Here is a 56,801-nt window from a genome sequence, read left to right on the forward strand (position 1 = left end):
TCTTTAGAAAACGTAGGAAGGAATCTTAAACTATCGCTCCTGTTTTCTCATAAATGAGCTAACTTCCATTTTCGATCCGAAGATCTATTTGGCTTTGTTTCCGTTTTCGTCTTTCGACTTTTATCACTTGTTTCTGTTAAGCAACTTCCTCCATCAAGATGGCTTCCGTAAGCTCAAAGAATTGCGTGTTTTAATTCATTTGCGCTATTCAATTTTCAAGGTCCTGTGTTGTCATCGCTTGACTGTGAAGTGTTGCGGCGACTCATTTATAATATCATCAATGTTTCACATTGTCAACATCATTTTTAAATTTTTTCAAACTTCTTTCAAACAAAAATTTTACATTCAACAACACTCTGTCAACAGTAAAATTTAATTTTTGTGCGGTCATCGCTGACTGCTTAGTTATAATAACATCATTCATTTTCACCGTCAACCCTTTTTATAAAAGAAATATAATTCTGATAATTCCAATTTCTTATTCCATTCTATTTCGAATGTCCTTTGTATTTTGTCTTCATTATATGCAGTTTATATCTGTCGATCTATGTTCAAACAAACGAGTGTCTATTGATAATAAATGGACACCTCTTTTTTATAAGGCATATCCTCTGTAACACAAAAGTTGATTTGAAATGTTCACAAAATACTTTGTTTGCATTATCAAATCAACTTCTGATATAGTCCCATCTTATAACTTCATCTGCTGTTAAACGTTCAAGTCTCTAACCAATTCATTAATTGAATTGTATTTATGCTCTGCAAGATACACTTCAATACCTTCCAGCACTTGCTTTGTAATTTTAGGGTTTACAAAATTCGCTGTCCCAATGGCAATTGCATTTGCACCTGCTAAAAAGAACTCAATAGCATCCATGCTATTGGAAATGCCTCCCATTCCTAAAATAGGTATTTTGACAGCATCATAGACATCATAGACCATTCTTACCGCCACTGGCTTAATAGCAGGTCCAGACAAACCACCACTGCCTCGCATTAAGACTGGTTTTCTTTTATTAATATCAATGACCATTCCTGAAAGTGTATTAATGAGTGATATGCAATCCGCGCCTTCTTGTTCAGCGATCATGGCGATCTCTTTGATATTCGTGACGTTTGGTGACAATTTTACAATAAGGTGTTTTCGAGATGCTTTTCTTACCTTACTCACAACTTCTTTAACAACGGAAGGGTTCGTTCCAAAGGCCAAGCCGCCATTTTTTACATTCGGGCACGATATGTTGAGTTCAAGCGAATCCACATCTTCATAGGATAAAATCTCTGCCATTTTGCAGTATTCTTCTATGTTATTCCCATTGATGTTTGCTATAATTTTGGTATCAAATTGACGTAAAAAAGGAATTTCCTCTTTAATAAATACTTCCACGCCTGGATTTTGAAGTCCCACGCTGTTGATCATTCCCATTGGGGTTTCAGCAATTCGAATACCTTCATTTCCCTGTCGAGGCTCAAGTGTGAGTCCTTTAACTGAGATGGCGCCTATGTCATTTAAATCGACATAGTTAGCGTACTCTCTTCCAAATCCAAATGTTCCCGATGCCACTGTTATAGGATTCTTTAATTTGAGACCGTTGAGGTCTACACTCATATTTACACTACTCATCAAAGATCACCTCATCTCCAAAAAACATCGGTCCTTCTAAACACATTCTTGAATGTTTATATCCAAAATCACCAGACTTGGTCTTGCAGGTACAAACCAAACATGCCCCTATGCCACATGCCATCTTTTCTTCCATGAGCAATTGAACAGGTGCATTAAATTGAGCGCATATTTTCTGCACACTTTTGAGCATAATCGAAGGCCCACAAGCATAAATCATATCAAATTGCTCATTTTGATTTTTCAAAGTCTCTTCGAGCGGTAGAGTGATATACCCTTGCCTATAGTCTGCATCATTTTCTGACACGATGATCACTTCATTTGAAAAGGCTTTAAAGGCCTCTAACATATACGGTTTATCTCTAAATCCAAGTAATGTTTTTATTTCAACGCCATCTTTATCAAAGAACCCACCGAGTCCCTTTATTGGAGCAATCCCAATGCCGCCTCCAACTAATAGTACTTTTTTGTGGCTTGCGGTATCAAAACCATTTCCCAGCGGCCCCATGATGTCCACTTCATCTTGTGTTTTTAATAAGCTGAGTTCTTCAGTACCTTTGCCTAAAATTTTAATTGTGAACTCCAATGTCTCTTCGCCAATAGCACTTACGGATATGGGACGCCTTAATAGCATCCTTTCAACATTAAAGTTAAAAAATTGTCCTGGTTTTACTGCATCCATTTGCTTTGGTTTCTCAATTACGATTTTGAATACATCATCTGACAAAAATTCCTTTTGGATGATTTTTACTAACCCTTGAAATTTCATTCAATTTCTCCTATTCCTAATTTTTCAGTTCTCTTGGATGACTTATTAAAATATTTTTTTACCAGTATTTCTTTTGATCCTGTTCAAGCGCTTGATTAATATCATTTTTCATCTTAATTACGGCTTCACGTGCTGCTGATTTATAGTCTAAATTTGATTTTTGGTAGGCAAATATGATGCCTCTTGAATTATTCACAATGGCACCTAAGCCATCTTCATTAAAAGCACCTAACACATCCTGAGCGCCACCGCCTTGAGCACCATATCCTGGGACTAAAAAGATCGCCTTTGGCATTTTTTTTCTGAGTGCTACAAGTTCTTCTGGGTAAGTCGCGCCCACCACTGCACCTATAGGTGAATAACCTGTTTCGCCGCATATTTCTTGATTCCACTGACACACGATATCTGCCACTTTTTCATAAATGGTTTCATCTCCTGATTTTAGATCTTGCAACTGACCAGAAGTTTTGTTAGAAGTCTTAACCAATACGAACATCCCTTTTTCATACGTTTTGATATCATCCATAAATTCAGCCATACAATCATTTCCCAAATAAGGGTTTATCGTCGCAAAATCCGCTTCAAAGGCACTAATCATTTCGCCATTGATTTCAACCTTACCCAAGTGTGCATTGGAATACGCCTTTGAGGTTGAACCAATATCGCCTCTTTTCACGTCAGCAACAACAATCAATCCTTTAGATTTTGCATAATCACAAGCATCTTTATAAGCAATCATGCCTTCAATACCATATTGTTCATAAAATGCAACTTGCGGTTTTACTGCTGGTACAAGATCAAAAATGGCATCAATTATGCCTCGATTAAATTCAATAAGTGCATTCGATACGGCCTTTAGTGTACTGCCATCATTTTCAAGATGCTTTGTTCTAATGTCCGCTGGCAAACTTTCAAACCGAGGATCTAATCCTACTACAATTGGACTTTTCTTCTCTATTATACTTTTAATTAATTTATCACTTAACATATCAAAATTCTCCCTTTTATATTTTTGAGTAAACCGTTTTGCCTTGGTAGATTGTCTTGATTACTTCGCCTTTTACTTTGAAGCCCTTAAAAGGCGTATTTTTTCCCTTTGATAAGAATGTTGAAGGTTCTATGACACTTTCAGCTTCAAGATCTATTAATGTTAAATTGGCCTTGTAGCCGTATTCAATACTGCCCACATTTTTCAGTCTTCCAATTTCCGCAGGTTTAATTGTCATCATAGAGACAACTTGATCCAAACTGATCTTCTCTTTTAAAACCAATTCTGTATAGGCAATTTGAAATGCTGTTTCAATCCCACTTATGCCATAACTTGCATTGCCATACGTGGTTTCTTTAGAAGCCGTTTCATGCGGCGCATGATCTGTGGCAATAATATCAACAAGGCCACTTCTAATCCCCTCAATTACTGCACGTTGTTCCTCTACGCCTCTAATAGGAGGATTGACTTTTGAATAAGGGTCTTTTCCATCTATAAGCGATGTATTCAGCGCAAAATGATGAGGCGCTGCCTCGCAAGTTACGTTCAGGCCATCTTGCTTAGCTGCTTTTATTGCTTTAAGCGCTTCACTGCCACTTACATGCGCAACGTGCAAAATACCATTTTTTTCTTTACAAAGTGCAACATCCCTTTGGACAACTTTGTATTCTGCTTCAATTGGATACACTTCTTCCTTATATTGCGATGTTATTACGTGATCTTCTGAATGCGTGATTACCGGGATATCTAATTTACGGGCATTCTCAAACGCCACACGCATAAAGTCATCATTCATTGTCGTTTTGCCATCATCGGATATGGCCATAGCACCAGCTTTGATCAAAGCTTCATGGTCTGTAAGTACTTCCCCTTGAATATTCTCTGTAATTGCACCTATTGGCAACACACTGATAACAGCTGTCTCTTCAATACGCTTAATCAGATTTGCAATAGTTTCTACACTGTCCAAAGCAGGTTTGGTATTTGGCATGCATGCCACTGTTGTGAAACCACCCTTTGCAGCTGCCAGAGTACCCGTTTCAATCGTTTCTTTAAATTCAAATCCAGGCTCTCTCAAATGCACATGCAGATCTATAAAGCCAGGTGTAACGATTAAACCAGATGCATTCATAATTTCAACATCATCTTCCAAATGGATACAAGCTTCAATTCTACTAATTATCCCACCCTCAATGAGAATATCCCGTTTATCGTGCAAATTGGTTTTTGGGTTGATAACCATCCCATTTTTTATGAGTATTTTCACGTAAAACCTCCTTAATAATTGATTCAAATAATCGACCGAGTCTATCTCAATTTGGGCACAAAAAATCCCTTCTGCACCTGCAAAAGGGTATACTGACACCATAAATTCCATATAGTCGACCTTGCAGGTATCTCGTACCTGATTAAAGGTTATTAATTTTCTTAAATCTATCACACCTTCTTTGTGCTGTCAATAGTATTCAATTTTTAATAAAAAGTAATTGTTTTAGACGTTGACGTTTTGAATCCGATTGTGATATGATTGTCTAAGAAAATTGAATAGCCCTTTAATTTGACCCGAGAGGTTGAAAAGGAATAAGTATCCATGTTTTTACAAGCATTTTATACCTTCGCGTCTCGCGAAGGTTTTTTTAGTTCCATACTTTAATCAGATTCTGTGAAATCAAAAGGAGGATAACATGAGACATTTAATAGAACCAGAAGATCTCACTCTAGAGGAAATAAGCGATTTAGTTGATATTGGTCTCGATATGTACGAGAATCCAAGAGTTTACAACAAAGCTTGTGATGGCAAGATTTTAGCTTCACTCTTCTTTGAACCTAGCACCAGAACGAAATTCAGTTTTGATAGCGCTATGATGAGACTTGGAGGTAATGTGATTGGCTTTGCCGATGCCAATACCAGTTCAGCTCAGAAAGGTGAAAGTCTTGCCGATACAATACGCGTTATGGGATACTATTCAGATATTATCGTCATGAGGCATCCAAAAGAAGGTGCTCCTAAACTTGCTTCTCAATATTCAAGTGTGCCTATCATAAATGGTGGTGACGGTGGTCATCAGCATCCTACCCAAACACTTACTGATCTCATCACTATAAAAAAGTATAAAGGTCATATTGACGGACACAGTGTTGCATTCTGTGGTGATCTAAAATATGGACGTACTGTACATTCCCTCATTAAAACCCTTGCACGCTTCGGCAATAAAAAATTCTACTTGATTTCTCCCGAAGAATTAAAATTACCCTCTTCTTTAAAAAGGCAACTTATTGAAAAATATGATGTTGAGCTCATTGAAGTGAACTATATGGAAGACGTTATTGATGTCGTCGATATTTTCTATATGACTCGAATTCAAAAAGAGAGATTCTTCAATGAAGAAGATTATTTGAAACTTAAAAATTCATATAAATTGACTAAAGACAAACTTAAAAATGCCAAAGAAGACATGATTGTAATGCATCCACTCCCTCGTGTAAATGAAATTGCATATGATGTGGATACAGATAAACGAGCAGTCTACTTTGAGCAAACTGAATTAGGCGTTTACGTTAGAATGGCATTAATCACTAAATTATTGGAGGTGGGTCCTTATGTTAGAGGTTAACGGAATTGAAAATGGTATCGTTATAGATCATATGCACGCAGGCAACGGTTTAAAAGTATTTAACAAGCTATTTGCCGACACAGAAAATCCAGTGGTTCTACTCATGAATGTTAAAAGTGGTGTTTTAGGACAAAAGGACATCATCAAAATTGAAAACACCTTTGAAGTTAATTTAGACCTTCTTGGGTTGATTGATCCCAACATTACTGTAAACGTTATCCAAAATGGCAAGTTAGTAGATAAGAAAAAAGTGGAAATCCCCAAAGTTATTAAAGGCGGCATTGCGTGCTCTAATCCTAGATGCATCACACATACAGATGACTATGCTATTCCTGAGTTTAAGCTCGTTGGCGTCAACGGTAGATTGAAATACGAATGTTCTTATTGTGAAGAGATTACAACTTACAAATTATAATGGGTTGGAGTGCCCAATCCATTAGTTGGACATCTCTCTACCGCACGATTTTATTTACGGAAAGTACGCGATACAGCAATTGATTGAATTGAATGCAAGATAAAAGAGATGGTCATCCGACCATCTCTTTTTTACTGTTATTATATACTTTAGAACCAACCAAAGATCAAATTTAATAGTGTGAACAAAATCAATAATGGCGCTACAAACTTAGTTAGGAATTCAAAAATACCTGTCCAAGAGTGCGTTAACTCGCCACCATTTGTAATTTCATCATCCAGATCAGCCTTAGTCATAATCCAACCCACAAAGATTGAAATAAAGAATCCGCCGATTGGTAATAGTAAATCTGACATTTCAATCATCCAGTCAAAGAAACCGAACTGATTGACCACACCACCTTTAAGAAGCGGTAACACTAAATTGATCGTACCGTTTGTCAAAGATTCAAATGCGCCAAGTGCTGTAATGGCAACAGTCGCAATAATAGTTGCCTTTTTACGATTCCAGCCTTTATCTTCTACGAAGTACGCAACGACAACTTCAAGAATTGATATCGAAGAAGTTAAAGCCGCCACAGATAGCAGTAGGAAGAATAAAATCGCAAAAATATAACCTCCTGGCATTTGATTGAATACATTTGGCAACGTAATAAATACAAGACCAGTACCAGCACCAGGTTCAATGCCAAAAGCAAATACTGCTGGGAAGATTGCAAGACCTGCTAAAAGCGCAATCGCTGTGTCAGCGATAGTTACTTGAAGTGCCGTGACACCTAGATTTTCTTTCTTGCCAATATAAGAACCATATGTGATCATGGTACCCATACCTAAAGAGAGCGAGAAGAAAGCATGTCCTAGTGCAGACATAACTGCTGAAGCAGTAAGCTTGCTGAAATCAGGTTGAAATAAGAATGCGATTCCCTCTCCAGAGCCTGGTAATGTAATCGCTCTGATGTCCAGAATTATTACAATAGCCAGAAGCAATGGCATCAAGATTTTTGAATACTTTTCAATCCCGTTCTTAACGCCTCCTAAAATAACGCCAGCTGTTAAAGCCATAAAGACTACTTGGAATATAATCGGTTTCAAAGGATTCGTGACCAGACCGCCAAACATACCTTTTAACGCCTCAGGATCTTGTCCTGCAAAAGAGTTTGTAATTGCTGAAAATACATAACTCAAAGTCCATCCTGCAACAACGCCATAATAAGAAAGAATTACAAATGCAGTTATAAATCCTAACCATCCTGTTAAAAACCACGGTGTGTTTGGTTTCAATTTCTTAAAAGAAGAAATTGCATTCGCCTGCGATCTACGTCCAATCGTAAACTCTTGGAGCATAACCGGCAAGCCAATTAGTGCGATACAAAATAAATAAACTAAAATAAATGCTGCCCCACCATAACGTCCCGTAATGTATGGGAATTTCCATATGTTGCCTAGGCCAATCGCCGAACCTGCTGCTGCAGCGATAATGCCCAACTTAGATGAAAAGCCATCTCTTTGTTGAAGATTTTTGTTTTCCATAAATCCCCCTCCTGATATAATGTTTAACGATGTTTAAAGACTCCATCCCCTATTCGAGTCACAATATCTCGTAGCATTTTCTCTCCCCAAGCTTTAGATATCATGTATCCGATTAGAGCACAGATCTTTCTAATTATTAATAAATTGTAACGAATTTTAAATTTCTCTCAATACAGAGCATCATTTTTATATTGAAAGCGTCATTTTTCTTTACAATTTATTAACATATTAAAATATTATCACAGTCGTTAAAATTAATCAACAAGCTGTCTGACTATTCGTTTATATTCAATTTTATTCAAATTTATTCACGATTGCTTACTTATCATTATCTTTTCTGCCACTTTTATGCCATCGACACACGAACTTGTAATGCCGCCAGCATATCCTGCGCCCTCACCACATGGATACAATCCATTTATATTAACAGACTGTAAAGAAACACTATTCCTCAAAACTCTAACAGGCGATGAACTTCTAGATTCAACAGCAGTCAAAATAGCCCTCGGGTCATTAAAGCCTTTTATTTTATTGCCAAAACTCAAGATTGCATCTTTCAAAGCTTCTGTAATATAGGTAGGAAAGATTTCATCAAAATTACTCATCTGCGTTCCGGGTTGATATGTCGCGCTCATATGATCAAATGCTTCTTCATAAGAGACCCCTAATGCACTGTAATACTTCCGGTTCTGTTGAATAAAATCCGTCTCACTTTGCCTTTCGCCAAGAAATGCACCTACAGTCATTACCGGAGCATTGTAATTCATACCACCGCACTTAAAAGCCCTTGCCTCCAACGCTCTCTGCCACTCTATGCCTTTTAGAACATCAGAGTATTGATCCGGATCAGCACCATAGTCCACAGGATCAATATTCACGAGCAAGGCACTATTGGCGTTGTATTCCGATCTAGAAAATTCGCTCATCCCGTTAACCACCAGACCATTCTCCTCTGATGCGGAGCCCACTACAGTTCCTCCAGGACACATACAAAACGAGTATACATTTCTACCATTACTACTCTTATGAGTCAGTTTATAATCTGCTGAACCCAATCTTTTGTTAGTGTGTGCCGTCCCATACTGTGAAGCATTGATCAAGATCTGTGGATGCTCAATTCTAACGCCCACTGCAAAAGGTTTCGCCTCCATTTGCACATTCATATCGCTTAAATGTTTGAAAAACGCCCTTGCGCTATGACCAATTGCAAGCACAACATGTTCCGTTTCAATGGTTCTATCCGTTGCCAACTTCAAATTACGAACAACAACACCTTTTATATCTTGTGCCTCTAAAATAAGCTTTTCTGCTAAGTGACTGAAAAGTATTTCTCCACCCAACTTCAAGATTTCTTCACGTATATTTTTGACAACATTCTTCAAGTGATCAGTTCCAATATGTGGTTTGTTTTTATAGCGAATCTCATCAGGGGCTCCAGCTTCAATTAATGTATCTATAACAAACTCTATGCGATTGTCTTTAATTCTCGTTGTCAGTTTCCCATCTGAAAAAGTACCGGCGCCACCTTCTCCAAACTGTACATTCGAAAAGGGATTAAGAGTGCCATTATTCCAAAATGCATTTACACTTTTGGTTCTTGCTTCTACAGCTTCTCCCTGTTCAATGACAATTGGTTTCAAACCCGCCCTTGATAATACCAATGCTGCAAAAATACCAGCCGGACCAAATCCAATCACAACTGGTCTTGAGGTTTGAGGCAATTCATTCAACCGAACGGCTTCATATGCCGGTTTGTAATTCTCTGGCGCTTTTGTATACCCTTTTTCTATCAGTCTTTTTTCTACGGTCGTTTCTACATCAATCGTATACGAAAATATAATTTCTTTTCTTGCGTCAATGGATTCTCTGATGACTTTAAAATCCACCAGTTCATTGGGTTTAAGTTTCAATTTATGTTCAATTTTTTTGATAATATTTGCATCATCAAACGCTTCATCTAATCTAAACTTGACTTCATTAACTCTTATCATATTATCAACCTCTTATCAACCTCGTTTATTCATGAGTCTCATTTTCATACAACTGTTCCTTTAAATCAACCATTCCGAGTGCTTTAGCACGTTCGACGATCTCAGCGTCTGAAAGACGCATATGTGTTTGCCTGCTATTTTCATAACTGCCTAAGACCCCATAGCATATCAATGAAATACCGATCATCAAAGCGATCCAATACTTAAAGAGTCTATTCAAATTTACAACAAGTCCTATTCGTTCCATATGGCCTCCTAATCTTGAATTTCATTGAGAAGAGCATCATAAACATACGGCACCTCAAACCCTCTTCTCCAACACGCTATCCCTTTTAAAGCCATCTTTTTCGCTAAAGATGCTTTTTTAGATAGCGTCACTTCATTTTCTACCCATATCTTATGAATACTGTTTTCTTCAATATAAGACACATAGAATAAACCCTCTTGTTCATTCCATATTGGCTCTAATGCCTTTTCTTCTATTAGGGCATTTTGTGCAATCATACTAATGGCTTCAGATGAAACATTGACCTTATTGGCCTCATCATTTGACAAGCTCTCGGTCCAAATTCTCGTGTAAAACGGCAATCCCATAACAACTTTACGGTTTGGCACTATTTCTATAATTTTTTTCATACTATCTTCTACCCAATCATAAGAAGATACAGGACCACTTATCGGACTTGAAGCCCAATGTTCATCATATGTCATAATGACCAAATAATCAACAATTTTTCCAAGCATGCGCCTATCAAAACATTTTGACCAGTTATCACTTCCATTCATAACCGTTACATCCATAGATAAAACGATTCCAAATGCATTACATTGCCAAGCGAGTTCATTCACGAAATGAGATAGTATGGCCTTATCTGCTAAATAGATATTCTCAAAATCAAGGTTAATCCCATCTATATTGTATTTTAGGCACAAGTTTACAAGTTGTTCGATAAAACGTTTTTTACCTGAATATGACGTCAAAAGCTCATGCGTTAAATCTGGATCGAACGCATTTGTTGCCAATATCCAAGTATTTAAATTATTGCGCTTACTCCAATCGAGATAATCTGTCGATATTTTTTCAGTTATATCACCTTGAGCCGTCTTAAGCTCTATCCATGTTGGTGAAACAACATTTACGCCATTCATCTTTGGAATATTAGCTGTATTAGGATTTTTTGAATACACGGCTTCCCACACTAAAAAAATAGGGCCTTCTATCAACTGCTTGTCGAGATAAAAATCTTCCGTTTTATACTTATAAGTATTTACATCCACTGAATCCGTCAACTGGTTTCTGAGTCCGTAACCGATTGTCCTACCATTATATATAATTGATATCTCTGAATTGATATCATATGATACAATTTGATCTTTAGGCCCAATCCGATCTACAACGACAAGGGGCTTTCTTATATCTCCTATTGTCGGGTACGGTTTGAACAATTGAGATTTTTTTAACTTGTCAGCACTTTCAAAGATGTAAGACTTATTTTTAACTTGTTTCACTTGATATTGAATGGCGTCGAAAGTGACCACATGAGTTTGCTGATCTTCACTGGCGGTTATGTGAATCCCAATTTGATCAAATCCATCCAATGTATTTAAGGCATCTGCAGCAATATATATTTCATCTTTTATACCCTTTATCTCTATCTTTTCCGATCTATTTTCACCATTTAAGGTGACTGTACCATTGGCGTTCACAACTAAAAGATGTCCATTCCAAATCAGAGATAAAACACCTTCTGATGCATCATATTGATAAGTCGCATCGACTTCTTTTAACCACTCCAAATTGATAAACTTTGGTGAACTCACAAGGAATGGTGCTGTATCCGTATAAATTTGGTCCACCCCTAAAAAATAAACTGCAGGTGCGTTGCTTTCTATTTCTACCTTTTGAAAATGATCACTTAGCCAATGTCTAAATTGAATATTCTTTTCAATACTAAAGGTTATGTATACCATAAACAAAAGTGATATTGCAAAGATAATTGCAAGTACGTTGAATACTTTTTTCATAATTCAGTCTCCTCTCTTCTTTTCCAGTTTATCCACAATATATTGACACAATCCCTTTTTAGAACATTGAATTCTGGGGATAATTAAGCCGTGCTTTTCGGTTCTCTGTCTATTCTATAAGTTTTATCCACAATATCCACATTTAATCCCCAACTTTCAATCCTTTCTCTCGTTTTATGTCCACTATTCATCCACAATAATTTTTCAAGTTTTCCTCAGCCTCTACCAGTTATCAAGTATTTTTTTAAAGTTATCCAGTCGTTATCCACAGTTCTATTATAGCATAGGATTAAAAAAGCAAACCCTTCTATGCATTTTAGAAAGACGACTCATATGAAAAAAGCTTCTTATCACATTTTGTTTTAAATTTCACTCTTTTTAAAATTGCGAATTTGAATTCTCGTTCTCAACGTCCTGACTGCGAACAGTGCAGCGCTCATCAATAATGCCCATGACTCTAATTTAACCATATCCATACTTAAAATATGATCATGTGTCATATTTTGTCTTAAATAGTAGGAAACCACTACGCTTACTATGACATATGATAGTAAATAGAGCACGATGTAGATCACCATACTTTTTTTGTTAAAGGCATATTTATGGCTGGCAAAAGAACCTATGCCACCGCCAAAAGCACCTGCTAATAACAAGCTAAAACTTCTAGGGGTGACATAATATATCCCCCTTTCTACATAATGATCTATTGAAGGCGTCAAATGTCCAAAAAAATAAATCAAAGGTACGATAATTGAGACCGACATACCAATGATAAATAGAATCTCTACGATCATATCGATCGGTTTCTTTCTGGGACAATTTTCAATTAAGTCATCGCTAAACGCCTTATAATCACTGCCGATTACTGCCTCAGGATCTTCCCCACGCTTCTGATTCTCCAAAAGCATTCCTGCTAAGTCCAATCTTATTTCTTTCCAAACAATTGTATTTACACCGTTGGCATAGATGTAATTAACAACTTTTCCTAAGATGTTTTTGTTTTCTCTATTGAGTTGTCTTCTAATGCGACTTATTTCCCTCATCTATTTCCTCCTCTCAAAGCATCTACACTATTTCTTAATTGTTCCCATTCTGCAAGAAAAGACGCTCTTTCCTTTTCACCTTTTTCACTTAAAGTATAGTACTTTCTCTTTGGCCCTAAGGGGGAACATTTCAATTCCGATAATAGAATTTCCTGTTTCTCCAATCTAATAAGCAAAGGATATATAGTGCCCTCCGTAATTTCTGAAAATCCATATTTTTTCAAAATCTCCAGTATGCCATATCCATATGTATTCTGATTATGGATAATTTCAAGTATACATCCTTCTAAAATGCCTTTTAGCATTTGTGTTTTATCCAAAATACGCTACACCTCCACTTATTAGAATACATAACTTTTACTACATTGTAATACAAGGTAGATGCTGCGTCAAGTTAACTTATTTTTACAATTTAGAAGGACTGAAATATATAGAAAAAGAGGTGCAAACTAAATCAGATTCTTTTTAAATCTGTTCTTTGAGCGCTCCTCTTTTTTAATTACCACTATCGCATTACAATCATCATTGATGTGATATTACCCTACCCCAGCATGGTGTGGGCAATGCAGTCATTTTTGAGATCTGTCCGAACCATATTCTCCCACTGTTCATATGATATCTTCCCGGTTTTTATCATGTGAGGATAATAATAATATATAATTCCAGGAATAGATATATTCAACAGTGACATAATATTAGGACAACCTTTGGCACCCATAAATAGGGTCATCATTTGTCTTGAGAAATTGGAGTCAATTTTTGTTCCAATCATTTTTGAAGCAAGTCTTTCCACCATTCTACAGTGCTCTAAAGGATATCTTTTAAATGTAATTTCAGCATCAGTTAACGTCATTGCTCGCATATCTACTTCCACTTGAACTTCAATCTCATGATCATCATCTGCTAACTGCGTCTTTACCAGCCATTTTTCATGCTCCTTTTCATAATAATCCACCTTAAAATTTCTACTCGTTACTTTCTCCATACTTTTATGCTCCTCTCTACATATCCCATATAGGGGATCTACTATTGCTCGAATATTTGGCTAATGTTCTAGCTTCAGAGTATACTCAGTACTGAGTATACTCTGAAAATTAAAGGGATTATATTTTTAATCCCTTTAAAACTGAGTTAAGCCATGAATATTCTGCTTCAAGATGACAAATATGGTGATCAAAGATCAGCTCTGCGCATTTTTGCCCCTGATCATCGATATGTGCCATCGAAGTTATTTTATGGTTTTTTATCTGCTCAATTTTGATACCTAAATCATTTTTCTTCTTTTCGAGCTTACTGAACAGTACACTCTGATCTGCCTGATCACTGTAAAACAATACACCATCTATTGCAAATTCTGGAGAATATTCTTCCTCTAGCATTTGATTATAGAGTACATCATAATAATTAATGCCTTTTTCAGTAATTGTATAAATAAACTTCTCTGGCCTGTTGCCCTCTTTGTCCATTGACCTACTGATATACGCCTGCTCATCTAACTTCTGTAAGTGGTAATAGAGCGTAGGCAGCTTAATCTTTGCAAAATCTGAGATGCGTTCTTCTATCAACTGCATTAATTTATAACCATGCTGTGGACCATAACGCAATAATAGGCCCAATATATAAAATGGCACTTTCATCCTTAGATTCTATCTCCTCTCCAGTATACTCAGTGCTGAGTATATTTTATCGTACGACAATCCCTTTGTCAAATGTAGATTGATTTTTCCTCTATATTTTATGAAATAATGATCTATGAAATTTATGACGTATAAAAGCCTTGCAAATATAATTTCGCAAGGCTTTTGGTATACTTTGTATAATGAATCTCTATCTTTTCGAGAACTGAGGTGCTCTTCTCGCAGCTTTAAGACCATATTTCTTTCTTTCTTTCATTCTTGGATCTCTTGTTAAGAATCCAGCGGATTTCAAAGTAGATCTAAATTCTGGATCAACTTGTAATAATGCTCTTGAAAGACCATGTCTCACTGCACCAGCTTGTCCAGTAAAACCACCACCTTCAACACTAACAATAACATCATATTTTCCAGTTGTTTTTGTTAAGTCTAAAGGTCTTTGAACTTCTCTTCTCAATATTTCGTAATCAAAGTATTGATCAAGTGTTTGTCCGTTTACAATATATTTGCCTGTACCAGGTAATAATCTAACTCTAGCGATTGAAGTTTTTCTTCTACCTGTACCTCGATATTGAATCGTCTTAGTCATCAGCTACCCTCCTACAGATTTAATTCAAGTACTTCAGGTTTTTGAGCTTCATGTTTGTGCTCTGGGCCTGCATATACTTTTAATTTTGTGTACATTGCACTACCTAGTGAGTTATGTGGTAACATCCCTTTGATAGCTGCTTCAACAACTGTCTCTGGTTTATTTTGCAACATATCTCTGTATGTTCTTTCTTTCAAATGACCGATATATCCTGTATGCCATCTGAACATTTTTTGATCCAACTTCTTACCTGTTAATCTAACTTTCTCTGCATTGACTATTATTACAAAATCTCCTGTGTCAACATGAGGAGTATAAATTGGTTTATGTTTACCTCTTAGGATTTTAGCAACTTCAGATGCTAATCTTCCTAATGTTTTACCGTCAGCGTCAACTACATACCACTTTCTTTCGATTTCCAGTGGTTTTGCAACATAAGACTTCATCGAATGACCTCCTTGAATTTATTTCACCATTTATATCTTAAAACCCGGGGCAGGATTTTATCGATCGTATTTGAGTCTGTTACTTAGCAGACCACAACCTATTGTATAGCATCTCATCCGCACTGTCAATAGATTTTGCATTATTTATTATCTTTTTTATGCATATTAGAATATACGTTGACCGTAATCTACATTCATCAAATACAGTCCGCTTGCAGGGGCTGTATACTTTGCATTGGAGCGATCACCACTCCTGATTATTGCAGGCATTTCATCCGGTTTTATTTTATGATATCCAACTTGTATAAGGCTTCCCATGATGATTCGGATCATATTATAGAGAAACCCACTACCAGAAATGGTGAAAATATATTCATTTCTGTCCTTTTCAAGTGAGAAACGATTAATCGTCCTCACAGTATTTTTTATCTTGCTTCCAGATGCCATAAAAGTTTTAAAATCATGGGTGCCGATAAAAAAAGTCATGGCAACCTTTATGGCTTCAAAGTCAAGCGGCTTATCCAAATGGTGTACATAATTGGCTCTAAGGGGATTAGCTTCAGGACTTTGATCAATTATATACTGATAGGTTTTGCCAGTTGCATCATATCTTGCATGAAATGCATCTGGCACAGCCACGATCTTATCAATATGAATAGAAGATGGCAAAGCTCTGTTGAGTGCATACTTTAGTTGATCTCCTGCGATGTGCGTTTTCAGATTAAATGAGGCTGTCTGCCCCTTAATGCTGTGGACACCTGCATCAGTACGCCCTGCACCGTGGATGCAAATCGCTTCATTTAGCAATTTTTCCAAAGCACTTTCAATGGTTCCTTGAATACTCATGTCCTGAGATTGTCTTTGCCATCCTCTATATGCTGAACCATCATAGCTTATAACCATCAACATATTTTTCACTAAAATCTCCTTTATAAAACGATACAAAGTATCAGATACAAGACCATTACAATTAAACCTCTTAAATCATACTTTGTATATTTGAGCACTTTCATTCTTGTTCTACCTTCTCCGCCACGATAGCATCGAGCTTCCATGGCCATTGCAAGTTCATCAGCTCTTCTGAAGGCACTTATAAATAAAGGCACTAAAAGTGGAATTAAGGCCTTTGCCCGACTCGTCAAATTCCCACTTTCAAAATCTGCCCCTCTTGCCATTTGCGCTTTCATGATCTTATCGGTCTCTTCAAGCAGCGTTGGTATAAACCTCAGCGCAATTGTCATCATCATTGCGAGTTCATGAGCTGGCAATCCTATTTTTTTAAGAGGGTTAAGCAAATATTCAATACCATCTGTCAATTCTATTGGAGACGTTGTCAAGGTCAATAGAGATGTCCCTATAATTAGCAAAATGAGTCTCAGTGCCATAAAAAACGCCCGCTCAACACCTTCAAGTGAAATGCTTATAAACCCCCATTTGAAAAAGGGATCGCCTGGCGTTAAAAAGATATTGATCAAAAAAGCGAAAATAATGAGCATAAAAATCGGCTTTAGACCTCTCATCACAAAACCAATTGGTACTCTGGAGAGTATAATTGCCGCTGCTATAAAAGAGATCACCAACACATAAGCATATATATTCTGAATGACAAACAGAGAGACGAGATAAAGCGTTGATGCTATAATTTTAAATCTAGGGTCCATTTTATGAATGCTTGAGTCCACACTATAATATTGACCAATTGTAATGTCTCTTAACATGAAGCTTTTCCTCCTTTAGAATTTTGAGCTTTAGGATGAATAGCTGGAAGTTGTTTTTTAAGGGCTTCTACGGCCTCTTCTATCGTTATAATCTCATCACTTAAATGAAACCCTGCCTCATTGAGCGCCCTTGCTAGATATGAAATTTGAGGGACTGCAAGACCAATTTTTTCAAGCGTTTCAATCTCTTTAAAAACTTTATGCGGTGAATCATCAAAGACAACCTTACCCTTATTCATAACAATAAGTCGATTCGCAATTTTAGCCATATCTTCCATGCTATGCGATACGATGATGACTGTCATTTTATTCTTATCATGAAGCGCTTTGATCTGAGCTAAGATTTCATCTCTACCTCTAGGATCAAGCCCTGCTGTAGGCTCATCCAAAATGAGCACTTCTGGCCTCATCGCAAGCACACCTGCAATGGCAACACGCCTCTTCTGTCCACCACTGAGCTCAAAGGGAGATCGATCCTTGTAGGCATCATAATCTATGCCCACGAGCATCATGGCTTCCTTCACACGAGCCTTAACTTCACTTTCTCCAAGTCCCAGATTGGTGGGTCCAAAAGCAATATCCTTTTCAATCGTTTCCTCAAAAAGTTGATATTCAGGATATTGAAAGACAAGGCCAACTTTTTTCCTAACCTCTAACAATTTGCGCTTTCTCTCTTTAGCAAGCTTTCGCTGTTCGCTTTTCGATCTTTTCTTCGTTTTATCCAAATTTGAAAGACCCTCTGTTATATTGAGCCCGTTGACGAGAATAGTGCCTTTTGATGGTTTTAATAGGCCGTTTAATTGTTGAATCAAAGTAGATTTTCCTGAGCCCGTGTGGCCAATCAATCCGATGAATTCACCATGTTCTATTTCTAAATTTATATTTTCTATGGCCACAGTTTCATTAGGCGTACCATAATCATATATATGTGATAAATGCTTTATACTAATTGACATAATTCCTCCACCAACTCTTGCACAGTTAAACTTTCAGTGGATATATGATAACCGATTTGATTGAGTTCATAGGCAAGTTGTGTAATCTGAGGCACATCAAGGCCTATGCGTTTCAAATGCTCCACTTTTGAAAATACTTCTCTCGGAGTCCCCTGAAGCACAATTTGACCATCATCCATGACGATAATGCGATCCGCATTGACCGCCTCATCCATATAATGCGTTATATGAATAACCGTCATTTTTTCTTCTTTGTTGAGGTATTCAATCGTCTTGATAACCTCTTTTCTCCCTGCAGGATCAAGCATTGCCGTAGGTTCATCAAATATAATACATTTTGGTTTCATTGCCAATATGCCAGCAATGGCAACCCTTTGCTTTTGACCACCAGACAGATGATGTGGCGGCTTTCTCTTATAAGGCGTCATACTGACGATTTCAAGCGCCTCATCCACCCGTTTCCTAATTTCCGCAGGCTGTAAACCCATGTTTTCAGGGCCAAACGCCACATCTTCTTCCACTATGGTTGCCACAAGTTGGTTGTCTGGATTTTGAAAAACCATCCCCGCAGTCTTTCTGATCTCCCAAATGAGTTCTTCGTCAGAAGTATCCATTTTATCTATATATATTTTCCCACTTGTCGGTAAGAAAATCCCATTGAGCAATTTTGAAAGTGTTGATTTTCCTGAACCATTATGACCAATAATCACAACAAATTCACCATCTTTAACATGCAAATTTACATCTTTAAGTGCATATTTTTCTTCATCTTTTTCATCTTGATATCTAAAGTATAGATTTTCTGTTTTGATCACTTAGATCACCATCCCTTATTTCTCTATGTCAGTATACCGCTTAAATATAAACTTTTCTAGGTTTTTAATATGATATTTTTTTAAAACTACAAATTGATTAAAGTGCCAAAAGTATAAAGTTGAGCAATCGCCTGCCACATGCTGTCATTGACATAAAATGTGTGATACAGCAGAGGATGGATGACTCATGCGAAACTAACTTTTGACACTCTAACAATACGATATAATATGTAATAAAACCACGAGCCATAACTCTGTGGTTTGATTGTATTTAAGAAAGGGACTTCAGTATTAAACTTAAGTCCCTCACAGTTTATTAGATTAACTCTAATTTGCACATTGGTGCGGCATCGCCTCTACGTGGGCCAGTTTGAATCAATCTGGTATAACCACCATCACGTTCTTTATAATTAGGAGCGATTTCATCGAAAAGTCTTTTAACAACTGTTTCTTCAGTAACAAAAGCCAAAACTTGTCTTCTTGCGTGTAAATCGCCTCTTTTTGCAAGAGTGATCATTTTTTCAGCGAGTTTCTTAGTTTCTTTTGCTCTTGTAACAGTAGTCTCGATACGTCCATTTTTTAATAATGATGTCACTTGATTTCTAAGCATTAAATTTCTGTGAGATGTTGGACGTCCTAGTTTTCTGTAACCTGCCATCGTCTTCCCTCCTTTACTCGTCTTCTAGTCTTAATCCCAAGTCGAGTTCAGCTAATTTATGCTTAACCTCTTCCATGGACTTTTTACCTAAATTTCTAACTTTCATCATATCGTCTTCGCTTTTATTTGTTAATTCTTCAACTGTATTAATGCCTGCGCGTTTTAAGCAGTTGTAAGAACGTACAGATAAGTCGAGTTCCTCTATTGTCATTTCGAGAACTTTTTCTTTAATGTCCTCTTCTTTTTCAACCATAATTTCTACACCGTTAATGCTATCTGTCATGTCTATGAACAAATTCAAATGCTCTGCCATGATTTTAGCACCAAGTGAAGTTGCTTCATCTGGTTTGATCGTTCCATCTGTCCATACTTCAAGAGTAAGTTTGTCATAATCAGCAACTTTACCAACTCTTGTTTTATCTACAGTGAAATTGACTTTACGAACAGGTGTATAGATTGAGTCAACAGGAATAATACCAATCGGCAAGCCGACTTCTTTATTATTTTCTGCTGTCACATAGCCTCTACCTTGTCCTAACGCTATTTCCATATACAATCTTGAATTTTCGTCAAGTGTACAAATGTGTAAATCTGTATTTAAAATTTCGACATCAGCATCAGCAATAATATCACCTGCTGTAATCTCTCCAGCTGTGTTTGCTTCAATTCTCAAGATTTTAACATCTTCATCTGAATGAATTTTTGCAAAAAGCTCTTTGAGATTCAGAATAATTTCAATGACATCTTCTTTTACACCTGGAACTGTTGAAAACTCATGTAGAACGTTTTCAATTTTAATCCAGCGCACTGCAGTTCCTGGCAATGAAGATAATAAAATTCTTCTTAAGCTGTTACCGAGTGTTGTTGCATAACCTCTCTCCAGTGGTTCTACAACAAACTTTCCGAATTTGCCGTCTTCACTAAGCTCTACACACTCAATCGTTGGTTTTTCTATTTCTATCACTAGTTAAGACCCTCCTTCTCTTTAAACTATACAAATAACGCTTGAGGGTAATAAACAATATCTAATCCTATCTAGAGTAAAGCTCAACAATAAGATGCTCTTCTACTGGTAAGTCGATATCATTTCTTACAGGCAATGCTGTAAGTTTACCTTCCATCTTTTCAAAGTTTACTTCTAACCAACCCGGAGCAGTTTTAGCTGCTTCAGCTAATTGTTTGAATTTCTCAGAAGATTTGCTTTTCTCTTTTAGAGTGATGACATCACCCACTGAAAGAGTCATTGATGGAATATCTGCTTTATGTCCATTTAAAGTAAAGTGTCCATGAACAACTAATTGTCTAGCTTCTTTTCTAGAATTTGCAAACCCTAGACGATAAACAACGTTGTCAAGTCTTAATTCTAATAATTGTAAAAGGTTTTCGCCGGCGATCCCCTTCATTTTTTCTGCTTGATCATAAATAGATTTGAACTGTCCTTCTAAGAGACCATAGTACTTTTTAACTTTTTGCTTTTCTCTTAATTGAGTTCCATATCCAGATATTTTCGTTCTTCTTGCACCATGTTGACCAGGTGCAGTTTGTCTTTTATTTAAAGTACATTTATCGCTGTAGCATCTATCACCTTTAAGATAGAGCTTTTGTCCTTCTCTACGACAAATCCTACAAGATGGTCCTGTATATCTTGCCAATTAAAACACCTCCTAATACTGAAATATATTACACTCTTCTTCTTTTTGGTGGTCTACAACCATTATGTGGAATTGGTGTTACATCAGTAATTGATGTAATTTCAAGTCCAGATGCTTGTAAAGCTCTGATTGCAGCTTCACGACCAGAACCAGGTCCCTTAACAAATACGGAAACAGTTCTTAAGCCGTTCTCCATGCCATTTTTGGCAGCAGCTTCTGCACACATTTGTGCAGCATAAGGAGTAGACTTTCTAGAGCCTTTAAAACCTAAGCTTCCAGCACTAGACCATGCAAGTGCATTGCCATCAGTATCAGTTAAAGTCACAATTGTATTGTTAAATGTTGCTTGGATATGAGCCTGTCCACGTTCAACATTTTTACGATCACGTTTTTTACGAGTTTTACGTGCTTTTTTAGCAACAGCCATGTCTTATATCCCTCCTTACTTACTTTTTCTTTTTACGGCTTACAGTTCTCTTAGGACCTTTACGAGTTCTAGCATTCGTTTTAGTTTTTTGACCACGAACAGGAAGTCCTTTTCTATGTCTAATCCCTCTGTAACAACCGATTTCTTTTAAACGTTTAATGTTCATAGCAATTTCTCTTCTTAAGTCCCCTTCTACAAGGACACTTTCTTCGATAAGTGCTCTTAATTTACTAACTTCTTCTTCAGTAAGATCTTTAACTCTTGTATCTTCACTGATTCCAGCTTTTTTTAAAAGCTCCAAAGAAGTAGGTTTTCCAATACCATAGATATAAGTTAAGCCAATTACAGCTCTCTTCTCTCTAGGTAGGTCAACACCTGCAATTCTTGCCATTGAATTACACCTCCTAATGTGTATTAAAATGTGATGTGTCTTCTATAAAATATCAAATATAAAGTATTTCAGCCGCGCTTTATATCTGTCACACACGATAGATTAACCTTGTGTTTGTTTGTGTTTTGGATTTTCGCAAATGATCATTACTTTACCTTTTCTTTTAATGACTTTGCATTTCTCACACATTGGTTTTACCGATGGTCTAACTTTCATTGTTATACCTCCTTATCCCTTACCACGCCATGTAATTCTGCCTCTTGAAAGGTCATATGGCGATAATTCTAGTGTTACTTTATCTCCAGGTAATATCCTAATAAAATTCATTCGTAGTTTCCCTGAAATGTGTGCCAATACAATATGACCATTTTCCAGTTTAACTTTAAAATTCGCATTTGGTAATGCCTCTACTACTATACCTTCAACTTCAATTGAATCACTTTTTGCCATTAGAATCATCCCTCCTAACTTGGATTAGATTAAGCCTGTTTTTTCGACTTCTTTTCGAAGCATCGCATTTGTTATCTTCTTATCATTTTCGATTTTCTCACGAAGATCTTCACTGAAAAACTTTAATTTAATCAAATGCTTTATCTTCTTCATTTTCGGTTTTTCAAGCTTACGAATGTCTCCATCTGCAATTTTTACAAACTGCTCATCCACAATCTCGATGACGATGAAGATTCTGTCTTTATCTCTTCCTGCTTTTGACTTGACAAATTGACCGATTTCAAGTTCCTTAGATGAATTTAGCATCTAGTCACCTCGCTTATTATAAACTCGTTAGAAGTATTGGATCGTGTTCGGTGATGACCACTGTATGCTCATAATGAGCAGAGAGCTTGCCATCTTTTGTTACAACCGTCCAGTCATCTCCAAGAGTTCTGACGTTAAAATCACCTTCGTTAACCATTGGCTCTATTGCAAGGACCATTCCCGGGACCAGTCTTGGACCTTTCCCAGCTGGACCATAGTTCGGCACTGCCGGCTCCTCATGAAGCTTAGTTCCAATACCATGTCCAACATAATCTCTTACAATGCTAAAACCTTCAGCTTCTGCATGCCTTTGAATTGCGTTTGAGATATCAAAGAGTCTGTAACCCACCCTACAATATTTCAGACCTTCAAAAAAACTTGCTTCAGTGACTTTAATTAGTTTCAAAGCATTTTCACTCACCTTGCCAACAGGATGAGTTCTAGCAGCATCACCATGATAGCCGTTTTTAAGTGCACCGACATCAATGCTGATTATATCTCCTTCTTTCAACACAGTATCAGAAGGTATGCCGTGAATCACTTGATCGTTGATTGAGGCACATATGGAAGCTGGAAAGCCCCCATAGCCTTTAAATGAAGGCACTGCCTGATGCTCAAGTATTAATTTTTCAGCAATTTGATCAAGCTCCCCTGTTGTAATACCAGGCTTTATAGCATTTTTTATCGCTTCATGAACTAATGCAACAATACGTCCAGACTCTTGCATCAGCTCAATTTCATGTTTTGATTTTATAACAATCATGCTTAGCCCCTTAATGCTTTTACGATATCTTCAAATACTAATTTAATATCTTGTTCACCTTCAATATCAACAAGAACATTCTTTGAAGAATAATAACTGATTAATGGCGCTGTTTCATTCATATATACATCAATTCTGTTTTTAACAGTCTCTTCAACATCATCAGTGCGTTGGTACAATTCTCCACCACATTTGTCACAAACGCCTTCAACTTTAGAAGCGTTGTTAAGAATATGATAAGTTGCACCACAGTTCTTACAAATACGTCTGCCAACAGCTCTGGAAACCAAAACATCAGGATTGACTTTAATGTTGATCACTGCATTTAGCGATACGCCAAGATTTTCTAAGACCTTGTCCAGTTCATCCGCTTGAACTTCTGTTCTAGGAAAACCGTCCAGTAAAAAACCCTCTTTGCAATCTGCTTCTTTTAAGCGATCTTCAACAATTTCAACAACTAACGAATCTGGTACTAATGCGCCTTGATCCATGTAGGATTTAGCTCTTTTCCCCAGTTCTGTGCCTTCTTTAATATTTTTTCTGAATATATCACCGGTTGAAATATGCGGAATCGCATATTTAGAAGTGATATATTCAGCTTGTGTGCCTTTACCCGCGCCTGGAGGGCCCAATAAGATCAGTCTCATTTTTCCTCCTTAGCTTAAAAAGCCTTCATAATGTCTCATGAGCATTTGAGCTTCAATTTGTTTCATTGTTTCAAGTGAAACAGAAACGACGATGAGTAACGATGTACCCCCAAAACTAAAGCTTGTGTTCGTAAGTGCTCCTAAGAAGTTTGGTAAAATCGCAATCGCTGCTAAGAATAACCCACCAACAATTGTAATCTTATTTAACGACTTGCCAAGGTATTCCGCTGTTGGTTTACCTGGTCTAATGCCTGGAATAAATCCACCGTTCGTTTTTAAACGATCTGAAACTTCGATCGGATTAAACGTAATATTCGTATAGAAAAATGTAAATGCAAATATTAAAATCGCATAGAGTACATTATACAAAATCGAGGTTTGATTCAACCATTTGCTTACAAAGACTGCAAACCCAGAACCTGGGAAAAATGCCGAAATTGTAAGTGGGAACATTAATATTGAAATTGCAAATATGACTGGAATAACGCCCGCTTGATTCACTTTTAAAGGAATATGTGTGCTTTGTCCGCCATACATTTTTCTGCCTACAACTCTTTTCGCATATTGCACAGGGATTTTTCTCTGTCCTTGTTGAATAAAGATAACACCTGATATAATTGCGACCGCTATTATGCAAAAGATAATCACTTGAACGAGATGAACTTGCCCAATTCTGAGATTGTTAATCGTCGTAAAAGTTGAAGATGGTACTCTTGCTATAATTCCAGCAAAGATAAAAAGTGAAATACCGTTTCCGATACCATTCTCTGTTATTTTCTCACCTAAGTACATTAAGAACGCTGTTCCAGCCGTTAAGGTCAACACAGAAATGAATGTTGAAAATGCACCTGGGTTTAAGAAAAATCTCTGGAAATAACCTAAGCTGAATCCAATGCCTTGGATTAGTGCTAAAACAACCGTTAAGTAACGTGTATATCTAGCAATTTTCTTTCTACCTTCTTCACCCTCTCTTGCCAACGCTTCTAAAGAAGGAAAAGCAATCTGTAAAAGGTTCAGTACGATTGAAGCCGTAATATAGGGGCTAATCCCCAATGCGAAAATGGTAAACGTCTTAAAGTTACCACCACTCATTAAGTTAAACAATCCTAATAATCCATCTTCACTATTAGCAAACGCTGCTGCTAACTTTGCACTATCAATTCCTGGTACTGGTACTGTAGATCCTAATCTAAAAACTGCAATCATCGCAAAAGTATAGAGGATTCTCTTTCTTAGATCAGGAATTTTCCAAGCGTTTTTAAGTGTAGAAAACAATTAGATCACCTCTGCCTTTCCTCCAGCAGCTTCAATTTTAGTTATCGCTGACTGAGTGAATTTGTTAGCCCTTACTGTAAGCTTTTTATTCAATTCTCCATCGCCTAATACTTTAATACCGTAATTCACTTTGCTAACAACACCAGTTTCTAACAACAATTCAGGCGTAATTTCTGTTCCATCTTCAAAGCTGTTTAAAAGCTCCACATTGATGATCGTCCATTGTTTCTTGAATTTATTGTTGAATCCTCTTTTTGGAATTCTTCTGAATAATGGCATCTGACCACCCTCAAAGCCCGGTTTTACACCACCGCCTGAGCGTGAATTTTGACCATTCATACCGCGTCCTGCAGTTGTACCCAAACCAGAACCCGTACCTCTACCAACTCTTTTTTTAGACTTAGTAGAACCTTCTGCTGGTCTTAAATCATGAAGTCTCATGGTCACACCTCCTTTATGATTACTCTACTATTTGAACTAAGTGATTGACTTGATTGACCATACCTCTCATTTGAGCATTGTCTTGTTTTTCAACCACTTGACCGATTTTTTTAAGGCCTAATGCTTCAACAGTTTTTTTATGTTTTGGCAAAACACCGATTGTACTTTTAACTAATTTTACTTTAATTGTAGCCAAGGTTCATACCCCCTAACCTAAAATTTCTTCTACAGTCTTACCTCTTAATTTAGCCACACTTTCAGCTGTTTTAAGATTATTAAGACCATCGATCGTTGCATTAACCATATTTCTAGGGTTATTACTACCCAATGATTTAGCTCTTACGTCTTTAATACCTGCAAGTTCCAACACCGCACGAACAGGACCACCAGCAATAACGCCCGTACCTTCAAAAGCTCTCATGATTCTGACAGAGCCAGAGCCATAATGACCTTCAATGTTATGTGGTACAGTCGTTCCTACTCTTGGAACATAAATTAATCGTTTTTTTGCATCTTCAATTGCTTTAGAAATTGCTTCTGGTACTTCTTTTGCTTTACCAGTACCAATTCCAACATGGCCATTCTCATCTCCAACAACAACAAGTGCGCTGAATCTGAAATTTCTACCACCTTTAACAACCTTAGTAACACGATTTATATTGATAACCTGTTCTTTGAGGTCTAACTTACTCGCATCAATCATTTGACGACTCATGTGCATACCTCCCTAATCTAGAATTTAAGTCCTGCTTCTCTTGCGCCTTCAGCGAGTTCTTTTACTCTACCGTGGTAGAGGTAACCGCCTCTATCAAAAACAACATCTTCAATACCTTTTTCAAGCGCTTTTTTAGCCACTAACTCACCAACTAATTTAGCAGCTTCTTTATTTCCAGTATTCGAAACTTTATCTTTAACGGAAGTTTCAAGGCTAGAAGCAGCAACTAAAGTGTTTCCAGTTACGTCATCAATAATTTGCGCGTAAATGTTAAGATTAGATCTATAAACATTTAGTCTAGGCTTCGCAGCGGTACCAGAAATTTTCTTACGCACTCTCATATGACGCGCTTTTCTATTTTCATTTCTACTTGCCATTAGTTATGCCACTCCTTTCTTATTTTTTACCAGTTTTACCTTCTTTACGTCTAACGTTTTCGTCAGCGTAACGAACGCCTTTACCTTTGTAAGGTTCTGGTTTTCTCCACTCTCTGATCTTAGAAGCGTAGTTACCAACTCTTTGCTTGTTGATACCTTTTACGATGATTTCAGTTTGAGTTGGCACTTCAACTGTAATACCTTCTGGATCTTCCATGACAACTGGATGTGAATGTCCTAATTGAAGTTCTAACTTTTTACCGTTTTTAGCCGCTTTGTAACCTACACCAACGACTAAAAGCTTTCTTTCATATCCTTTAGTTACACCAACAACCATGTTGTTGATAAGCGCTCTAGATAATCCATGTAACGCTCTATGTCTCTTATTATCAGACGGTCTTACAACAGTTAACGTTTCACCATCTATATCGATCTTAATGTCTTTGTCTATTTGCTCTGACAATTCTCCTAGAGGTCCTTTTACAGTTACAAAATTTTCACTTGTAACAGTAACTTGAACTCCTTGAGGTATTGTAATAGGCAATCTACCTACTCTCGACATTGTCACACCTCCTAGTTATTCGTATTACCATACGTAACAGATTACTTCGCCGCCAACTTCAAGCTTTCTAGCTTCTCTATCAGTGATGATACCGTTTGAAGTCGAAATAATCGCTACACCTAATCCACCTAAAACTCTTGGTACATCTGTTTTCTTTGCATAAACTCTTAAGCCTGGCTTAGAGATTCTTTTAAGTCCAGTGATAACACGTTCTTTGCTATCGCCATATTTAAGTTCGATTCTAATCAAACCTTGTTTACCGTCTTCTATTACATCAAATCCTTTGATGTATCCTTCTTGTAAAAGGATCTCAACGATTTTCTTTTTAACATTCGATGCTGGAACATCTACTGAAGCATGTTTAACCATATTAGCGTTACGTACACGTGTCAGTAAATCAGCAATTGGATCTGTCATAGCCATGAGTATTTACCTCCTTCCGATTTCTTACCAGCTAGCTTTTCTAACACCAGGAATTTGACCTTTGTATGCCAATTCTCTAAAGCAGATACGGCAAACTCCATATTTTCTTAAATAAGCATGTGGTCTTCCACAGATTCTACATCTATTGTATTCTCTAGTTGAGTACTTTTGCGTTCTTGACTGTTTAACTTTAAGACTCGTTTTAGCCACTATAATCCCTCCTTACTTAACGAATGGCATTCCCATCAATCTCAATAATTCTCTTGCCTCTTCATCAGTTTTTGCAGAAGTGACGAAAGTGATGTCCATACCTCTTACAGTTTCTACCTTATCAATGTTGATTTCTGGAAAGATCAACTGCTCTTTAACACCTAAAGTATAGTTTCCTCTTCCGTCGAAAGAATTAGCACTAACACCTCTAAAGTCTCTTACCCTTGGTAATGCAATTGTAATGAATCTGTCTAAGAATTCATACATTCTCTCACCTCTAAGAGTTACTTTAGCGCCAACATTCATACCAGCTCTCACTTTGAAGTTTGCAACTGATTTTTTTGCTTTTGTAATCACAGGTGCCTGTCCAGCGATAGTTGTCAATTCATCAACGGCAGCTTTGATTACTTTTGGATTATCTTTACCATCACCGAGACCCATATTGATTACGACTTTCTCGATTTTTGGAAGTTGCATTACATTGTCATATTGGAATTTTTCCATTAAGGCTTTTTTGACCTCATTATTGTATTTCTCTTTAAATCTTGCCATGAGTTAAACCTCCTTTCTCACTGGATTAGTCTATTACTTCACCTGTTTTCACAGATACTCTTACTTTTTGTCCATTCTCTAACACTTTAGAAGCTAATCTTGTACCTGCTTTAGCTTTTGCATCATAATAAAGTACGTTAGACACATGGATTGGTGCTTCTTTGTGAATTCTGCCACCTTGTTGTACCTTCATAGAAGGTTTTTGGTGTTTAGTCGCCATGTTGACATTTTCAACAATAATTCTATCCGTCTTTGGATTCGCGCTTAACACTTTGCCTTTTTTGCCTTTATCTTTTCCAGCAATTACGATAACTGTATCGCCCTTTTTAATATGCATTACTACACCTCCTAAGTTTAAAGAACTTCTGGAGCTAGAGAAACTATTTTCATGAATTTTCTATCTCTTAACTCTCTAGCAACAGGTCCGAAGATACGAGTTCCTACTGGAGATAAATCCTCTTTTATAATTACTGCAGCATTTTCATCAAATTTGACGTAACTACCATCAGGTCTTCTTAAACCATAGTTGCTTCTAACTATAACAGCTTTAACGACGTCACCTTTCTTGACAACTCCGCCAGGTGTTGCATTTTTAACACTCGCTACTATAACATCTCCGATATTACCGTATTTTCTCTTTGAACCACCTAATACACGGATACAAAGTATTTCTTTCGCGCCAGAGTTATCAGCAACTTTTAAACGAGTTTCGTTTTGGATCATGCTTTTTTCCTCCTCTTAGCTAAATCTACTTAGCTTTTTCAACGACTTCAACTAGTCTCCATCTTTTATCTCTGCTAAGCGGTCTAGTTTCCATAATTCTTACTTTATCACCTATACCACATTGATTGTTTTCATCATGTGCTTTAAACTTCTTTGTTCTCTTAACTCTTTTTCCATAGAGTGGATGGCGAATGAAGTCTTCTACTGTAACAACGATGGTTTTATCCATTTTATCGCTTGTAACGTATCCGACTCTTAGTTTTCTTCTTCCTCTTTCCACAGCGTAACCTCCTCTGCTTATGCTTTGATCTCTCTAGCTCTTAAGATCGTTTTAGCACGCGCAATATCCTTTTTTATAGCTTTAATCTGCATAGGATTGTCTAATTGCCCAGTTGCCAATTGGAATCTTAAGTTGAAGAGCTCATTTTTCAACTCGACAATTTTATCGTTTAATTCTTGTGAAGTCATTTCCATAATTTTGTTTGCTTTCAACTTATTCACCACCCTTTTCGATAGCGTCTTCCTTCTTAACGAATTTACACTTAATTGGTAATTTATTTGCTGCAAGTCTCATTGCTTCTCTTGCAGTTTCTTCGTCTACTCCAGAAAGTTCGAACATTACTCTACCTGGTTTAACAACAGCTACCCAGTACTCAGGTGAACCTTTACCAGCACCCATACGAGTTTCAGCAGGTTTTTGTGTTACCGGCTTATGAGGGAAAATTTTAATCCAAACTTTACCGCTTCTTTTCATTTTTCTATTCATAGCAATTCTGGCTGCTTCAATTTGATTTGCTGTAATCCAAGCAGGCTCCATAGCAACTAAACCGTAATCTCCGTAAGTCACTGTGTTCCCTTTTTGAGCAGTACCCGACATTCTACCTCTGTGAACTCTACGGCGTTTTACTCTTTTAGGCATTAACATATGGTAGTTGCCTCCTTTCACAAAACTTTCTTATTAATTATCGTTATTTCTTGGTCTTCTTGGTCCTCTATTTTGTCCGCCTTGTGCATTTCTGCCGCCTCTTTGTGGACGTTTATCAGTTTGTTTTCTAGCTTCTTTTCTTCTAAGTCTAGTCTCTTCACTGACACTTGGTAAGATCTCGCCTTTGTTGATCCAAACTTTTACACCGATTTTACCGTAAGTTGTATCTGCTTCCGCAAATCCATAGTCGATATCAGCTCTAAGTGTAGACAAAGGTACGTTACCTTCAGAATAGCCTTCTGTTCTTGCCATCTCAGCGCCGCCTAAACGACCAGATGTCTGAACTTTAATACCTTCTGCACCAGATTTCATAGATCTTCCGATAACTTGTTTCATTGCTCTTCTGAACGAAACACGTTTTTCTAATGAGAACGCTACATTTTCAGCAACTAATTGAGCATCTAAGTCGATATTGTCAACTTCTGAAATATCTAATTGAATAGATTTCTTAGTCAATTTTTCAAGTTCTTCTCTTAAAACTTTAATGTTTTCGCCACCTTTACCAACAACCATACCTGGTTTAGCAGTGAATACGTTAATATGAACTTTATCATTTGCCGCTCTGTCAATATAGATTCTTGAAATACCAGCTGTAAAAAGTCTTTCTTTTACATGTTTTCTAATTTCGAAATCTTCGATTAATAAATCTGCGAAGTTTCTTTTATTTGCATACCATTTTGAGTCCCAATCTTTGATGACTCCAACTCTGAGTCCGTGTGGGCTAACTTTTTGACCCATTCAGTGCACCCTCCTTTTACTCTTTTTCCGCGACTACTACGCCAACATGACTAGATCTTCTTAAAACAGGATTTGCTCTTCCCATTGATCCAGCATTCCATCTTTTTAATGTAGGGCCTTGATTTGCGTAAATTTCTTTTACGATTAAAGCTTCTACATCCATGTGATGATTGTTCTCAGCATTTGCAATCGCTGAATTTAAGACTTTTAAAAATATCTCTGCACCTTTTCTAGGTGTGAATTTTAAAATTGATTGTGCTTCTTTAACATTTTTTCCTCTTACTAAATCAGCGATTGGCTTCATTTTTCGAGGAGAAATTCTTATGTGCTTAGCTTCCGCTCTAGCTTGCATTCTGATGGCCTCCTTTCGGATTATTACGTTTATTTACTCTTCTTATCGCCTGCGTGTCCTCTAAAAGTTCTAGTAGGCGCGAATTCACCTAATTTATGTCCGATCATATCTTCCGTTACATAAACCGGAATGTGTTTTCTTCCATCGTGAACTGCGATAGTATGACCAACCATTTGTGGGAAAATAGTTGATGATCTCGACCAAGTTTTTAGAACTTTCTTTTCATTATTCGAGTTCATTGTTTCTATTTTTTTCAAAAGGCCCTTGTGGACAAAAGGTCCTTTTTTAAGAGATCTTCCCATGATCTGTCCTCCTTTCAGATTTAAGAACTAAATTATTTCTTTCTAGCAGAAACAATATATTTGTTCGAATGTTTGTTTTTCTTTCTTGTTTTGTAACCAAGAGCTGGTTTACCCCAAGGTGTAACAGGATTAGCTCTACCGATAGGTGCTTTACCTTCACCACCACCGTGTGGATGGTCATTCGGGTTCATTACAGATCCTCTGACAGTTGGTCTAATACCCATATGTCTTTTCTTACCTGCTTTACCTACAGTGATATTTTCGTGGTCGATGTTACCCACTTGACCAACTGTTGCTCTACATTCTTTTCTTACATATCTCGTTTCACCGGATGGCAATCTCACAAGTGCGTATTTACCTTCTTTAGCCATTAATTGAGCTGAGTTTCCTGCAGATCTAACTAACTGACCACCTTTACCCACTTTCATCTCGATGTTGTGAATAATTGTACCCACTGGCATATTCATAAGCGGCATTGAGTTCCCCACTTTGATATCCACATGTTCGCCAGATACAACAACATCCCCAACTTTTAAGCCATTCGGATGAAGAATATATCTTTTTTCACCATCAGCATACGATAATAGTGCAATATTGGCGCTTCTATTTGGATCGTATTCAACAGCTGCTACCTTTGCAGGCACATCATCTTTTAATCTTTTAAAATCAATTATTCTATATTTCTTAGTCGCTCCGCCACCTCTATGACGCACAGTGATTTTACCTTGATTATTTCTACCAGAATGTTTCTTAAGTGTCATGATTAATGACTTTTCTGGTTGTCTTTTAGTAATTTCTTCAAACGTTGACACTGTCATTTGTCTTAGAGCAGGTGAAGTCGGTTTAAATCCTCTAATTCCCATGGTTTTACCTCCTTCGAGTTTTTATTACATACCTTCAAAGAATTCGATAGTCTTGCTATCCTCAGTTAGCTTAACAATAGCTTTTTTCCAGCTTCTTGTATAGCCTTGGTTTCTGCCTTGTCTCTTTAATTTTCCTGGCACATTCAAAGTATTTACCTTTTCAACTTTTACGCCGAAAACTTCTTCCACAGCTCTTTTAATCTGTGTTTTATTAGCATCTTTGTGAACTTCAAATGTGTACTTTCTATCTGCTGTTTGCATCATAGAGTTTTCTGTAACGATTGGCTTAATGATAATATCGTAAGAGGTTCTCATTACGCGTACACCTCCTCAAATTTCTCGATTGCACTCTTAGTCACAACAAAGAAGTCATGATTTAAGATTTCATATACGTTGATTTGTCCAACAAACGAAGCTTGAACACCTTCAATATTGCTTGCTGATCTTACAACGTTTTCTTCTTTACAACAAGTTACAAGTAAAGATTTTTTACCAGCTACTTTTAAGTTTTCTAAAACTTTAAGCATTTCTTTTGTTTTTGGCGAGCTTAATGCGAACTCATCAATAACAATCACTTCATTGTCTCTTACTTTAGCACTTAACGCTGATTTAAGCGCAAGTCTTCTCATTTTCTTAGGCAATGAGTATCTGTAACTTCTTGGTTTCGGTGCAAATGCCACACCACCACCAATATAGTGAGGTGCTCTAATTGTACCTTGTCGTGCGTTACCAGTTCCTTTTTGTCTAAATGGCTTTTTGCCACCGCCTCTTACTTCTGCTCTTGTTTTAGCAGATTGCGTACCTTGTCTTTGATTTGCTAAGTAATTCTTAACAACTTCATGCATTACAGGTATATTTGGCTCTATTCCGAAAATAGTTTCATTTAACTCTATTTCACTGACCTTTTGGCCTGAAATGTTCAATATATCTAATTTAGGCACTGTGCTTCCTCCTTTCATCAGCTATTATTTTATTGCCTTAACAGCTTTTCTAATTACGATTTGACCGCCTTTTGGTCCCGGCACTGCACCTTTAACCAATAAGAGATTTCTTTCGAGATCTACTTTTACAACTTCAAGGTTTAAAACCGTAACTTGCTCATTACCCATTCTTCCTGCCATTGGCATGCCTTTAACAACTCTAGCTGGGTAAGATGCCGCACCAATCGAACCTGGACCTCTATGGAATTTAGAACCATGAGTTTCAGGGCCTCTTGCTTTATTATGTCTTTTTATAAGACCAGCAGTCCCTTTACCTTTAGAAGTACCCGTTACGTCGATCATTTGACCTGCTTCAAAAATATCAGCTTTGATTTCTTGCTTTACTTCGAACCCGTCAGTTGATTCAACTCTGAATTCTTTTAAAGTTTTTTTATAAGGAACACCTGCTTTGTCAAAATGTCCTTTTTTAGGTTTGTTCACGTGTTTGTCTTTCACATCACCTGAAGCGACCTGTACCGCATTGTAACCATCTGTTTCAACAGTTTTGATTTGAGTTACTGCCATAGGCTGAACTTCAACAACTGTAACAGGTGTTACGATGCCTTTTTCATTAAATACTTGGGTCATACCGATTTTTTTACCGATAATTCCTACCATGCGTTTGCACCTCCTAATAATTTTACAGCGGATTACTTCTGTAATCATACTAAAAAATCAGGTTTATCTATTTAAACCGAAATCTTAGTTTCTAATTCCTAAAGCTTAATTTCTACATCTACACCTGCAGGTAATTCAAGCTTCATGAGAGCGTCAACTGTCTTTTGTTGCGGATTTAAGATGTCAATGAGTCTTTTGTGCGTTCTGATTTCGAATTGCTCTCTAGAATCTTTGTACTTATGAACCGCTCTTATGATAGTGACGATTTCTTTTTTTGTTGGCAATGGAATAGGTCCAGCCACGTCTGCTCCTGTTAACTTCGCTGCTTCAACAATCTTTTGAGCAGTGTTGTCTAGGATTTTGTGATCAAATGATTTTAATCTGATTCTGATTTTTTGCTTGTTAGCCATTGTTTAACCTCCTTATTTTTATCGTACGTTGACTGCGATCATACGACCGAGTTTCTTGTCGTCCACTGCGCCGGGTGTTTCACCATTGAATGAAAAACAGACTCGTCGCCCATATCGCGTATGGACAATTCTCCATGGAAATTCTCTCACAGTATAAGTAACTTTCCACTTCATCGCATTAGTGCACCATAATAGTATATAATAACCCCTCGCATAATGCAAGGGGTTATTTGCAAAGTTTGTTATAAACTTTTTGTAAACATTAACGACTTCAATAAAGTATCTTATTGAGTAATTTTATTAACGTTACCAGAACCTACTGTTCTACCACCTTCACGAATTGAGAATTTTACACCTTCTTCAATTGCGATTGGTGAAATCAGTTCGATGCTCATTTCAACGTTATCGCCAGGCATACACATTTCAACGCCTTCTGGTAAGTTGATTGATCCTGTTACGTCTGTTGTTCTGAAGAAGAATTGTGGTCTGTATCCTTTAAAGAATGGTGTATGTCTTCCACCCTCTTCTTTTGTAAGAACGTATACTTGTGCTTCGAATTTCGTATGTGGTTTGATTGTGCCTGGTTTTGCAAGAACTTGTCCTCTTTGGATATCTGTTCTTTGTACACCTCTTAATAATAAACCTACGTTATCGCCTGCTTGTCCTTGATCCAATAATTTCTTGAACATTTCAACGCCTGTTACAACTACTTTTCTTGGCGCTTCAGTAAGTCCTACGATTTCTACTTCTTCTGATACTTTGATGATACCTCTGTCAATTCTACCTGTTGCAACTGTTCCTCTACCTGTGATAGAGAATACGTCTTCCACTGGCATTAAGAATGGTTTGTCTGTTGCTCTTTCCGGTTGTGGAATATACTCATCGATTACGTTGAATAATTCAATGATTTTTTCTGCCCACTCTGCATCGCCCTCAAGCGCTTTAAGTGCAGATCCTCTGATGATTGGTGTATCATCGCCTGGGAAGTCGTATTCTGTTAATAAATCTCTTACTTCCATTTCAACAAGTTCTAATAACTCTTCATCATCTACCATGTCGCATTTGTTTAAGAAAACAACGATATATGGCACGCCTACTTGTCTAGAAAGAAGGATATGCTCTCTTGTTTGTGGCATTGGACCATCTGCTGCTGATACAACTAGGATAGATCCGTCCATTTGTGCTGCACCTGTGATCATGTTTTTAACGTAGTCAGCATGGCCTGGGCAGTCAACGTGAGCATAATGTCTCGCTGGTGTTTCGTATTCAACGTGAGCTGTAGAGATTGTGATCCCTCTTTCTCTCTCTTCTGGTGCTTTATCGATATTATCAAAATCTACTTTTTGTCCTAAAGCGTATTTTTCGAATAATACTTTTGTAATCGCTGCTGTTAATGTTGTTTTACCGTGGTCAACGTGACCAATTGTTCCGATATTACAATGCGGTTTATTTCTTTCGAATTTTTGCTTTGCCATTTTAAATATTCCTCCTCGGGTTATTTTTTACCTAACACATCTTCAGCAATGCTTTTTGGAACTTGTTCGTAATGGTTAAATACCATTGAGTAAGTTCCACGACCTTGCGTATTTGAACGAAGGTCTGTAGCATAACCAAACATTTGCGATAAAGGTACATAAGATCTAATAATTTGAACGCCATTCACCATTTCCATACCTTCTAAACGACCACGTCTAGAGTTGACGTCTCCCATTACATCACCAAGATATTCTTCTGGAACAGTAATTTCAACTTTCATATATGGTTCAAGTAAAATAGCATCACCTTTTCTCATTGCCTCTTTGAAAGCCATGGAAGCAGCAAGTTTGAACGCCATCTCGTTAGAGTCGACTTCATGATAAGAACCATCATATAAGTCTGCGCTCACGTCAACAACTTCATAACCACCTAAGATTCCAGCTTTCATAGCGCCAGCAACACCTTCTTCTATCGCTTTGAAGTATTCTCTAGGAACGCTACCACCAGTAACGGTAGACACGAACGAAAATCCTTTTCCAGCTTCAACAGGTGCAAATTTGATCTTAACGTGACCGTATTGACCTTTACCACCTGACTGCTTAGCATATTTATAATCAATATCAACTGGTTTCGTAATTGTTTCTTTGTAAGCAACTTGCGGTGCACCAATATTAGCTTCCACTTTGAATTCTCTTAAAAGTCTATCTACGATGATCTCAAGGTGAAGTTCACCCATACCAGCGATGATAACTTGTCCAGTTTCTTCATCTGTGTAAGTTTTAAATGTTGGATCCTCTTCTGCTAGTTTTGCAAGGGCAATACCCATTTTTTCTTGTCCAGCTCTTGTTTTAGGCTCAATTGCCACACGAATAACCGGATCTGGGAATTCCATTTTTTCAAGAATAATCAGATTATCCGGATCACATAAAGTATCTCCAGTTGTTGTGAATTTTAAACCTACAGCAGCAGCTATATCACCAGAATAAACTTTTGAAATTTCTTCTCTTTTATTAGCATGCATTTGAAGGATTCGACCAACTCTTTCTTTTTTATCTTTAGTTGAGTTTTGAACATAAGAACCCGCATCTAAAGTACCAGAGTAAACTCTGAAGAAAGTTAACTTTCCAACATATGGATCCGTCATGATTTTAAATGCAAGTGACGAGAACGGAAGACTGTCATCTGCTGGTCTTGCAACTTCATTACCATATTCATCAGTACCTTTAATTGCAGCTACATCTGTAGGTGCAGGCATGTAATCCAAAACAGCGTCAAGCATTAATTGGACACCCTTATTCTTATAAGCTGATCCGCAAAGTACAGGCACGATTTCGTTGTTGATAGTTGCTCTTCTAAGCGCCGCTTTAAGCTCATCAACACCTATTTCATCGCCTTCTAAATACTTCATCATTAAATCTTCATCAGTAGACGCAATTGCCTCTACCATTTTTTCTCTATATTCTTCTACCAATTCGGCGAACTCTTCAGGAATTGCAATTCTTTCAATCTTTTCGCCTAAATCATCTCTATAATATACAGCTTCGTTAGCGACCAAGTCAATAAGACCTTCGTATTTATCTTCTGCTCCAATTGGTAATTGGATTGGAACCGCATTTGCTTTTAAACGATCTTGCATCATTTTAACAACTCTATAGAAGTCAGCACCTGTGATATCCATTTTATTTACAAAAGCCATTCTTGGTACACTGTATTTGTCAGCTTGTCTCCAAACTGTTTCAGATTGAGGCTCAACCCCACCCTTTGCACAAAATACAGCTACAGAACCATCTAATACACGAAGTGATCTTTCAACTTCAACTGTAAAGTCAACGTGACCTGGTGTGTCAATGATGTTAATTCTCTTACCTTTCCAGACACAAGTTGTAGCAGCAGAAGTAATTGTAATACCTCTCTCTTGCTCTTGCTCCATCCAGTCCATTGTTGCAGCACCTTCGTGAACTTCACCAATTTTGTAGTTGATACCTGTATAATAGAGGATTCTTTCTGTAGTAGTCGTCTTACCGGCATCAATATGAGCCATGATACCGATATTTCTAGTATTCTCTAAAGTATAATCTCTACCCATATTCATCCTCCTTTCACATGCTTAATAATCTTTTTAAAAAGAACAACTTACCATCTGTAATGAGCAAATGCTTTATTTGCGTCAGCCATTTTGTGAGTGTCTTCTCTTTTCTTAACAGACGCACCTGTGTTGTTCGCTGCATCCATGATTTCTTTTGCCAATCTATCTTGCATTGTTCTTTCGCCTCTTTTACGAGAGTACGTAATTAACCATCTTAGACCAAGAGTCTGTCTTCTTTCAGCTCTTACTTCCATAGGTACTTGGTAGTTTGTACCACCAACTCTTCTCGCTTTAACTTCAAGAACAGGCATGATGTTGTTCATCGCTTCTTCAAAAACTTCAAGTGCATTCTTGCCAGTTTTTTCAGCAATTTGATCAAACGCACCGTAAACGATACTTTGAGCAACACCTTTTTTACCATCATACATAATTTGATTAACTAGTTTTGATACTACCACGCTTCCATATACTGGATCTGGCAATACGCTTCTTTTAGGTACATTTCCTTTTCTAGGCACTTTTCTTCCCTCCTTATAATATGTTTTGGTCATTCATCGGTACTCGGCAATTTAATGCCGTTTGTGCGATTTACTTATTGAATTTTTTTATTGCTTCTTTTGATAATATATTACTATATAAAGCCCCTTCCTTTCGGAAGAGGCTGATTAACTAACTACTTTTTCTTTGGTCTCTTAGCACCATATTTTGATCTCGCTTGCATTCTGTTGTTTACACCAGCAGAATCAAGTACTCCCCTAACGATGTGATATCTACATCCAGGTAAGTCTTTTACTCTACCGCCTCTTATTAAAACAACACTATGCTCTTGTAAGTTATGACCAACACCTGGGATGTAAGCAGTTACCTCTAAGCCATTCGTTAATCTCACCCTAGCAACTTTTCTCAAAGCTGAGTTAGGTTTTTTAGGAGTTACAGTTTTAACGCTCGTACAAACTCCTCTTTTTTGAGGTGAACTCATTTTAACTGGCTTTCTCTTTAAAGTATTCATGCTTCTTTGTAATGCAGGTGCAGTTGATTTTTCTTCAATTGCAAGTCTTCCTTTTCTTACTAACTGATTTATAGTAGGCATTCCTTTACAGCACCTCCTTCCTTTTATTTTATCTATTTTTCAATAACCGCTGTCGCAGCACCAACGTCAATATTACAAGCCCTTCCAAGTTCCTTCATTGTATCGATAAAGATGATTTCTATCTCCTGTTCTGTGGCGAGTTGAATAATCCGCCTCACAACATGCTGTTCAGCATCTTTTGCAATGAAAACTAACTCAGCATGACCACTAGCCAAGACCTTTGTTGTTTGCTTGACTCCAATGACCAATTTGGGATTGTTGGATAGTTCATTTATCTGCATACGGTGTCCCTCCTTTGAAGTCGCCAATATGCACTTCATCATTTTAACACCATAAATTTTGGCTGTCAACAAAATTTATGTTAAATACTCTTAAAGGATTACTCCATTTCCAATGAGAAAGTGTCTTTTGACTTGACTGCTATATCACGATAATATCTCATACCTGTTCCTGCTGGGATCAGTTTACCGATAATAACGTTTTCTTTAAGTCCAAGTAATCGATCTTCTTTGCCATTGATTGCAGCTTCCGTTAAAACTCTAGTGGTCTCTTGGAAAGATGCAGCCGATAAGAAGGATTCAGTTGCCAATGATGCTTTGGTAATTCCCAATAGAGATCTCGATCCAGTAGCCGGAACGCCACCTTCTTCTTCAATCTGGCTATTGATTCTATTAAACTCTTTTAAGCTGATAACGCTACCTGGCAACACAAGTGAATCACCCGATTCGTCAACTTTAACTTTAGAGAGCATTTGCTTAACGATGATTTCAATATGCTTGTCATTGATATCAACGCCTTGTAGACGATATACTTTTTGTACTTCTTTAATGATGTACTCTCTTACGCCTTTCACACCAACCGCTCTAAGCAAATCATGAGGATTGATTGAGCCCTCAGTAATCGGTTGACCTGAATAAACTCTGTCATCTTCTTTTACTTTAAGTCGAGCGCCAAAGACGATTTGAGAGGCGTGCTGTTCTCCAGAATCCGAGGTAATGACAACCTCTTTCTTCTTCTTTGTTTCCTTAAATGAAATAACACCATCCGTTTCAGCAATAACAGCAAGTCCTTTAGGTTTTCTAGCTTCAAAAAGCTCTTCAACCCTTGGAAGACCCTGTGTGATATCGCCGCCGGCTACCCCGCCTGTATGGAATGTTCTCATTGTAAGCTGAGTACCTGGCTCTCCGATGGACTGTGCCGCAATAATACCAACAGCCTCTCCAATGTGTACGGGTTTGCCAGTTGCAAGGTTGAGTCCATAACATTTAGAGCACACACCATACTGCGTTTCACAAGTTAACACTGATCTGATCTTAAGCTTGTCGTAACCTGCTTTTACAATTTTATCTGCAATTCTCTCGGAAATAATTTTATCTTTAGAACAAAGTAGCTCTCCTGTTTCTGGATGGAAAACATCCTGTACAGGATAACGACCTAAAATTCTTTCTTGCAATGGTTCAATCAATTCGTTGCCATCACGGAACTCGACAACCTCAATACCCGATTCACTCTCACAATCCACTTCTCTGACGATAACTTCTTGGCTGACGTCAACAAGTCTTCTAGTAAGGTAACCTGAATCGGCTGTACGAAGTGCTGTATCGGCAAGACCTTTACGTGCACCTGTAGTTGAAATAAAGTATTCAAGAACCGATAGGCCTTCACGGAAATTGGATATGATCGGAATCTCTACCGTTTTACCAAGTGCATTGGCCATCAGACCACGCATACCCGCAAGCTGTCTAATTTGGTTCTTAGAACCCCTCGCTCCAGAATCCGCCATGATCTTGATGTTGTTTAAAGTAGAGAGGTTTATCATTAAGGCATCCGTTACATCGTCCGTTGTCTTAGTCCAAGTCTGAATGATCTTTTCATAACGATCTTCATCGGAAATCAAACCTCTTCTGTAAGCTACTTGATATTTATCAACGACTTCTCTTGCTTTTTCAATGAGTGCTTGTTTAGCTTCAGGTACAACCATATCGGATACCGAAACTGTTATTGCCGCTTTTGTTGAGTATTTGAATCCCATATTTTTAAGGTGATCCAGAAGCTCAGCAGTCTTGGTATTTCCGTGTTCGTTAAAACATCTTGCAATAATTTCTTCAAGATTTTTTTTCTTACACAGGAAGTCTACTTCAAGCGCGTATGGTTCTTCAGATCTTTCTACAAAACCTAGATCTTGTGGAATGTTCTCATTAAAAATAAAACGTCCAACAGTACTTTCAACGATAACGCTTCTGTTCTCATCTTTAAGGAATCGTCTCATTTTCACTCTTGTATGAAGGTCAATTGCCTTATTGAAGTAAGCTAATTGCAGCTCTTCGTAATCTTTAAACACTCTTATTTTTTCAGGTTGATCTTCTTTTTCATAAGTCAAATAATATGCGCCAAGGACCATATCCTGAGATGGTGTTGTAATTGGTCTTCCATCTTTTGGTGCCAATATATTGTTAACAGAGAGCATTAAGAATCTTGCTTCTGCTTGTGCTTCTACTGAAAGCGGCACATGGACTGCCATCTGGTCACCGTCAAAGTCGGCATTGTATGCAGTACATACGAGTGGATGAAGTCTTATCGCTTTACCCTCAACCAATACGGGTTCAAACGCTTGAATACCCAATCTATGAAGTGTTGGAGCACGGTTTAAAAGAACTGGATGTTCTTTGATAACATCTTCAACAATCGCCCAAACCTCTGGTTTTACGCGTTCAACCATTCTCTTCGCACTTTTAATGTTGTGAACATAGCCGTCTCTGACAAGACGCTTCATAACGAAAGGTTTAAAGAGTTCAAGTGCCATTTTCTTTGGCAAACCACACTGGTAGAATTTGAGTTCAGGTCCGACAACGATAACCGAACGGCCTGAGTAGTCAACCCTTTTACCCAGTAAGTTTTGTCTGAAACGCCCTTGCTTACCTTTTAAAAGGTCTGATAAAGACTTAAGCGGTCTATTACCAGGTCCTGTAACCGGACGACCTCTTCTACCATTGTCAATAAGCGCATCGACTGCTTCTTGAAGCATACGCTTTTCATTTCTAACAATAATATCTGGTGCGCCAAGTTCTAAAAGCCTTTTAAGTCGATTGTTTCTATTAATAACTCTTCTATAAAGATCATTTAAGTCTGCTGTTGCGAAACGACCACCATCCAGCTGCACCATTGGTCTAAGATCTGGTGGGATAACGGGTACGACGTCTAGAATCATCCATTCAGGATCATTACCAGATTGTCTAAACGCTTCAACAACTTCAAGTCTTCTTACAATTCTTACTTTTTTCTGTCCAGAACTGTCTTTCAAAAGTGCTTTAAGCTCCTTTGCAAGCGCTTCAAGGTCCACTTGCTGCAAAATCTCTTTGATAGCTTCTGCACCCATCATTGCTCTGAAAGCATTTCCATACTTTTCTCTATATTGACCATACTCACTTTCTGTCAATAATTGCTTTCTTTCAAGGCTAGTTTCACCTGGATCGATTACAACATATGAAGCGAAGTAAAGTACTTTTTCTAGAGATCTTGGAGACAAATCAAGCAGAATACCCATTTTAGATGGAATTCCCTTGAAATACCAAATGTGAGATACTGGCGCTGCAAGTTCAATATGTCCCATGCGCTCGCGTCTGACTTTTGATTTAGTAACTTCTACACCACATCGGTCACACACAACACCTTTATATCTTACTTTTTTATATTTACCACAATGACACTCCCAGTCCTTTGTTGGACCAAAGATCTTTTCACAGAAAAGACCTTCCTTTTCAGGTTTGAGCGTTCTATAATTGATCGTTTCCGGTTTTTTCACTTCACCCTTTGACCAAGATCTGATTTTATTTGGTGAAGCTAAGCCTATTCTAATGGAATCAAAATTATTGAATTCTATCAAGGGCTACCTCTCCCTTCTAATAATAATCACTATTATTCTTCATAGTCGTCGTCATCATCCGCTAAGAAAACTTCATCTACTTCTTCTAATGATTCTTCTTCATCAGATGTTTCCTCAATAAATGCGCCTGAATCTACATCATTGGAAATTTTCGCTTCTCTTAAAGCTGTATTGTAGTCTAGTGCATCATCGTCATCATCATCAGCAAGTTCAATTTCAATTTCACCTGCATCATCTCGTAAAACTTTAACATCAAGCGCAAGTGCTTGCAACTCTTTGATTAAAACTTTAAACGATTCAGGAATGCCAGGTTCAGGAATGTTTTCACCCTTGACAATTGCTTCATATGCCTTAACACGACCAACAACATCATCTGATTTTACGGTCAAGATCTCCTGAAGCGTATGCGCTGCACCGTATGCTTCAAGTGCCCAAACCTCCATCTCACCAAAACGCTGTCCACCAAATTGCGCTTTACCGCCAAGTGGCTGTTGCGTAACAAGAGAGTAAGGTCCCGTACTTCTTGCATGGATCTTATCATCAACTAAATGGTGAAGTTTTAACATATACATATAACCAACTGTAACTTGATTATCAAAGCTTTCTCCAGAACGACCATCTCTTACTGTCAATTTACCATTGCCAGGGTAACCCGCTTTGGATAGGATATCCATAATTTGAGACTCTTTTGCACCGTCAAATACTGGCGTTGCAACTTTCCAACCATTCTTCTTAGCAGCAAGTCCTAAATGGACTTCAAGAACCTGTCCAATGTTCATACGCGAAGGTACACCCAGTGGATTAAGGACGATTTGAAGCGCTGTACCATCATCTAAAAACGGCATGTCTTCAACCGGTAAAATTCTAGAGATAACCCCTTTGTTACCATGTCGTCCGGCCATCTTATCACCGACACTTATTTTTCTCTTTTTAGCAATATAAACCCTGATAAGTTTATTAACGCCAGGAGACAACTCATCGCCATTTTCTCTTTCAAATTTCTTGACGTCTACGATAATACCCGATTCACCATGAGGTACTCTAAGAGAAGTATCTCTTACCTCTCTTGCCTTTTCTCCGAAAATAGCTCTCAAAAGTCTTTCTTCAGCAGTGAGTTCCGTTTCGCCTTTAGGGGTTACTTTACCAACCATTATATCGCCTGCATTGACTTCTGCACCAATACGAATAATGCCCTCAGCATCCAAATCTTTTAACGCTTCTTCACCGACATTTGGAATATCTCTAGTAATTTCTTCAGGTCCAAGTTTTGTATCTCTGGCTTCAGATTCATACTCTTCAATATGAATAGAGCTCAGTTTATCTTCCATAACGAGTTCTTCACTTAAAAGAATCGCATCTTCATAGTTATAACCTTCCCACGTCATGAAACCAATGAGCAGATTCGTTCCAAGAGCAATCTCTCCATTGTCAGTGGAAGGTCCATCCGCTATAATATCATCAAATTTAACGATTTCACCTTTTTTAACAAGTGGCTTTTGATTGATACAAGTCCCTTGATTGGATCTTTTGAACTTTAAAAGTCTATGTCTATATTTTTTCTTATCCTCTTTGCCTCTGATGACAATTTCATCAGCCGAAACATATTCCACAACACCATCAACTACAGATTTTATAACAACACCAGAGTCTTTAGCTGCAATATGTTCAATACCCGTACCGATAATAGGCGCTTCTGCCCTAACAAGCGGTACAGCTTGACGTTGCATGTTGGAACCCATAAGCGCACGGTTCGCATCATCATTTTCAAGGAACGGAATCATTGCTGTTGCAACAGAAACCATTTGTTGAGCAGAAACCTCAACTAAGTCTACTTCAGACGCTGGGAATTCCTTGATGTCTGATCTTCTACGCGCTACAATTCTTGATGCAAGAAACTTATTTTCTTCAGTTACAGGTTCATTTGCAGGTGCCACAATATATTTTTCTTCAACATCAGCTGTTATATAGATAATTTCATCTGTTATAACACCCGTTTTTTTATTGATTTTTCTATAGGGTGACTCAATAAAACCATACTCATTAATGCGAGCAAACGTACTCAAAGAACCTATAAGACCGATATTTGGGCCCTCAGGCGTTTCAATCGGACACATTCTACCATAATGCGAATGATGGACGTCACGAACTTCGAAACCAGCTCTTTCTCTCGAAAGACCACCAGGTCCAAGTGCCGACAACCTTCTCTTATGCGTTAATTCTGCAAGCGGATTGGTTTGATCCATAAACTGAGAAAGCTGTGAACTTCCAAAGAATTCTTTGATTGCAGAAACAACCGGTTTGATATTGATAAGCGCTTGTGGCGTAATCGCTTCCATATCTTGAATGGTCATTCTTTCACGAACCACTCTTTCCATTCTAGAAAGACCAATTCTAAATTGATTTTGAAGAAGTTCTCCTACTGATCTGATTCTACGATTTCCAAGATGATCAATATCGTCCACTTGTCCAACACTTAAATTTAAATTTAAGATATAACTAAATGAAGCGATAATGTCCGCATGTGTAATATGTCTTGGCACGAGCTCCGCCATACGATCTTCAATTGCAACCAATCGCTCATCAGCAGATTCATAAGTGTCCAAAATTTCTTTAAGCACTGGATAATAAACTTTTTCCTTAATTTTAAGCTTAGGATGTGTAAAATAAGCACACAAATCAACAAAGTGATTCCCAATTACTCGAACCAATTTGTCTTCGTCACCATATACATCAACACGGCAAACTCCAGCATTCTCAATGATACTTGCCATTTCAATAGAAATTTTTTCATCTTTTTCAACGAGAATTTCACCCGTTTCAGGATTGATAATGTTCTCCGCGGCAACTTTTTCTTCAATACGATTAGAGACACCTAATTTTTTATTGAATTTGTAGCGACCTACCTTCGCAAGATCGTATCTCTTTTCATCAAAGAATAGTGAATTGATTAAATTGCTGGCACTTTCCACAGTTGGCGGCTCACCTGGTCTTAATTTTTTGTAGATTTCAATAAGGCCTTCTTCATAGTTTGAAGTACTGTCCTTATCGAGTGTTTTAATCAATTTTTCATCTTCACCAAATAGATTTAAAATTTCAGTATTGGTTTGATAGCCAAGTGCTCTGATCAAAGTTGTTGCGGGTAATTTTCTAGTACGGTCAATTCGAACAGAAACAATATCATTTGAATCTGTTTCATACTCAAGCCATGCACCACGATTAGGAATAATTGTACTTGAGTAAAGTTTGGTTCCCACCTTGTCAATCTTCACATCATAGTATGGTCCTGGTGATCTAACCAACTGGCTTACAATAACTCTCTCGGCACCATTAATAATAAAGGTCCCTTTTTCAGTCATCAACGGGAAATCTCCCATGAAAACTTTTTGTTCTTTAATTTCGCCTGTTTCCTTATTAATGAAACGAACTTGCACTCTTAAAGGTGCCGCAAAATTAACATCTCTTTCCTTACATTCCTCAACGTCATACTTGGCTTCTTCATCAAGTTCATAATCAATAAACTCAAGTCTTAAATTGCCAGTGTAATCTTCAATTGGAGAAATGTCCTTGAAAGCTTCTTTTAAGCCTTCTTCTAGAAACCATTCGTAAGATTTGCGTTGAATCTCAATTAAATTGGGCTTCTCAAGTAGCTCATTAATTCTAGCAAAACTCATTCTTTCCGTTTTTCCGAGCATTACAGGTTGTGGCATTAAAATTTTCACCCCTTGTGTAATAAAAAATATTGTATCATAAAAGGAACTAATCCTTTTTTACCTTCTCTACTATAAAGTTTTAAAACGCAAAAACTCCATTTTAAACATACTTATAGCATTATAGAATAATATCACACATCAAGACACGTGTCAACATCATTTTATAGGTTTGTTTAAAATAGAGTTTTTCATTTTTGTAATATCTAAATTAAATAGCCACCAAACTTTTGGTGGCTATTTATATTCAGTTACTGACTATTTTAATTCTACTGCTGCACCAGCTTCTTCTAATTTAGCTTTAATTGCTTCAGCATCTTCTTTAGAAACGCCAGCTTTAACAGGTTGTGGCGCGCCATCTACCAAATCTTTAGCTTCTTTTAAGCCAAGACCAGTGATTTCTCTAACCACTTTGATAACGCCGATTTTTTTAGCGCCAGCATTTGCTAAGATAACATCAAATTCTGATTTTTCTTCTACTGCTTCAGCGCCTGCGCCTGCTGCTACTGCTACTACTGGAGCAGATGCAGATACACCGAACTCAGCTTCGCAAGCTTCTACTAATTCTTTAATTTCTAAAATACTCATGCCTTTAATGGCTTCAATAATTTGCTCTTTAGTCATTGTTTTACACCTCCGGATTTTTAACAAGCACTCAATTTATGCTTGTGCTTCTTTTTCTTTAATAAGATTTGATAAGAAATAAGCGAAGTTTGAAACTGGCGCCTTGACACTGCCAAGGAATCTGCCAATGAGAACTTCTTTTGATGGTAAATCTGCAATTTGAATAATCTGTTCGAGATTACAATAGCTGCCGTCAACAACACCTGATTTTAATTCAAGGTTTTTATGTGCTTTAGCAAACTCTTTAACAATTTTAGCTGGTACAACTGCATCTTCGATACCGAAAGCAATTGCGTTTGGACCAGTCAAATCTTGAGATAATGGTTCGAATGCTGTATCTTTAATCGCCAATTTTACTAAGTTATTTTTGTAAACTTTGTAATCAACGCCAGCTGCTCTAAACTTACTTCTAAGTTCAGTTGACTCTTCAACCGTTAAACCTCTGTAATCTACAAGAACAGCAGACTTAGCAGATGAAAATTTCTCTTTGATTTCTTCAACAACAATCTTCTTGTTTTCAAGATTTTGTGACATTTGTCCACCTCCTTGTTTATATTAAATAAAGCCTCTCTTCCGTAGACAAGAGAGGCTATAATTTATCGAAATAAACTATTTATCCTTACCTCGGTAGGAAATTAAGCTCACGCACCTACTGTCTACGGTTTGCATTCATTTTTACAACAACGTAATTCTATCAGAGAAATCACTTATTGTCAATTATAATTTTGCTGCATTCACTTTGATACCAGGACCCATTGTTGTTGCTAAAGTAACACTTCTTAAATAAGTACCTTTAGCAGCAGCTGGTTTAGCTTTAACTACGGCTTCTATCAATCCACTCATGTTTTCTTGAAGTTGAGCTTCTGTAAAAGATGCTTTACCGATAGAAACATGAATAATATTGGTTTTGTCCAATCTGTACTCTACTTTACCTGCTTTAATTTCGTTAACAGCTTTCTCGATATCAAAAGTTACAGTTCCTGATTTAGGGTTTGGCATTAACCCTTTTGGACCTAACACTCTACCAAGTCGTCCAAGTTGACCCATCATGTCTGGTGTTGCCACGATTACATCATAATCAAACCAGTTTTCATTTTGGATTTTAGCGATGATATCTTCTGCACCGAAGAAATCTGCGCCAGCTTTTTCAGCTTCAGTTGCTTTTTCGCCTTTTGCGATAACAAGCACTCTTTTAGTATTACCAGTACCATGCGGTAATACAATCGCACCTCTTACTTGTTGATCAGCATGTCTACCATCAACACCTAATTTAATGTGCAATTCTACAGTTTCATCGAACTTAGCTTTCGCTGTTTGTTTCACTAATTTTATCGCTTCATCAAGTTCATAGAATTTATCTTTTTCTATAAGCTTAACGGCTTCTTGATAATTCTTACCTCTTTTAGGCATTTTTCTTCCTCCTTCGTGGTTTTAACGGTGATTCCTCCCACTACAAAAAACGGTTCAAAACAATATTAGTCTTCTACTACGAATCCCATACTTCTTGCTGTACCTTCGATCATGCTCATAGCCGCTTCAACACTACCAGCATTTAAATCAGGCATTTTAAGTTCTGCAATTTCTTTAATTTTCGCTCTTTTTACAGTTGCTACTTTTTTCTTATTTGGTTCACTTGATCCGCTCTCTACGCCAGCTGCTTTTTTCAATAAAATTGCCGCTGGAGGCGTTTTAGTGATAAATGTGTATGATCTATCTTGGTATACAGTAATTACTACCGGAATGATCAAACCTGCTTGATCTGCTGTTTTTGCATTGAATTCTTTACAGAATTGCATAATATTCACACCTTGTTGACCAAGAGCTGGACCAACTGGTGGTGCTGGTGTTGCTTTTCCTGCAGGAATTTGTAACTTAACTAGGCCTGTAACTTTTTTAGCCATTTACAGTGCACCTCCTTGATTTATTTAATCCTTTTGTATTTGGTCGAATCCTAATTCGACTGGGGTTTCCCTACCAAACATTGAAATCAACGCTTTGATAGATTGTCTTTCCAAATGAATCTCTTCAACTGTTCCAATAAAGCTCTCAAAGGGCCCAGATGTCACCGTGATTGAGTCGCCGATTTCAAAGTCGACCTCAACACTTCTCTTCTCTAATCCCATCGTCAAAACTTCTTCTTCAGTTAAAGGAATCGGTTTGGAACCCGGACCTACGAATCCAGTAACGCCACGCGTGTTTCTCACAACGTACCACGATTCATCTGTCATAATCATTTTTACTAACGCATAACCTGGGAAGATTTTTTTAGATTTATCTTTTCTTTTGCCATTTTTAATCTCAACTACGGTTTCCGTTGGGACGACAACTTCTATGATAACATCCTCCATGCCTCTATTTTCAACGATTTTCTCGATATTTGCCTTCACTTTGTTTTCATGTCCTGAATAAGTGTGGACAACATACCATCTCGCTTGATCAGTTTCCGCCATGTTCTCTCGGTTTTAGAACCTCAAACCTCCTCCCATTGCTATTTGATTAGCCTAAGCAAATAAGTTAAATAAGAACTTGAAGATTGCGTCTAGAGCGCCAATTGTAACCGCTGAAACAAAACACATCGCTAACACTACAAGCGTGTATTGCCATACGTCTTTTCTTGTTGGCCAAGTTACTTTTTTAACCTCACTTCTTACACCTTTAAAAAACTTGCCTGCGCTTGGTTTCTTTTCTTTCACATTACTAGAAGCCATTTATCTCAACCCCTTACTCTAATTTTGAAACTACTTAGTCTCTTTATGAAGCGTGTGTTTTTTACAGAATTTGCAGTATTTGTTCATTTCAATTCTGTCTGGGTTGTTTCTTTTGTTCTTTGTAGTGTTGTAATTTCTGTTTTTACACTCAGTACATGCTAATGTGATATTAACTCTCATTTTGACACCTCCTACAACGACTATTGTCCGTGCCTGGCAATGCACACTATACTCCACTATAACATTACTAATTAAACCTATCACAAAACCATTCTATTGTCAACAAAGCATTTACCTATTTTAGGTATGAATTATTATTAACATTTTGGATTGTTCTAAGTTAAATAAGGACTAGTTGCCACTAGTCCTTATCTTCTAATTGAGTTGTTAGAAAATATAGTTTAGTCAGATTAAGTTTTAATTACCTATAGTATTTTATACCACTTCTCATTCTTTTTCAATAAAAGATTTTAAAAGTGAAGATTTATTTTATTGAGTGATCTTGTTAACGTTACCAGAACCTACTGTTCTACCACCTTCACGAATTGAGAATTTTACACCTTCTTCAATTGCGATTGGTGAAATCAGTTCGATGCTCATTTCAACGTTATCGCCAGGCATACACATTTCAACGCCTTCTGGTAAGTTAATTGATCCTGTTACGTCTGTTGTTCTGAAGAAGAACTGTGGTCTGTATCCTTTAAAGAATGGTGTATGTCTTCCACCCTCTTCTTTTGTAAGAACGTATACTTGTGCTTCGAATTTCGTATGTGGTTTGATTGTGCCTGGTTTAGCAAGAACTTGTCCTCTTTGGATATCTGTTCTTTGTACACCTCTTAATAATAAACCTACGTTATCGCCTGCTTGTCCTTGATCCAATAATTTCTTGAACATTTCAACGCCTGTTACAACTACTTTTCTTGGCGCTTCAGTAAGTCCTACGATTTCTACTTCTTCTGATACTTTGATGATACCTCTGTCAATTCTACCTGTTGCAACTGTTCCTCTACCTGTGATAGAGAATACGTCTTCCACTGGCATTAAGAATGGTTTGTCTGTTGCTCTTTCCGGTTGTGGAATGTACTCATCGATTACGTTGAATAATTCAATGATTTTTTCTGCCCACTCTGCATCGCCCTCAAGCGCTTTAAGTGCAGATCCTCTGATGATTGGTGTATCATCGCCTGGGAAATCGTATTCTGTTAATAAATCTCTTACTTCCATTTCAACAAGTTCTAATAACTCTTCATCATCTACCATGTCACATTTGTTTAAGAAAACAACGATATATGGCACGCCTACTTGTCTAGAAAGAAGGATATGCTCTCTTGTTTGTGGCATTGGACCATCTGCTGCTGATACAACTAGGATAGATCCGTCCATTTGTGCTGCACCTGTGATCATGTTTTTAACGTAGTCAGCATGGCCTGGGCAGTCAACGTGAGCATAATGTCTCGCTGGTGTTTCGTACTCAACGTGAGCTGTAGAGATTGTGATCCCTCTTTCTCTCTCTTCTGGTGCTTTATCGATATTATCAAAATCTACTTTTTGTCCTAAAGCGTATTTTTCGAATAATACTTTTGTAATCGCTGCTGTTAATGTTGTTTTACCGTGGTCAACGTGACCAATTGTTCCGATATTACAATGCGGTTTATTTCTTTCGAATTTTTGCTTTGCCATTTTGAATATTCCTCCCTTAATTTATATAATATTTTTTGAAATTGCTTATAGCTTAAATTGATTTCATTCAGCCTTATCAGGCATTATGTATCCTACTTTAAGATCATTAAGCACTTTCTAATATTTATTAAATAAATGCCTTGCATTTATTCAAGAACAAATCATAAGATTTAAACACTTTACTTTAACATAATCAGCGTAATATGAAAAGACATCTTTCAATTTTTATCTTCTAAAAATTTTTCCAACTTCTTTTTGACCCGTTGAAGCGCATTGTCTATAGACTTCACATGTCGATTCATTTGAACCGCTATTTCTTGATAAGACCTGCCATCTAAGTAAGCATTCAAAACTTGCCATTCCAAATCGCTCAGGACTTCACCCATCTTGGCTTCAATCATGTCAAGCTCTTCACGTCTAATAACCAAATGTTCTGGATCAAGCTCTTTACTGTTGGTCACCATCTCGTACATAGATCGATCAGACTCTTCATCAAAAATGGGTTTGTTCAGGGAAACATATGAGTTGAGTGGAATATGTTTCTGTCTTGTGGCTGTTTTTATGGCAGTGATCATTTGTCTTTTAATGCATAGCTCTGCAAATGTGCGAAAAGAAGATATTTTGTCAGGTTTGTAGTCTCTAATCGCTTTGAACAAGCCAATCATGCCCTCTTGTATAATATCCTCGCGATCTGCACCTATCAGAAAATAAGTTCTCGCTTTTGATCTAACGAAATTTTTATATTTTTTAATAAGTGCCTCTTGTGCTTTGGAATCCCCTTTTTTTGCAAGTTCTACTAGAATTTCTTCATTTAAAAAGTCAAAACTCGATCTGTCTGTATTTATTAGTCGCTCCATTCAGAAATCCTCCACTACTTACAAACGCATACTAAACTATTCTATTTTACATTAAAATACATACTCAAACTCACAAAATCATTATATATTATTAATATTCGCATCGTCAAGCAGTTTACTTTTTAGGAAGTGTTCTCTGCCTCAATACTTCATACATGACAATACCAGAAGCCACCGACGCATTTAAAGAATCCACGTGACCTTTCATGGGGATTGAAACGACAAAATCACACTTTTCTTTAACAAGACGACTCATACCTTTACCTTCATTGCCGACCACAACACCTATACTGCCTGTTAAATTGGCTTCATAATAAGTCTGATTGGACATATCGGTGCCCACAATCCAAAATCCCATTTCTTTGAGCTTGTCTATTGTTGTTGCAATATTCGTAACTCTGGCGACCTTTACGTATTCAATTGCGCCACACGATGTTTTTGCCACAGTCTGATTAAGTGCCGCACTCCTTCTCTTAGGAATGATCACCCCATGTGCACCTACGGCATCTGCGGTTCTTATAATACTGCCCAAATTGTGCGGATCATTAATTTCGTCGCATATGATCACAAAGGGGACCTCTTCTTTTTCTTTTGCAACAGCTAAGATATCTTCTAGTTCAAAATACGAATAAGCCGCCACATACGCCACAACACCTTGATGTGTTTCGCCCTCCACAATCCTGTCCAAAATCTTTCTTTCAGAAAACTGAATGACAAGGCGTTTTGATTTGGCGGCACTAATTATTTTTTGAAGCGTTTTATCTCTTGAACCTTCCAATATCACTAACTTATTTATATCTCGACCCGCCTCTAAAGCTTCTAAGACAGGATTGCGTCCAAAAATAATATCTTCCATCTCAAGATCCTTTCTATTATTAACCCCATCATAAGGATTCAAAAAATGCCCTTACTTTCACTGCGTTCCCACAAGTCATTTTTCCCTCTTTACAAGCACCTTTCACACAGGAGGGGCCACTCTTTTCAAAAAGTGTAGGTGCAATCGCCTTAACTTGTCTGAGCATTTCTGTGGCAAGTTCTCGGATTTCCCATTGTGCGCGTTCACAACATCTGTGCTCAAAAAAATTGTGAAGTGATCTCAGATTCATGGTCAAAACAATTTTTGTTTCACAAGCATTTGGAAAGACAAACCGAGCATCTTCAATTGCTCGCTTTTCAGCCGCGGCTTTCGCCTTCTTTTCGCTCATTCCAGAACTTTTATATTCTTCCACAAAGGTTGCCTCCAATACTTCAGTCAACTGATTATAGGTTTCCTGATCTGATTGCATTGCTTTGACAAATATAGCTTTGGCCGTTTCATTTTTTTCTATTGCAGGTGGTATCACATATTCAAACTGATCCAATTTCACATATCTTTGAGATTGTTGTGAATAAGAGGCGATTCTATGTCTCACCAACTGGTGTGTTAAAACTCTACTAACCCCTTCAACTGCAAACGTGAAACTTGCGTGCTCAAGAGGTGAATAATGACCAAAAGTCATCAGCTTTTCTAAAAAGACATTTGCCTGTTCCGCATCCATAGCCTGAGAAATCTCTTCAACACCTACCTGGGAATAGCAAAGCTTTGCTGCAGAAGCAATGACTTTTTCAATGTCTGGTGTATGTGCAATTATTGCAACATTCATAATTTCCTCCTCTATTCTACATCCCTGTACTCATCCCCAAACGGGAATACAAATAACACATATTTACGATAGTGTACTTTGGTTAAATCATCTTCTGTCTTACCCACTTGAATAATCCGTGTGGATAATAGATGAGAGTCATAAAGCATGCCACTATGTCTTTTTTCAATAAAAGTCTGTGCCTCTTCAACCATCTCTTTTTCAATTTCTGTCATGGGCTCATACGCATCAAAGACAACAGATTTTACACTGATTGCCACTAACAATATCAATACCGCAATTAAAAGTATCTTTTCTCGCATACTCATCTTCATTAATCTACACTTCCCTTGATCTCATTAAAACACTTTCTAGGTTTCTTCTGTTGACGTATTCTGATCTTTTATCTGATCTTTTATCTGATTTTGTGCCTCTGGCATTTCAATGATTTCAATTGCTCTGCCAATAATTTGATAAATCCTCGTCTTTTCTCCTGTGAGATAAAGATAACCAATGAGCGCCTCAAATCCCGTCGCATATTTGTAATCACTCAAAATTGCATTTTTAGGAACGCTTCCCGACTTTTGATTTCTGCCCCTTTTAACGATCGTCCATTCAGCTTCAGACAGTTCATCTTGCAAAAACAGTACAATTTTCGCCTGTGCAGAAGCCTTCACGTATTTAACCGCTAATTTTGACATTTCATTTGGCGTCATTGTATATTTAGAAATAATATACGTCCTTATATACGCCTCATAAACGGCATCTCCTAAATAAGCGAGTTTAAGCGGATTAAGCATTTGTACGTCCATCTGCTTTAACATGTCTATTTTAAGGGTTTCTAAAAACTCATTCATCCACTGCTCCTATGCTTCTCTATGCCATTTAACACCTTGTGGTGTATCTTCAAGTATAATGCCCTGCTGTTTTAATTCATCTCTGATTTGATCCGCCAATGCAAAGTCTTTATTCTTTCTAGCATTTTGCCTTTTTTCAATCAAAGCTTCAATCTGATCATCAATAGATGCTCTCTCTTTTTGCACAATTCCCAGTACATTTGTGAGTTCTTCAAACAAAGCCTTTGATTTTACTAAAAAGTCTTTTGAAGCATTCGGCGTTGCCACCGTATTTAAATATCGAGTCAATTCAAAGATGACTGAGATACCATCCGCAGAATTAAAATCATCATCCATGACTTCAATGAATTTATCTTTATACGATGTCACCACTTTTAAGATTTCAGCTTCATCCGTTTTCAATTCTACAGTGCTGGCGTTTTCAATGAGATATTCCAAATTATTTCTGAGCGTATAAAGCCTATCCAGACCATTTTTTGCACTCTCTAAAAGCGTTCTGCTAAAATTGATTGGATTTCTATAGTGTGCAGAAAGCATGAAAAATCGTACGACATCCGGATCAAATGACTCTAATATTTCCCTTGTTGTAAAAAAGTTGTTCAAGGACTTTGACATCTTTTGATTCTCAATATTGATATAACCATTGTGCATCCAATAGTTTACATAGCGCTTACCTGTCTTGGCTTCACTCTGAGCAATTTCATTTTCATGATGTGGAAAGATGAGATCTTGTCCCCCCGCATGAATATCAATGGTTTCACCTAAATATTTAGTACTCATCACAGAACATTCAATATGCCAGCCTGGTCTGCCTTCACCCCAAGGACTCATCCAAGCCGGTTCACCTTCTTTTTTCTTCTTCCAAAGGGCGAAGTCCATAGGATTTCTCTTCTCCTCGCTGATATCGATTCGAGCGCCCGCCTCTAAGTCTTCAAGGGATTGTCTTGAGAGCTTTCCATAGGGTTTAAAAGAAGATACTGCAAAATAAACATTGCCGTCAATTTCATATGCAAACCCCTTGTCCTCTAAATCCTTTATGAAAGATATGATTTCGTCCATTGTCTCAGTAACTTTTGGGTGATGCGTCGCTCTATGGATGCCCAGCGCATCTGCATCTTTAAAATACTCGGCAATGTACAACTCACTGACGTCTAAACTGCTTACTGAGTCCTCATTGGCTTTCTTAATAATTTTATCATCCACATCCGTGAAATTTTGAACGTATGTGACTTCA

The 56,801-nt window shown here is 37.4% G+C and carries 73 protein-coding genes and 1 other annotated feature (1 of these 74 running past the window's edge); of the genes, 2 read left to right on the top strand and 71 right to left on the bottom strand.

Annotation, left to right across the window (positions count from 1 at the left end; genetic code table 11):
* Positions 1–709: 709 nt before the first annotated feature.
* The 4 genes from ISU02_RS22110 to ISU02_RS22125 are packed head-to-tail and all read right to left on the bottom strand — an operon-like array spanning position 710 to position 4,648.
* On the bottom strand, positions 710–1,624 hold the full coding sequence (locus ISU02_RS22110) for a dihydroorotate dehydrogenase (RefSeq protein WP_194704038.1): 915 nt from the start codon (positions 1,622–1,624) through the stop codon (positions 710–712).
* Positions 1,617–2,393: a dihydroorotate dehydrogenase electron transfer subunit gene (locus ISU02_RS22115; protein ID WP_194704039.1), complete on the bottom strand. Its 777-nt coding sequence runs from the start codon at positions 2,391–2,393 to the stop codon at positions 1,617–1,619. The genes ISU02_RS22110 and ISU02_RS22115 overlap by 8 nt, the downstream gene beginning before the upstream one ends.
* A gap of 58 nt (positions 2,394–2,451) precedes the next feature.
* A complete protein-coding gene (gene pyrF / locus ISU02_RS22120) occupies positions 2,452–3,381 on the bottom strand; it encodes an orotidine-5'-phosphate decarboxylase (protein WP_194704040.1) in 930 nt (309 codons plus the stop codon).
* 16 nt (positions 3,382–3,397) lie between these two features.
* Entirely contained in the window at positions 3,398–4,648 is a 1,251-nt protein-coding gene (locus tag ISU02_RS22125) for a dihydroorotase (protein ID WP_194704041.1), read from the bottom strand.
* A 418-nt stretch (positions 4,649–5,066) separates the two neighbouring features.
* Here ISU02_RS22125 and pyrB point away from each other — a divergent pair, with 418 nt between their 5' ends.
* Both pyrB and ISU02_RS22135 read left to right on the top strand, forming a co-directional pair.
* On the top strand, positions 5,067–5,996 hold the full coding sequence (gene pyrB, locus ISU02_RS22130) for an aspartate carbamoyltransferase (protein ID WP_194704042.1): 930 nt from the start codon (positions 5,067–5,069) through the stop codon (positions 5,994–5,996).
* Positions 5,983–6,411, top strand: coding sequence for an aspartate carbamoyltransferase regulatory subunit (locus ISU02_RS22135; protein WP_194704043.1), 429 nt, complete (start codon positions 5,983–5,985; stop codon positions 6,409–6,411). Before pyrB ends, ISU02_RS22135 begins: the two co-directional genes overlap by 14 nt.
* A gap of 149 nt (positions 6,412–6,560) precedes the next feature.
* On the opposite strand, the gene ISU02_RS22140 is transcribed toward ISU02_RS22135, so the two are convergent.
* The 67 genes from ISU02_RS22140 to cysS form a co-directional block, all read right to left on the bottom strand.
* Positions 6,561–7,940, bottom strand: a complete 1,380-nt coding sequence (locus ISU02_RS22140) for a sodium-dependent transporter (RefSeq protein ID WP_194704044.1) — start codon at positions 7,938–7,940, stop codon at positions 6,561–6,563.
* A gap of 308 nt (positions 7,941–8,248) precedes the next feature.
* Positions 8,249–9,931 carry an NAD(P)/FAD-dependent oxidoreductase gene (locus ISU02_RS22145; protein ID WP_194704045.1) on the bottom strand — a complete coding sequence of 561 codons (1,683 nt, stop codon included), beginning with the start codon at positions 9,929–9,931 and terminating at the stop codon, positions 8,249–8,251.
* 25 nt (positions 9,932–9,956) lie between these two features.
* Positions 9,957–10,178: a hypothetical protein gene (locus ISU02_RS22150; RefSeq protein ID WP_194704046.1), complete on the bottom strand. Its 222-nt coding sequence runs from the start codon at positions 10,176–10,178 to the stop codon at positions 9,957–9,959.
* 8 nt (positions 10,179–10,186) lie between these two features.
* Positions 10,187–11,956, bottom strand: a complete 1,770-nt coding sequence (locus tag ISU02_RS22155; protein WP_194704047.1) for a glycosyl hydrolase family 18 protein — start codon at positions 11,954–11,956, stop codon at positions 10,187–10,189.
* A gap of 362 nt (positions 11,957–12,318) precedes the next feature.
* The gene (locus tag ISU02_RS22160; RefSeq protein ID WP_194704048.1) at positions 12,319–12,999 is read right to left on the bottom strand and encodes a DUF1129 domain-containing protein; all 681 of its coding nucleotides are present in this window, start codon (positions 12,997–12,999) and stop codon (positions 12,319–12,321) included.
* Positions 12,996–13,322, bottom strand: a complete 327-nt coding sequence (locus tag ISU02_RS22165) for a PadR family transcriptional regulator (RefSeq protein WP_194704107.1) — start codon at positions 13,320–13,322, stop codon at positions 12,996–12,998. The genes ISU02_RS22160 and ISU02_RS22165 overlap by 4 nt, the downstream gene beginning before the upstream one ends.
* Positions 13,323–13,540: 218 nt before the next feature.
* Positions 13,541–13,984: a DUF2889 domain-containing protein gene (locus tag ISU02_RS22170; protein ID WP_194704049.1), complete on the bottom strand. Its 444-nt coding sequence runs from the start codon at positions 13,982–13,984 to the stop codon at positions 13,541–13,543.
* Between the two features lie 118 nt (positions 13,985–14,102).
* Positions 14,103–14,636: a PadR family transcriptional regulator gene (locus ISU02_RS22175; RefSeq protein ID WP_194704050.1), complete on the bottom strand. Its 534-nt coding sequence runs from the start codon at positions 14,634–14,636 to the stop codon at positions 14,103–14,105.
* A gap of 190 nt (positions 14,637–14,826) precedes the next feature.
* The gene (rpsI, locus tag ISU02_RS22180; protein WP_194704051.1) at positions 14,827–15,222 is read right to left on the bottom strand and encodes a 30S ribosomal protein S9; all 396 of its coding nucleotides are present in this window, start codon (positions 15,220–15,222) and stop codon (positions 14,827–14,829) included.
* An 11-nt stretch (positions 15,223–15,233) separates the two neighbouring features.
* A complete protein-coding gene (gene rplM, locus ISU02_RS22185; protein ID WP_194704052.1) occupies positions 15,234–15,668 on the bottom strand; it encodes a 50S ribosomal protein L13 in 435 nt (144 codons plus the stop codon).
* A gap of 165 nt (positions 15,669–15,833) precedes the next feature.
* Complete coding sequence (gene truA / locus ISU02_RS22190) at positions 15,834–16,577, bottom strand: tRNA pseudouridine(38-40) synthase TruA (RefSeq protein WP_228727923.1); 744 nt, start codon at positions 16,575–16,577, stop codon at positions 15,834–15,836.
* A gap of 20 nt (positions 16,578–16,597) precedes the next feature.
* Positions 16,598–17,386, bottom strand: a complete 789-nt coding sequence (locus ISU02_RS22195) for an energy-coupling factor transporter transmembrane component T family protein (protein ID WP_194704054.1) — start codon at positions 17,384–17,386, stop codon at positions 16,598–16,600.
* Entirely contained in the window at positions 17,380–18,342 is a 963-nt protein-coding gene (locus ISU02_RS22200) for an energy-coupling factor transporter ATPase (protein WP_194704055.1), read from the bottom strand. The genes ISU02_RS22195 and ISU02_RS22200 overlap by 7 nt, the downstream gene beginning before the upstream one ends.
* Complete coding sequence (locus tag ISU02_RS22205) at positions 18,327–19,157, bottom strand: energy-coupling factor transporter ATPase (protein WP_323985067.1); 831 nt, start codon at positions 19,155–19,157, stop codon at positions 18,327–18,329. The genes ISU02_RS22200 and ISU02_RS22205 overlap by 16 nt, the downstream gene beginning before the upstream one ends.
* A 316-nt stretch (positions 19,158–19,473) precedes the next feature.
* Positions 19,474–19,815 carry a 50S ribosomal protein L17 gene (rplQ, locus tag ISU02_RS22210; protein WP_194704056.1) on the bottom strand — a complete coding sequence of 114 codons (342 nt, stop codon included), beginning with the start codon at positions 19,813–19,815 and terminating at the stop codon, positions 19,474–19,476.
* Positions 19,816–19,828: 13 nt separating this feature from the next.
* Entirely contained in the window at positions 19,829–20,779 is a 951-nt protein-coding gene (locus tag ISU02_RS22215; protein WP_194704057.1) for a DNA-directed RNA polymerase subunit alpha, read from the bottom strand.
* Between the two features lie 67 nt (positions 20,780–20,846).
* A complete protein-coding gene (gene rpsD / locus ISU02_RS22220; protein WP_194704058.1) occupies positions 20,847–21,467 on the bottom strand; it encodes a 30S ribosomal protein S4 in 621 nt (206 codons plus the stop codon).
* Between the two features lie 28 nt (positions 21,468–21,495).
* Positions 21,496–21,894 (bottom strand): 30S ribosomal protein S11, encoded by a 399-nt coding sequence (rpsK, locus tag ISU02_RS22225; RefSeq protein WP_069876088.1) that lies wholly within the window; start codon positions 21,892–21,894, stop codon positions 21,496–21,498.
* 19 nt (positions 21,895–21,913) lie between these two features.
* Complete coding sequence (rpsM, locus tag ISU02_RS22230; protein ID WP_194704059.1) at positions 21,914–22,285, bottom strand: 30S ribosomal protein S13; 372 nt, start codon at positions 22,283–22,285, stop codon at positions 21,914–21,916.
* Between the two features lie 102 nt (positions 22,286–22,387).
* A complete protein-coding gene (gene rpmJ, locus ISU02_RS22235; RefSeq protein WP_005367740.1) occupies positions 22,388–22,501 on the bottom strand; it encodes a 50S ribosomal protein L36 in 114 nt (37 codons plus the stop codon).
* Positions 22,502–22,513: 12 nt separating this feature from the next.
* Positions 22,514–22,735: a translation initiation factor IF-1 gene (infA, locus tag ISU02_RS22240; protein WP_069876090.1), complete on the bottom strand. Its 222-nt coding sequence runs from the start codon at positions 22,733–22,735 to the stop codon at positions 22,514–22,516.
* Between the two features lie 24 nt (positions 22,736–22,759).
* On the bottom strand, positions 22,760–23,041 hold the full coding sequence (locus ISU02_RS22245) for a KOW domain-containing RNA-binding protein (RefSeq protein ID WP_194704060.1): 282 nt from the start codon (positions 23,039–23,041) through the stop codon (positions 22,760–22,762).
* 16 nt (positions 23,042–23,057) lie between these two features.
* On the bottom strand, positions 23,058–23,804 hold the full coding sequence (gene map / locus ISU02_RS22250; protein ID WP_194704061.1) for a type I methionyl aminopeptidase: 747 nt from the start codon (positions 23,802–23,804) through the stop codon (positions 23,058–23,060).
* Between the two features lie 2 nt (positions 23,805–23,806).
* Positions 23,807–24,451, bottom strand: coding sequence for an adenylate kinase (locus ISU02_RS22255; RefSeq protein ID WP_194704062.1), 645 nt, complete (start codon positions 24,449–24,451; stop codon positions 23,807–23,809).
* A gap of 9 nt (positions 24,452–24,460) precedes the next feature.
* Entirely contained in the window at positions 24,461–25,726 is a 1,266-nt protein-coding gene (secY, locus tag ISU02_RS22260) for a preprotein translocase subunit SecY (RefSeq protein WP_194704063.1), read from the bottom strand.
* Complete coding sequence (gene rplO, locus ISU02_RS22265) at positions 25,727–26,167, bottom strand: 50S ribosomal protein L15 (protein WP_194704064.1); 441 nt, start codon at positions 26,165–26,167, stop codon at positions 25,727–25,729.
* A 19-nt stretch (positions 26,168–26,186) separates the two neighbouring features.
* Positions 26,187–26,363, bottom strand: a complete 177-nt coding sequence (rpmD, locus tag ISU02_RS22270; protein WP_194704065.1) for a 50S ribosomal protein L30 — start codon at positions 26,361–26,363, stop codon at positions 26,187–26,189.
* Between the two features lie 12 nt (positions 26,364–26,375).
* On the bottom strand, positions 26,376–26,870 hold the full coding sequence (gene rpsE / locus ISU02_RS22275) for a 30S ribosomal protein S5 (protein ID WP_459251428.1): 495 nt from the start codon (positions 26,868–26,870) through the stop codon (positions 26,376–26,378).
* A gap of 29 nt (positions 26,871–26,899) precedes the next feature.
* Positions 26,900–27,259 (bottom strand): 50S ribosomal protein L18, encoded by a 360-nt coding sequence (gene rplR, locus ISU02_RS22280; protein ID WP_194704067.1) that lies wholly within the window; start codon positions 27,257–27,259, stop codon positions 26,900–26,902.
* 19 nt (positions 27,260–27,278) lie between these two features.
* On the bottom strand, positions 27,279–27,821 hold the full coding sequence (rplF, locus tag ISU02_RS22285; protein WP_194704068.1) for a 50S ribosomal protein L6: 543 nt from the start codon (positions 27,819–27,821) through the stop codon (positions 27,279–27,281).
* Positions 27,822–27,845: 24 nt separating this feature from the next.
* The gene (rpsH, locus tag ISU02_RS22290) at positions 27,846–28,244 is read right to left on the bottom strand and encodes a 30S ribosomal protein S8 (RefSeq protein ID WP_194704069.1); all 399 of its coding nucleotides are present in this window, start codon (positions 28,242–28,244) and stop codon (positions 27,846–27,848) included.
* Positions 28,245–28,268: 24 nt separating this feature from the next.
* Positions 28,269–28,454 (bottom strand): type Z 30S ribosomal protein S14, encoded by a 186-nt coding sequence (locus tag ISU02_RS22295; RefSeq protein WP_194704070.1) that lies wholly within the window; start codon positions 28,452–28,454, stop codon positions 28,269–28,271.
* 12 nt (positions 28,455–28,466) lie between these two features.
* Entirely contained in the window at positions 28,467–29,006 is a 540-nt protein-coding gene (rplE, locus tag ISU02_RS22300) for a 50S ribosomal protein L5 (RefSeq protein WP_194704071.1), read from the bottom strand.
* Between the two features lie 25 nt (positions 29,007–29,031).
* Entirely contained in the window at positions 29,032–29,343 is a 312-nt protein-coding gene (gene rplX / locus ISU02_RS22305) for a 50S ribosomal protein L24 (RefSeq protein WP_194704072.1), read from the bottom strand.
* A gap of 17 nt (positions 29,344–29,360) precedes the next feature.
* The gene (rplN, locus tag ISU02_RS22310; RefSeq protein WP_194704073.1) at positions 29,361–29,729 is read right to left on the bottom strand and encodes a 50S ribosomal protein L14; all 369 of its coding nucleotides are present in this window, start codon (positions 29,727–29,729) and stop codon (positions 29,361–29,363) included.
* 25 nt (positions 29,730–29,754) lie between these two features.
* A complete protein-coding gene (gene rpsQ / locus ISU02_RS22315; RefSeq protein ID WP_194704074.1) occupies positions 29,755–30,009 on the bottom strand; it encodes a 30S ribosomal protein S17 in 255 nt (84 codons plus the stop codon).
* A 17-nt stretch (positions 30,010–30,026) separates the two neighbouring features.
* On the bottom strand, positions 30,027–30,221 hold the full coding sequence (gene rpmC / locus ISU02_RS22320) for a 50S ribosomal protein L29 (RefSeq protein ID WP_194704075.1): 195 nt from the start codon (positions 30,219–30,221) through the stop codon (positions 30,027–30,029).
* A gap of 1 nt (position 30,222) precedes the next feature.
* Entirely contained in the window at positions 30,223–30,654 is a 432-nt protein-coding gene (rplP, locus tag ISU02_RS22325) for a 50S ribosomal protein L16 (RefSeq protein WP_194704108.1), read from the bottom strand.
* A 33-nt stretch (positions 30,655–30,687) separates the two neighbouring features.
* Entirely contained in the window at positions 30,688–31,452 is a 765-nt protein-coding gene (rpsC, locus tag ISU02_RS22330) for a 30S ribosomal protein S3 (RefSeq protein ID WP_194704076.1), read from the bottom strand.
* A 16-nt stretch (positions 31,453–31,468) separates the two neighbouring features.
* Positions 31,469–31,804, bottom strand: a complete 336-nt coding sequence (gene rplV / locus ISU02_RS22335; RefSeq protein WP_194704077.1) for a 50S ribosomal protein L22 — start codon at positions 31,802–31,804, stop codon at positions 31,469–31,471.
* Between the two features lie 29 nt (positions 31,805–31,833).
* On the bottom strand, positions 31,834–32,106 hold the full coding sequence (rpsS, locus tag ISU02_RS22340; protein WP_194704078.1) for a 30S ribosomal protein S19: 273 nt from the start codon (positions 32,104–32,106) through the stop codon (positions 31,834–31,836).
* A 32-nt stretch (positions 32,107–32,138) separates the two neighbouring features.
* Entirely contained in the window at positions 32,139–32,969 is an 831-nt protein-coding gene (rplB, locus tag ISU02_RS22345) for a 50S ribosomal protein L2 (protein ID WP_194704079.1), read from the bottom strand.
* A gap of 24 nt (positions 32,970–32,993) precedes the next feature.
* Positions 32,994–33,284, bottom strand: coding sequence for a 50S ribosomal protein L23 (gene rplW / locus ISU02_RS22350; RefSeq protein WP_194704080.1), 291 nt, complete (start codon positions 33,282–33,284; stop codon positions 32,994–32,996).
* The gene (gene rplD, locus ISU02_RS22355) at positions 33,284–33,910 is read right to left on the bottom strand and encodes a 50S ribosomal protein L4 (protein ID WP_194704081.1); all 627 of its coding nucleotides are present in this window, start codon (positions 33,908–33,910) and stop codon (positions 33,284–33,286) included. The genes rplW and rplD overlap by 1 nt, the downstream gene beginning before the upstream one ends.
* Before the next feature lie 24 nt (positions 33,911–33,934).
* A complete protein-coding gene (gene rplC / locus ISU02_RS22360; protein WP_194704082.1) occupies positions 33,935–34,567 on the bottom strand; it encodes a 50S ribosomal protein L3 in 633 nt (210 codons plus the stop codon).
* A gap of 98 nt (positions 34,568–34,665) precedes the next feature.
* Complete coding sequence (gene rpsJ / locus ISU02_RS22365) at positions 34,666–34,977, bottom strand: 30S ribosomal protein S10 (protein ID WP_194704083.1); 312 nt, start codon at positions 34,975–34,977, stop codon at positions 34,666–34,668.
* 284 nt (positions 34,978–35,261) lie between these two features.
* Positions 35,262–36,452: an elongation factor Tu gene (gene tuf / locus ISU02_RS22370; RefSeq protein WP_194704084.1), complete on the bottom strand. Its 1,191-nt coding sequence runs from the start codon at positions 36,450–36,452 to the stop codon at positions 35,262–35,264.
* Positions 36,453–36,472: 20 nt separating this feature from the next.
* Positions 36,473–38,539: an elongation factor G gene (gene fusA / locus ISU02_RS22375; RefSeq protein WP_194704085.1), complete on the bottom strand. Its 2,067-nt coding sequence runs from the start codon at positions 38,537–38,539 to the stop codon at positions 36,473–36,475.
* A 47-nt stretch (positions 38,540–38,586) separates the two neighbouring features.
* A complete protein-coding gene (gene rpsG / locus ISU02_RS22380; RefSeq protein ID WP_194704086.1) occupies positions 38,587–39,057 on the bottom strand; it encodes a 30S ribosomal protein S7 in 471 nt (156 codons plus the stop codon).
* A 155-nt stretch (positions 39,058–39,212) separates the two neighbouring features.
* Entirely contained in the window at positions 39,213–39,629 is a 417-nt protein-coding gene (rpsL, locus tag ISU02_RS22385; protein ID WP_194704087.1) for a 30S ribosomal protein S12, read from the bottom strand.
* Between the two features lie 32 nt (positions 39,630–39,661).
* Positions 39,662–39,910, bottom strand: coding sequence for a ribosomal L7Ae/L30e/S12e/Gadd45 family protein (locus ISU02_RS22390; protein WP_194704088.1), 249 nt, complete (start codon positions 39,908–39,910; stop codon positions 39,662–39,664).
* 98 nt (positions 39,911–40,008) lie between these two features.
* Complete coding sequence (rpoC, locus tag ISU02_RS22395) at positions 40,009–43,512, bottom strand: DNA-directed RNA polymerase subunit beta' (protein WP_194704089.1); 3,504 nt, start codon at positions 43,510–43,512, stop codon at positions 40,009–40,011.
* Between the two features lie 32 nt (positions 43,513–43,544).
* Entirely contained in the window at positions 43,545–47,219 is a 3,675-nt protein-coding gene (gene rpoB, locus ISU02_RS22400) for a DNA-directed RNA polymerase subunit beta (RefSeq protein WP_194704090.1), read from the bottom strand.
* A 258-nt stretch (positions 47,220–47,477) separates the two neighbouring features.
* Entirely contained in the window at positions 47,478–47,843 is a 366-nt protein-coding gene (rplL, locus tag ISU02_RS22405) for a 50S ribosomal protein L7/L12 (protein ID WP_194704091.1), read from the bottom strand.
* Between the two features lie 36 nt (positions 47,844–47,879).
* Positions 47,880–48,377 carry a 50S ribosomal protein L10 gene (gene rplJ / locus ISU02_RS22410; RefSeq protein ID WP_194704092.1) on the bottom strand — a complete coding sequence of 166 codons (498 nt, stop codon included), beginning with the start codon at positions 48,375–48,377 and terminating at the stop codon, positions 47,880–47,882.
* 15 nt (positions 48,378–48,392) lie between these two features.
* Positions 48,393–48,523, bottom strand: a sequence feature (ribosomal protein L10 leader region).
* Between the two features lie 37 nt (positions 48,524–48,560).
* Complete coding sequence (rplA, locus tag ISU02_RS22415) at positions 48,561–49,253, bottom strand: 50S ribosomal protein L1 (RefSeq protein WP_194704093.1); 693 nt, start codon at positions 49,251–49,253, stop codon at positions 48,561–48,563.
* 65 nt (positions 49,254–49,318) lie between these two features.
* A complete protein-coding gene (rplK, locus tag ISU02_RS22420; RefSeq protein WP_194704094.1) occupies positions 49,319–49,744 on the bottom strand; it encodes a 50S ribosomal protein L11 in 426 nt (141 codons plus the stop codon).
* A gap of 24 nt (positions 49,745–49,768) precedes the next feature.
* The gene (nusG, locus tag ISU02_RS22425; protein ID WP_194704095.1) at positions 49,769–50,293 is read right to left on the bottom strand and encodes a transcription termination/antitermination protein NusG; all 525 of its coding nucleotides are present in this window, start codon (positions 50,291–50,293) and stop codon (positions 49,769–49,771) included.
* A 51-nt stretch (positions 50,294–50,344) separates the two neighbouring features.
* Positions 50,345–50,551: a preprotein translocase subunit SecE gene (secE, locus tag ISU02_RS22430; RefSeq protein WP_194704096.1), complete on the bottom strand. Its 207-nt coding sequence runs from the start codon at positions 50,549–50,551 to the stop codon at positions 50,345–50,347.
* Positions 50,552–50,581: 30 nt separating this feature from the next.
* The gene (rpmG, locus tag ISU02_RS22435) at positions 50,582–50,731 is read right to left on the bottom strand and encodes a 50S ribosomal protein L33 (RefSeq protein ID WP_194704097.1); all 150 of its coding nucleotides are present in this window, start codon (positions 50,729–50,731) and stop codon (positions 50,582–50,584) included.
* A gap of 309 nt (positions 50,732–51,040) precedes the next feature.
* Positions 51,041–52,231 (bottom strand): elongation factor Tu, encoded by a 1,191-nt coding sequence (gene tuf / locus ISU02_RS22440; protein WP_194704084.1) that lies wholly within the window; start codon positions 52,229–52,231, stop codon positions 51,041–51,043.
* Positions 52,232–52,449: 218 nt separating this feature from the next.
* Positions 52,450–53,088, bottom strand: coding sequence for an RNA polymerase sporulation sigma factor SigH (gene sigH / locus ISU02_RS22445; RefSeq protein WP_194704098.1), 639 nt, complete (start codon positions 53,086–53,088; stop codon positions 52,450–52,452).
* 115 nt (positions 53,089–53,203) lie between these two features.
* On the bottom strand, positions 53,204–53,944 hold the full coding sequence (gene rlmB / locus ISU02_RS22450; RefSeq protein ID WP_194704099.1) for a 23S rRNA (guanosine(2251)-2'-O)-methyltransferase RlmB: 741 nt from the start codon (positions 53,942–53,944) through the stop codon (positions 53,204–53,206).
* A 28-nt stretch (positions 53,945–53,972) separates the two neighbouring features.
* Positions 53,973–54,734 carry an FAD-dependent thymidylate synthase gene (thyX, locus tag ISU02_RS22455; RefSeq protein WP_407646471.1) on the bottom strand — a complete coding sequence of 254 codons (762 nt, stop codon included), beginning with the start codon at positions 54,732–54,734 and terminating at the stop codon, positions 53,973–53,975.
* An 8-nt stretch (positions 54,735–54,742) separates the two neighbouring features.
* A complete protein-coding gene (locus tag ISU02_RS22460) occupies positions 54,743–55,045 on the bottom strand; it encodes a hypothetical protein (RefSeq protein WP_207736503.1) in 303 nt (100 codons plus the stop codon).
* A gap of 36 nt (positions 55,046–55,081) precedes the next feature.
* A complete protein-coding gene (locus ISU02_RS22465) occupies positions 55,082–55,567 on the bottom strand; it encodes a Mini-ribonuclease 3 (protein WP_194704102.1) in 486 nt (161 codons plus the stop codon).
* A gap of 9 nt (positions 55,568–55,576) precedes the next feature.
* Positions 55,577–56,801 carry the 3' portion of a cysteine--tRNA ligase gene (cysS, locus tag ISU02_RS22470; RefSeq protein WP_194704103.1) on the bottom strand. Its footprint extends 173 nt past the window's final position, so only the last 1,225 of its 1,398 coding nucleotides appear in the window; the start codon falls outside the window, past its right edge; its stop codon occupies positions 55,577–55,579.

Source organism: Fusibacter ferrireducens (genome assembly GCF_015352425.1).
Taxonomy (GTDB): domain Bacteria; phylum Bacillota; class Clostridia; order Peptostreptococcales; family Acidaminobacteraceae; genus Fusibacter_A; species Fusibacter_A ferrireducens.

Bases quoted from the DNA above. Each gene is read 5' to 3' on its own strand.
- rplA (WP_194704093.1), bottom strand. From the start codon at position 49,253: ATGCCTAAAAGAGGTAAGAATTATCAAGAAGCCGTTAAGCTTATAGAA.
- truA (WP_228727923.1), bottom strand. From the start codon at position 16,577: ATGTTGATGGTTATAAGCTATGATGGTTCAGCATATAGAGGATGGCAA.
- rplR (WP_194704067.1), bottom strand. From the start codon at position 27,259: ATGGCAAGTAGAAATGAAAATAGAAAAGCGCGTCATATGAGAGTGCGT.
- ISU02_RS22245 (WP_194704060.1), bottom strand. From the start codon at position 23,041: ATGCTAAATTCATCTAAGGAACTTGAAATCGGTCAATTTGTCAAGTCA.
- rplX (WP_194704072.1), bottom strand. From the start codon at position 29,343: ATGCATATTAAAAAGGGCGATACAGTTATCGTAATTGCTGGAAAAGAT.
- rplW (WP_194704080.1), bottom strand. From the start codon at position 33,284: ATGAGAACCTCTTACGATATTATCATTAAGCCAATCGTTACAGAAAAC.
- rplJ (WP_194704092.1), bottom strand. From the start codon at position 48,377: ATGTCACAAAATCTTGAAAACAAGAAGATTGTTGTTGAAGAAATCAAA.
- rplF (WP_194704068.1), bottom strand. From the start codon at position 27,821: ATGTCGAGAGTAGGTAGATTGCCTATTACAATACCTCAAGGAGTTCAA.
- rplL (WP_194704091.1), bottom strand. From the start codon at position 47,843: ATGACTAAAGAGCAAATTATTGAAGCCATTAAAGGCATGAGTATTTTA.
- ISU02_RS22155 (WP_194704047.1), bottom strand. From the start codon at position 11,956: ATGAAAAAAGTATTCAACGTACTTGCAATTATCTTTGCAATATCACTT.
- ISU02_RS22390 (WP_194704088.1), bottom strand. From the start codon at position 39,910: ATGCAGATAAATGAACTATCCAACAATCCCAAATTGGTCATTGGAGTC.
- rplP (WP_194704108.1), bottom strand. From the start codon at position 30,654: ATGTTAATGCCTAAAAGAGTAAAACGCCGTAGAGTTCACAGAGGTAGA.
- rplN (WP_194704073.1), bottom strand. From the start codon at position 29,729: ATGATCCAAAACGAAACTCGTTTAAAAGTTGCTGATAACTCTGGCGCG.
- rlmB (WP_194704099.1), bottom strand. From the start codon at position 53,944: ATGGAAGATATTATTTTTGGACGCAATCCTGTCTTAGAAGCTTTAGAG.
- secE (WP_194704096.1), bottom strand. From the start codon at position 50,551: ATGGCTTCTAGTAATGTGAAAGAAAAGAAACCAAGCGCAGGCAAGTTT.
- rplM (WP_194704052.1), bottom strand. From the start codon at position 15,668: ATGAAGTCTTATGTTGCAAAACCACTGGAAATCGAAAGAAAGTGGTAT.
- rpsE (WP_459251428.1), bottom strand. From the start codon at position 26,870: ATGATTGATGCGAGTAAGTTAGACCTCAAAGAACAGGTTATCAATATA.
- sigH (WP_194704098.1), bottom strand. From the start codon at position 53,088: ATGGAGCGACTAATAAATACAGACAGATCGAGTTTTGACTTTTTAAAT.
- fusA (WP_194704085.1), bottom strand. From the start codon at position 38,539: ATGGGTAGAGATTATACTTTAGAGAATACTAGAAATATCGGTATCATG.
- ISU02_RS22170 (WP_194704049.1), bottom strand. From the start codon at position 13,984: ATGGAGAAAGTAACGAGTAGAAATTTTAAGGTGGATTATTATGAAAAG.
- rpmG (WP_194704097.1), bottom strand. From the start codon at position 50,731: ATGAGAGTTAATATCACATTAGCATGTACTGAGTGTAAAAACAGAAAT.
- rpsL (WP_194704087.1), bottom strand. From the start codon at position 39,629: ATGCCTACTATAAATCAGTTAGTAAGAAAAGGAAGACTTGCAATTGAA.
- rpsM (WP_194704059.1), bottom strand. From the start codon at position 22,285: ATGGCAAGAATTGCAGGTGTTGACCTACCTAGAGAGAAGAGAGCTGTA.
- rplE (WP_194704071.1), bottom strand. From the start codon at position 29,006: ATGGCAAGATTTAAAGAGAAATACAATAATGAGGTCAAAAAAGCCTTA.
- ISU02_RS22160 (WP_194704048.1), bottom strand. From the start codon at position 12,999: ATGAGGGAAATAAGTCGCATTAGAAGACAACTCAATAGAGAAAACAAA.
- pyrB (WP_194704042.1), top strand. From the start codon at position 5,067: ATGAGACATTTAATAGAACCAGAAGATCTCACTCTAGAGGAAATAAGC.
- rplO (WP_194704064.1), bottom strand. From the start codon at position 26,167: ATGAGACTTCATGATTTAAGACCAGCAGAAGGTTCTACTAAGTCTAAA.
- rpsS (WP_194704078.1), bottom strand. From the start codon at position 32,106: ATGGGAAGATCTCTTAAAAAAGGACCTTTTGTCCACAAGGGCCTTTTG.
- ISU02_RS22150 (WP_194704046.1), bottom strand. From the start codon at position 10,178: ATGGAACGAATAGGACTTGTTGTAAATTTGAATAGACTCTTTAAGTAT.
- pyrF (WP_194704040.1), bottom strand. From the start codon at position 3,381: ATGTTAAGTGATAAATTAATTAAAAGTATAATAGAGAAGAAAAGTCCA.
- ISU02_RS22460 (WP_207736503.1), bottom strand. From the start codon at position 55,045: ATGAAGATGAGTATGCGAGAAAAGATACTTTTAATTGCGGTATTGATA.
- ISU02_RS22200 (WP_194704055.1), bottom strand. From the start codon at position 18,342: ATGTCAATTAGTATAAAGCATTTATCACATATATATGATTATGGTACG.
- rpmJ (WP_005367740.1), bottom strand. From the start codon at position 22,501: ATGAAAGTTAGACCATCGGTAAAACCAATGTGTGAGAAATGCAAAGTC.
- rplC (WP_194704082.1), bottom strand. From the start codon at position 34,567: ATGGTAGGAATTATCGGTAAAAAAATCGGTATGACCCAAGTATTTAAT.
- map (WP_194704061.1), bottom strand. From the start codon at position 23,804: ATGATTGTTATAAAATCAAAACATGAAATTGAGCTGATGCAAGAGTCT.
- ISU02_RS22110 (WP_194704038.1), bottom strand. From the start codon at position 1,624: ATGAGTAGTGTAAATATGAGTGTAGACCTCAACGGTCTCAAATTAAAG.
- rplV (WP_194704077.1), bottom strand. From the start codon at position 31,804: ATGCAAGCTAGAGCGGAAGCTAAGCACATAAGAATTTCTCCTCGAAAA.
- rplK (WP_194704094.1), bottom strand. From the start codon at position 49,744: ATGGCTAAAAAAGTTACAGGCCTAGTTAAGTTACAAATTCCTGCAGGA.
- ISU02_RS22145 (WP_194704045.1), bottom strand. From the start codon at position 9,931: ATGATAAGAGTTAATGAAGTCAAGTTTAGATTAGATGAAGCGTTTGAT.
- ISU02_RS22195 (WP_194704054.1), bottom strand. From the start codon at position 17,386: ATGTTAAGAGACATTACAATTGGTCAATATTATAGTGTGGACTCAAGC.
- ISU02_RS22175 (WP_194704050.1), bottom strand. From the start codon at position 14,636: ATGAAAGTGCCATTTTATATATTGGGCCTATTATTGCGTTATGGTCCA.
- rplB (WP_194704079.1), bottom strand. From the start codon at position 32,969: ATGGGAATTAGAGGATTTAAACCGACTTCACCTGCTCTAAGACAAATG.
- infA (WP_069876090.1), bottom strand. From the start codon at position 22,735: ATGGCAAAAAGTGATTCAATTGAAGTTGAAGGTATAGTAGTAGAGGCA.
- ISU02_RS22255 (WP_194704062.1), bottom strand. From the start codon at position 24,451: ATGAGACTGATCTTATTGGGCCCTCCAGGCGCGGGTAAAGGCACACAA.
- rpsC (WP_194704076.1), bottom strand. From the start codon at position 31,452: ATGGGTCAAAAAGTTAGCCCACACGGACTCAGAGTTGGAGTCATCAAA.
- ISU02_RS22135 (WP_194704043.1), top strand. From the start codon at position 5,983: ATGTTAGAGGTTAACGGAATTGAAAATGGTATCGTTATAGATCATATG.
- rpoB (WP_194704090.1), bottom strand. From the start codon at position 47,219: ATGCCACAACCTGTAATGCTCGGAAAAACGGAAAGAATGAGTTTTGCT.
- tuf (WP_194704084.1), bottom strand. From the start codon at position 36,452: ATGGCAAAGCAAAAATTCGAAAGAAATAAACCGCATTGTAATATCGGA.
- tuf (WP_194704084.1), bottom strand. From the start codon at position 52,231: ATGGCAAAGCAAAAATTCGAAAGAAATAAACCGCATTGTAATATCGGA.
- rplQ (WP_194704056.1), bottom strand. From the start codon at position 19,815: ATGGCAGGTTACAGAAAACTAGGACGTCCAACATCTCACAGAAATTTA.
- rpsH (WP_194704069.1), bottom strand. From the start codon at position 28,244: ATGGCTATGACAGATCCAATTGCTGATTTACTGACACGTGTACGTAAC.
- nusG (WP_194704095.1), bottom strand. From the start codon at position 50,293: ATGGCGGAAACTGATCAAGCGAGATGGTATGTTGTCCACACTTATTCA.
- ISU02_RS22115 (WP_194704039.1), bottom strand. From the start codon at position 2,393: ATGAAATTTCAAGGGTTAGTAAAAATCATCCAAAAGGAATTTTTGTCA.
- rpsJ (WP_194704083.1), bottom strand. From the start codon at position 34,977: ATGGCTAACAAGCAAAAAATCAGAATCAGATTAAAATCATTTGATCAC.
- rpsK (WP_069876088.1), bottom strand. From the start codon at position 21,894: ATGGCTGTTGCTAAAAAAGCACGTAAAACTCGTAAAAAACGTGATCGT.
- ISU02_RS22140 (WP_194704044.1), bottom strand. From the start codon at position 7,940: ATGGAAAACAAAAATCTTCAACAAAGAGATGGCTTTTCATCTAAGTTG.
- rpsI (WP_194704051.1), bottom strand. From the start codon at position 15,222: ATGACTAAGACGATTCAATATCGAGGTACAGGTAGAAGAAAAACTTCA.
- ISU02_RS22465 (WP_194704102.1), bottom strand. From the start codon at position 55,567: ATGAATGAGTTTTTAGAAACCCTTAAAATAGACATGTTAAAGCAGATG.